The 57,353-nt window shown below is 74.0% G+C and carries 46 protein-coding genes (2 of these 46 cut by a window edge); 28 read left to right on the top strand and 18 right to left on the bottom strand.

Going from position 1 to position 57,353, the window contains the following annotated elements; genetic code table 11:
• Positions 1–156, top strand: partial view of an FAD-binding oxidoreductase gene (locus IEZ10_RS05135; protein ID WP_189245699.1) — the 3' portion only. 1,416 nt of this gene lie to the left of the window's left edge; the window shows 156 of its 1,572 coding nt (coding positions 1,417–1,572); its start codon lies beyond the left edge, outside the window; the stop codon is at positions 154–156.
• Positions 157–248: 92 nt separating this feature from the next.
• Entirely contained in the window at positions 249–1,901 is a 1,653-nt protein-coding gene (locus IEZ10_RS05130) for a serine/threonine-protein kinase (RefSeq protein WP_189245297.1), read from the top strand.
• Between the two features lie 86 nt (positions 1,902–1,987).
• On the opposite strand, the gene IEZ10_RS05125 is transcribed toward IEZ10_RS05130, so the two are convergent.
• Positions 1,988–2,479, bottom strand: a complete 492-nt coding sequence (locus IEZ10_RS05125; protein WP_189245296.1) for an MSMEG_6728 family protein — start codon at positions 2,477–2,479, stop codon at positions 1,988–1,990.
• Between the two features lie 59 nt (positions 2,480–2,538).
• On the opposite strand from IEZ10_RS05125, the gene IEZ10_RS05120 reads away from it, so the two are divergent.
• Both IEZ10_RS05120 and IEZ10_RS05115 read left to right on the top strand, forming a co-directional pair.
• Positions 2,539–4,047 (top strand): metallophosphoesterase family protein, encoded by a 1,509-nt coding sequence (locus IEZ10_RS05120; RefSeq protein ID WP_189245295.1) that lies wholly within the window; start codon positions 2,539–2,541, stop codon positions 4,045–4,047.
• A 35-nt stretch (positions 4,048–4,082) separates the two neighbouring features.
• Complete coding sequence (locus IEZ10_RS05115) at positions 4,083–5,822, top strand: bifunctional 3'-5' exonuclease/DNA polymerase (protein WP_189245294.1); 1,740 nt, start codon at positions 4,083–4,085, stop codon at positions 5,820–5,822.
• Between the two features lie 111 nt (positions 5,823–5,933).
• Here IEZ10_RS05115 and IEZ10_RS05110 read toward each other — a convergent pair whose 3' ends face one another.
• The 5 genes from IEZ10_RS05110 to IEZ10_RS05090 form a co-directional block, all read right to left on the bottom strand.
• Positions 5,934–7,229 (bottom strand): MFS transporter, encoded by a 1,296-nt coding sequence (locus tag IEZ10_RS05110; protein ID WP_189245293.1) that lies wholly within the window; start codon positions 7,227–7,229, stop codon positions 5,934–5,936.
• A gap of 214 nt (positions 7,230–7,443) precedes the next feature.
• Positions 7,444–9,723 carry a serine/threonine-protein kinase gene (locus tag IEZ10_RS05105; RefSeq protein WP_189245292.1) on the bottom strand — a complete coding sequence of 760 codons (2,280 nt, stop codon included), beginning with the start codon at positions 9,721–9,723 and terminating at the stop codon, positions 7,444–7,446.
• Between the two features lie 223 nt (positions 9,724–9,946).
• On the bottom strand, positions 9,947–11,356 hold the full coding sequence (locus IEZ10_RS05100) for a YlbE family protein (RefSeq protein ID WP_189245291.1): 1,410 nt from the start codon (positions 11,354–11,356) through the stop codon (positions 9,947–9,949).
• 85 nt (positions 11,357–11,441) lie between these two features.
• Positions 11,442–12,998: an AllF/FdrA family protein gene (locus IEZ10_RS05095; RefSeq protein WP_189245290.1), complete on the bottom strand. Its 1,557-nt coding sequence runs from the start codon at positions 12,996–12,998 to the stop codon at positions 11,442–11,444.
• Positions 12,995–13,975 (bottom strand): oxamate carbamoyltransferase subunit AllH family protein, encoded by a 981-nt coding sequence (locus IEZ10_RS05090; RefSeq protein ID WP_189245289.1) that lies wholly within the window; start codon positions 13,973–13,975, stop codon positions 12,995–12,997. Before IEZ10_RS05090 ends, IEZ10_RS05095 begins: the two co-directional genes overlap by 4 nt.
• A 137-nt stretch (positions 13,976–14,112) precedes the next feature.
• Between IEZ10_RS05090 and IEZ10_RS05085 the strand changes: the two genes are divergently transcribed.
• The 6 genes from IEZ10_RS05085 (at position 14,113) to cutA (ending at position 21,667) form a co-directional block, all read left to right on the top strand.
• A complete protein-coding gene (locus tag IEZ10_RS05085) occupies positions 14,113–15,675 on the top strand; it encodes a PucR family transcriptional regulator (protein WP_189245288.1) in 1,563 nt (520 codons plus the stop codon).
• Between the two features lie 10 nt (positions 15,676–15,685).
• Positions 15,686–15,904: an RNA-binding S4 domain-containing protein gene (locus IEZ10_RS05080; RefSeq protein WP_189245287.1), complete on the top strand. Its 219-nt coding sequence runs from the start codon at positions 15,686–15,688 to the stop codon at positions 15,902–15,904.
• A gap of 205 nt (positions 15,905–16,109) precedes the next feature.
• Positions 16,110–17,495 (top strand): uracil-xanthine permease family protein, encoded by a 1,386-nt coding sequence (locus IEZ10_RS05075; RefSeq protein ID WP_189245286.1) that lies wholly within the window; start codon positions 16,110–16,112, stop codon positions 17,493–17,495.
• 196 nt (positions 17,496–17,691) lie between these two features.
• Positions 17,692–18,639, top strand: a complete 948-nt coding sequence (locus IEZ10_RS05070) for an FAD binding domain-containing protein (protein WP_189245285.1) — start codon at positions 17,692–17,694, stop codon at positions 18,637–18,639.
• A gap of 92 nt (positions 18,640–18,731) precedes the next feature.
• Positions 18,732–19,283, top strand: a complete 552-nt coding sequence (locus IEZ10_RS05065; protein ID WP_189245284.1) for a (2Fe-2S)-binding protein — start codon at positions 18,732–18,734, stop codon at positions 19,281–19,283.
• Complete coding sequence (gene cutA, locus IEZ10_RS05060) at positions 19,280–21,667, top strand: aerobic carbon-monoxide dehydrogenase large subunit (protein ID WP_189245283.1); 2,388 nt, start codon at positions 19,280–19,282, stop codon at positions 21,665–21,667. Before IEZ10_RS05065 ends, cutA begins: the two co-directional genes overlap by 4 nt.
• A gap of 165 nt (positions 21,668–21,832) precedes the next feature.
• Here cutA and IEZ10_RS05055 read toward each other — a convergent pair whose 3' ends face one another.
• The 4 genes from IEZ10_RS05055 to IEZ10_RS05040 all read right to left on the bottom strand — a co-directional run bounded on the left by IEZ10_RS05055 (position 21,833) and on the right by IEZ10_RS05040 (position 27,192).
• Positions 21,833–23,299 carry an MFS transporter gene (locus tag IEZ10_RS05055; protein WP_189245282.1) on the bottom strand — a complete coding sequence of 489 codons (1,467 nt, stop codon included), beginning with the start codon at positions 23,297–23,299 and terminating at the stop codon, positions 21,833–21,835.
• A 253-nt stretch (positions 23,300–23,552) separates the two neighbouring features.
• The gene (gene cydB / locus IEZ10_RS05050) at positions 23,553–24,509 is read right to left on the bottom strand and encodes a cytochrome d ubiquinol oxidase subunit II (protein ID WP_189245281.1); all 957 of its coding nucleotides are present in this window, start codon (positions 24,507–24,509) and stop codon (positions 23,553–23,555) included.
• Positions 24,510–24,522: 13 nt separating this feature from the next.
• Positions 24,523–25,944: a cytochrome ubiquinol oxidase subunit I gene (locus IEZ10_RS05045; RefSeq protein WP_189245280.1), complete on the bottom strand. Its 1,422-nt coding sequence runs from the start codon at positions 25,942–25,944 to the stop codon at positions 24,523–24,525.
• A gap of 369 nt (positions 25,945–26,313) precedes the next feature.
• Entirely contained in the window at positions 26,314–27,192 is an 879-nt protein-coding gene (locus tag IEZ10_RS05040) for a polysaccharide deacetylase family protein (protein ID WP_229810969.1), read from the bottom strand.
• Positions 27,193–27,538: 346 nt separating this feature from the next.
• Between IEZ10_RS05040 and IEZ10_RS05035 the strand changes: the two genes are divergently transcribed.
• From IEZ10_RS05035 to IEZ10_RS04990, 10 genes are all read left to right on the top strand, one after another.
• Positions 27,539–28,858, top strand: a complete 1,320-nt coding sequence (locus IEZ10_RS05035; protein WP_229810968.1) for an SRPBCC family protein — start codon at positions 27,539–27,541, stop codon at positions 28,856–28,858.
• A 9-nt stretch (positions 28,859–28,867) separates the two neighbouring features.
• Entirely contained in the window at positions 28,868–30,037 is a 1,170-nt protein-coding gene (locus IEZ10_RS05030; protein WP_189245279.1) for a zinc-dependent alcohol dehydrogenase, read from the top strand.
• Positions 30,038–30,260: 223 nt separating this feature from the next.
• Positions 30,261–30,986 (top strand): SRPBCC family protein, encoded by a 726-nt coding sequence (locus IEZ10_RS05025; RefSeq protein ID WP_189245278.1) that lies wholly within the window; start codon positions 30,261–30,263, stop codon positions 30,984–30,986.
• Between the two features lie 134 nt (positions 30,987–31,120).
• Positions 31,121–33,913: a Na+/H+ antiporter subunit A gene (locus IEZ10_RS05020; protein ID WP_189245277.1), complete on the top strand. Its 2,793-nt coding sequence runs from the start codon at positions 31,121–31,123 to the stop codon at positions 33,911–33,913.
• Positions 33,910–34,725, top strand: a complete 816-nt coding sequence (locus IEZ10_RS05015) for a Na(+)/H(+) antiporter subunit C (RefSeq protein WP_189245276.1) — start codon at positions 33,910–33,912, stop codon at positions 34,723–34,725. The genes IEZ10_RS05020 and IEZ10_RS05015 overlap by 4 nt, the downstream gene beginning before the upstream one ends.
• On the top strand, positions 34,725–36,494 hold the full coding sequence (locus IEZ10_RS05010) for a Na+/H+ antiporter subunit D (RefSeq protein WP_189245275.1): 1,770 nt from the start codon (positions 34,725–34,727) through the stop codon (positions 36,492–36,494). The genes IEZ10_RS05015 and IEZ10_RS05010 overlap by 1 nt, the downstream gene beginning before the upstream one ends.
• Entirely contained in the window at positions 36,491–37,039 is a 549-nt protein-coding gene (locus IEZ10_RS05005) for a Na+/H+ antiporter subunit E (RefSeq protein ID WP_189245274.1), read from the top strand. The genes IEZ10_RS05010 and IEZ10_RS05005 overlap by 4 nt, the downstream gene beginning before the upstream one ends.
• On the top strand, positions 37,036–37,299 hold the full coding sequence (locus tag IEZ10_RS05000) for an MrpF/PhaF family protein (RefSeq protein WP_189245273.1): 264 nt from the start codon (positions 37,036–37,038) through the stop codon (positions 37,297–37,299). The genes IEZ10_RS05005 and IEZ10_RS05000 overlap by 4 nt, the downstream gene beginning before the upstream one ends.
• Before the next feature lie 103 nt (positions 37,300–37,402).
• Complete coding sequence (mnhG, locus tag IEZ10_RS04995; protein WP_189245272.1) at positions 37,403–37,729, top strand: monovalent cation/H(+) antiporter subunit G; 327 nt, start codon at positions 37,403–37,405, stop codon at positions 37,727–37,729.
• 26 nt (positions 37,730–37,755) lie between these two features.
• On the top strand, positions 37,756–38,658 hold the full coding sequence (locus IEZ10_RS04990) for a hypothetical protein (protein ID WP_189245271.1): 903 nt from the start codon (positions 37,756–37,758) through the stop codon (positions 38,656–38,658).
• Positions 38,659–38,838: 180 nt separating this feature from the next.
• Here IEZ10_RS04990 and IEZ10_RS04985 read toward each other — a convergent pair whose 3' ends face one another.
• Positions 38,839–39,468 carry a thymidine kinase gene (locus IEZ10_RS04985; protein ID WP_229810967.1) on the bottom strand — a complete coding sequence of 210 codons (630 nt, stop codon included), beginning with the start codon at positions 39,466–39,468 and terminating at the stop codon, positions 38,839–38,841.
• A 159-nt stretch (positions 39,469–39,627) separates the two neighbouring features.
• Between IEZ10_RS04985 and IEZ10_RS04980 the strand changes: the two genes are divergently transcribed.
• Positions 39,628–40,116, top strand: a complete 489-nt coding sequence (locus tag IEZ10_RS04980) for a hypothetical protein (RefSeq protein WP_189245270.1) — start codon at positions 39,628–39,630, stop codon at positions 40,114–40,116.
• 181 nt (positions 40,117–40,297) lie between these two features.
• On the opposite strand, the gene IEZ10_RS04975 is transcribed toward IEZ10_RS04980, so the two are convergent.
• Complete coding sequence (locus IEZ10_RS04975; protein WP_229810966.1) at positions 40,298–40,963, bottom strand: AIM24 family protein; 666 nt, start codon at positions 40,961–40,963, stop codon at positions 40,298–40,300.
• Positions 40,964–41,765: 802 nt separating this feature from the next.
• Here IEZ10_RS04975 and IEZ10_RS04970 point away from each other — a divergent pair.
• The gene (locus IEZ10_RS04970; RefSeq protein ID WP_189245269.1) at positions 41,766–42,764 is read left to right on the top strand and encodes a bacteriocin fulvocin C-related protein; all 999 of its coding nucleotides are present in this window, start codon (positions 41,766–41,768) and stop codon (positions 42,762–42,764) included.
• Positions 42,765–42,845: 81 nt separating this feature from the next.
• On the opposite strand, the gene IEZ10_RS39780 is transcribed toward IEZ10_RS04970, so the two are convergent.
• Positions 42,846–43,337: a Clp protease N-terminal domain-containing protein gene (locus IEZ10_RS39780; RefSeq protein ID WP_189245268.1), complete on the bottom strand. Its 492-nt coding sequence runs from the start codon at positions 43,335–43,337 to the stop codon at positions 42,846–42,848.
• 406 nt (positions 43,338–43,743) lie between these two features.
• On the opposite strand from IEZ10_RS39780, the gene IEZ10_RS04960 reads away from it, so the two are divergent.
• Complete coding sequence (locus tag IEZ10_RS04960; RefSeq protein WP_189245267.1) at positions 43,744–44,352, top strand: hypothetical protein; 609 nt, start codon at positions 43,744–43,746, stop codon at positions 44,350–44,352.
• A gap of 177 nt (positions 44,353–44,529) precedes the next feature.
• Here the strand turns inward: IEZ10_RS04960 and IEZ10_RS04955 are convergent, their stop codons facing one another.
• Positions 44,530–45,225 carry a class I SAM-dependent methyltransferase gene (locus IEZ10_RS04955; RefSeq protein WP_189245266.1) on the bottom strand — a complete coding sequence of 232 codons (696 nt, stop codon included), beginning with the start codon at positions 45,223–45,225 and terminating at the stop codon, positions 44,530–44,532.
• 311 nt (positions 45,226–45,536) lie between these two features.
• Here IEZ10_RS04955 and IEZ10_RS04950 point away from each other — a divergent pair, with 311 nt between their 5' ends.
• Positions 45,537–47,576, top strand: coding sequence for a hydantoinase/oxoprolinase family protein (locus IEZ10_RS04950; RefSeq protein ID WP_189245265.1), 2,040 nt, complete (start codon positions 45,537–45,539; stop codon positions 47,574–47,576).
• 36 nt (positions 47,577–47,612) lie between these two features.
• A complete protein-coding gene (locus IEZ10_RS04945) occupies positions 47,613–49,517 on the top strand; it encodes a hydantoinase B/oxoprolinase family protein (protein ID WP_189245264.1) in 1,905 nt (634 codons plus the stop codon).
• Between the two features lie 36 nt (positions 49,518–49,553).
• Here IEZ10_RS04945 and IEZ10_RS04940 read toward each other — a convergent pair whose 3' ends face one another.
• The 3 genes from IEZ10_RS04940 to IEZ10_RS04930 all read right to left on the bottom strand — a co-directional run bounded on the left by IEZ10_RS04940 (position 49,554) and on the right by IEZ10_RS04930 (position 51,996).
• Entirely contained in the window at positions 49,554–50,522 is a 969-nt protein-coding gene (locus IEZ10_RS04940; RefSeq protein WP_189245263.1) for an ABC-2 membrane transporter-related protein, read from the bottom strand.
• 161 nt (positions 50,523–50,683) lie between these two features.
• Positions 50,684–51,607 (bottom strand): ABC transporter ATP-binding protein, encoded by a 924-nt coding sequence (locus IEZ10_RS04935; RefSeq protein WP_229810964.1) that lies wholly within the window; start codon positions 51,605–51,607, stop codon positions 50,684–50,686.
• Positions 51,604–51,996 carry a GntR family transcriptional regulator gene (locus tag IEZ10_RS04930; protein ID WP_189245262.1) on the bottom strand — a complete coding sequence of 131 codons (393 nt, stop codon included), beginning with the start codon at positions 51,994–51,996 and terminating at the stop codon, positions 51,604–51,606. The genes IEZ10_RS04935 and IEZ10_RS04930 overlap by 4 nt, the downstream gene beginning before the upstream one ends.
• Positions 51,997–52,216: 220 nt before the next feature.
• Between IEZ10_RS04930 and IEZ10_RS04925 the strand changes: the two genes are divergently transcribed.
• Complete coding sequence (locus tag IEZ10_RS04925; RefSeq protein WP_229810963.1) at positions 52,217–54,379, top strand: hypothetical protein; 2,163 nt, start codon at positions 52,217–52,219, stop codon at positions 54,377–54,379.
• Positions 54,380–54,387: 8 nt separating this feature from the next.
• Here IEZ10_RS04925 and IEZ10_RS04920 read toward each other — a convergent pair whose 3' ends face one another.
• Positions 54,388–54,984 (bottom strand): uridine kinase family protein, encoded by a 597-nt coding sequence (locus IEZ10_RS04920; protein ID WP_189245261.1) that lies wholly within the window; start codon positions 54,982–54,984, stop codon positions 54,388–54,390.
• A gap of 204 nt (positions 54,985–55,188) precedes the next feature.
• On the opposite strand from IEZ10_RS04920, the gene IEZ10_RS04915 reads away from it, so the two are divergent.
• Both IEZ10_RS04915 and IEZ10_RS04910 read left to right on the top strand, forming a co-directional pair.
• The gene (locus tag IEZ10_RS04915; RefSeq protein ID WP_189245260.1) at positions 55,189–56,343 is read left to right on the top strand and encodes a CaiB/BaiF CoA transferase family protein; all 1,155 of its coding nucleotides are present in this window, start codon (positions 55,189–55,191) and stop codon (positions 56,341–56,343) included.
• A gap of 33 nt (positions 56,344–56,376) precedes the next feature.
• Positions 56,377–57,353, top strand: partial view of a carboxyl transferase domain-containing protein gene (locus IEZ10_RS04910; protein WP_189245259.1) — the 5' portion only. 520 nt of this gene lie beyond the right edge of the window; only the first 977 of its 1,497 coding nucleotides appear in the window; the start codon lies at positions 56,377–56,379; its stop codon lies off the right edge, out of view.

The following is a 57,353-nucleotide window of genomic DNA, read 5'->3' as shown; positions in this document are numbered from 1 at the left end:
GGGGGCACGATCTCCCACCACCACGGCGTCGGCCGCGACCACCGGGACGCCTACGCCGCCGAGATCGGCGAGCTGGGCGTGGAGATCCTCCGGGGGATCAAGGACCGGCTGGACCCGGACGGCATCCTGAACCCGGGTGTGTTGATCGCCGGGTGACCGTACGGCCGGCGCCGGCCGGTCCGGACTTCCCCGGATTTTCCGGGAAAATGTCCGTCCCCGCCGGAGTGGCCGATCTATGATCATTTGCCGTGACGGCTTACGGTCCGCCCCCTGTGCTCGGTCTTGAGCCCTCCGATCCGACAGTGCTCGGCCCCTACCGCGTCGCCGGGCGCCTGGGCCGAGGGGGCATGGGGACCGTCTACTTCGGTGAGAGTCCGTCGGGGCCGGTGGCGATCAAGGTGATCAACCCGGTCCTGGCCGCCGATCCGGAGTTCGTGGCGCGGTTCCGCAACGAGGTGGCCGCGGCCCGGAGGGTCAGCCGGTTCTGCACCGCGCCGGTCCTGGACGCGCGGCTGAACGGGGACCCGCTCTGGCTGGTGACCGAGTACGTCGCCGGGCCCGACCTCGAACGCGTGCTGCGTCAGCAGACCCTGCTGCGCGGATCCGACCTGGAGGCGCTGGCCGTCGGGGTGGCGACCGCCCTGACCGCGATCCACGGCGCGGGGGTCGTCCACCGCGACCTCAAGCCCGCCAACGTGCTGCTGTCCCCGCTGGGGCCCAGAGTGATCGACTTCGGCATCGCCCGTGCCCTGGACACGGGTGACGGGCACACCGCGACGAACCAGCTCATCGGCACCCCCGCCTACATGGCCCCGGAGCGGTTCTCCGGGCAGTCGGCGGGCCCGCCGGCGGACGTCTTCGCCTGGGGATGCGTGGTGGCCGCCGCCGCGACGGGCCGCTCGCCCTTCGCCGCCGGAAGCGTCCACGAGATCCCCTACCGCGTCCTGAATCACACCCCGGACCTCGGCGGGCTCGACGCCGGGCTGCGCGGCCTGGTCGGGGCGGCGCTCGACAGGGATCCGGCCTCCCGGCCGACCGCCAAGGAACTGCTGTCGGAACTGGTCGGGCAGAGCGACGCGGAGGACACCGCCAAGGTGGCCGGCACCCTGCGGTTCGACCTCTCCGCTCTGGCCCCGGCGGTCACCCGGGTGGCGGAGCGGGCGGACGCGACGGGCCCGCGGCGCGGATGGCGTGGGCGGCGGACGTACGCCGTGGCCGGAGCGGCGGGCGCCCTCGCCCTGGGAGCGGTGGCGGTGCTGGGGCTCCGCGCGCTCTCCACGGGGCCGCCGGAGGTCGAGGACGTGCTGTACCGGGAGGACTTCGCCTCCGACACCACGGGCTGGAGCAACGACTCCACCGCGGTCGACTCCTCCCAGGGCTACACCGGGGACGGCCGCTACACCATGCTGACCAGCACCTCGGAGCCCGACCGGTGGGGCATGGCCCCGGTCAACGCCGAGATCCCCGATCGGGTGCTGGTCGGCGCCACGATCGGCATCACCCAGGCGGCCGACTACGGCACCTGGACCGGGATCGTCTGCGAGTACACCAAGAGCGAGGAGAAGATCGACGACTTCTTCTACACCCTGGAGTTCAGCCCGTCGGGCCGGGCCAGGATCCACAAGACCGCGGAGGGGACCGGCTGGGATCTGACCGCCGACGTGCCGATCCCCGGCTTCCGGAAGGGCGCGGTGCCGCTGCGGGCCGAGTGCGCGCGCGGCGACGGCGAGATACGGCTCGGCCTGTGGGCCGGCGATCGGCTGGTGACGCAGGTCGTGGACACCGAGGTCAAAAGGGCCGTCGGCCCGCCGCGGTTCGGGGTGGCGGCGGGACAGTGGCCCACGGCGGGTACCGGGACGCGGGTGTACGTCGACGACTTCACCATCGGCCGGCTGCCCTGACGGCGCCGGTCGCGGCCAGCAGAAAATCTACATTGTAAAGGCATCGGGTGCGGACAAAGCAGGAACGACCCCCTGCCGAAGGCCGGTCAGCCCGCTCCCGCGGACGGTGGACGCCGCGGGCGGTCGGAGAGCGGCCAGATGTAGGGCAGCCCGTCCGGCTCGTCACCGAAGATCGGGCGGTAGAACTCGGGCGACTTGCGCAGCAGCGCCGAGCGGTGGCTGAGGTGCAGCTCCGGGTCGCCCAGCCAGGGCGGCAGCTCCCCGGCGGCGGCGAGCTCCGCCTGGGAGCGGGGCGCGGCGACGCCGAGGAGATCGGCCAGCTCCCGCGTCAGCGTGTCCGCGCAGGTGTCGGCCCGGCCCCCGGCGCACCACCGCTCGCAGACCTCCAGGCCGTACCTGACCAGAGCCTCCTCGTACCCGGCCCACATCCGCACCGCCGGGTGGTGGCGCCAGCCGTACCCCGGGACGGTCAGCGCGCGCAGCACCTGGATGGTCTCCACCCGCTGCTTGCCGAGCCGCCGGGGGTCGAGGACCCGTGCGGTGGTGGCGAAATCGGGATAGGGAAGGAAGGTCTGCATCGCGGCCCCTGTACCCGCTTAACGCTGCGCCTGTCCGAGATCAAGGTCAAAATACGGTCATGGTCGATATCGGTCGGGCCGCGAGACGCGGACGTGACGGCTCCTCCCGGGTGTCGGAGGAGGGCGCGGGCTGGTCGTGCGCCCGGGTGGGTACGTTCCGGGACATGCTCCCCGGGCGGGAGAGCTTCTCCTGGCTGAACCCGCGCGCCCTGTGGCGGTCGAGGAACGAGGTCCTGGCGGCCCTGTTCGGGGATCCGTCCGGCGAGGTGCGTGCCCGCTGGGTGGCCGCCCAGCGGGAGCGGGGCGCGGATCCGGCCATGCGGATCCCGGTGGACGTCGGCCCGGAGTTCTCCTTCCTGGTCCTGGGGGACACGGGGGAGGGGGACGCCTCGCAGTACGCGGTCGTCCCGGGGATGCTGAAGATCGGGCAGGGCACCTCCTTCGCCGTCATCGCCAGCGACGTGATCTACCCCGCCGGGTCGGGCAACGACTACGACGTCAAGTTCTTCCGCCCGTACCAGGACTACCCCGCGCCGATCTACGCCGTGCCCGGAAACCATGACTGGTACGACGGGCTCGGCGGCTTCATGCGCGTCTTCTGCGAGGCCCCGGCGCTGAAGGCCGAGCGGCAGGGCTTCCGGCTGTCGCCCTCCGGGCTGCGGGGCCTGCTGTGGCGCAAGCCGGACATGATCGACGAGGCGGCGCTGGAGCGGGCGCGCGAGCGCCGGTCCAAGCCCGGCCAGCGGGCCGTGCAGCCCGGGCCGTACTGGGCGCTGGAGACCCCCTCGCTGCTCGTCGTGGGGGTGGACACCGGGATCGGCGGCGCGCTGGACGCCGGGCAGGCGCGGTGGCTGCGCGAGGTGTCACGGGACCCGCGGCCCAAGATGCTGATCACCGGCAAGCCCGTCTACGTCCGTGACGAGTACAGGCCGTCGGCGCTGGAGGGGGGCGGCACGATCGACGACATCGTCGCCGACCCCGCGCACAACTACGTCGCCGCGATCGGCGGGGACGTGCACAACTACCAGCGTTTCCCGGTCAGCAGGGGCGGCCGGACGATCCAGTACATCGTGGCCGGCGGCTCCGGGGCGTTCATGCACGCCACCCACACGATCCCCAGGGTCACGGTGGGCGGCGTCAGCGAGGACGACTACCGCTGCTACCCGCTGCGCGGCGACTCGCTGTCGTTCTACAGCAGGCTCTACAGCGACCGGCTGCGGATGCGCTGGCTCTACCTCACGCCGGCCGAGAGCGCGGCGGTGATGTCGCGACGGATCGGCGTCACCCCCGTCCGGGACGTCCCGCCCGTGCCCGTCACGGCGCGGATGAGGTGGGCGGCGCGGATCCTCGGCGGCCTGCCGATGCCGTTCCGGCTGCCGGTGGGCCGGACGTTCCACCGCTACCTGTCGGAGCTGTCCGACTGGGACACCCCGCCGTTCTTCAAGAGCTTCCTGCACGTCTCGGTGACCCCGGAGGCTCTGACGATCCGGTGCTTCGCCGCGACCGGCTGCCTGGAGCAGGAACTCGAACCCCCGCTCGAGGACGAGGTGGTGATACCGCTCGCCTGAGCGAAAGTGTCGGGGCGGCGTGGCAGGCTGGCCTCATGCACGTGGCAGTGGCGGCCGGTCCGGGGAGCGGTGGCGTCCTGCTGCCCGCCGGGGGCGAGGCGCGGACCGTCGCCGACCTGGCGGCGGCCGTCCGGGAGCTTGAGACGGGGTCCGGGGCGCGGGCCGTCCCGGGCGCGCCGGAGTCCGGGGCGCGGGCCGTCCCGGGCGCGCCGGAGTCCGGGGCGCGGGCCGTTCCCGGGCCGGGCGCCGGGCGGGAGGCGGCTCCGGGCGCGGCGGGCGGGCGGCCGCGCTGGGTCTGGGCCGACACCCGCGCGGTCTATCCCGCCCTGCTCGACGCCGGGGTGCGGGTGGGCCGCTGCCACGACCTGGCGCTGACCGAGGGCCTGCTGCTGGGATACGAGGGGCGGTACGGCGAGCCCCGCTCGGCCGCGGCGGCGCACGCCCGGCTGCACGGCCTTCCGGTGCCCGACGACGACCACCAGGCGCCCGGCGGGGAGCGGGCGCGTCAGGCCGCGCTGTTCGAGGATGAGCCGCCCGCGCCGGACGCCGGGCCGGTGGCCGAGGTCCTCGCCGACCAGCTCCGGCGGATCGGGGCCACCGCCGACCCGCACCGGTTCCGGTTGCTGGTCGCGGCCGAGTCGGCCGGGGCGCTGATCGCCGAGGAGATGAGCCGCGACGGCATGCCCTGGCGGCGCGACGCGCACGACGCGCTGCTGGCCGAGCTGCTCGGCCCGCGCCCGGTGCACGGCATGCGCCCGGCGAAGCTGCAGGCGCTGGCCGATCAGGTGTCGGCGGCCTTCGGCACGCCGTTCAACCCCGACTCCCCGCAGCAGATCGTCCGGGCCTTCAAGGCGGCGGGGGTGCCGGTGGCCTCCACCCGGGCCCACGAGATCAAGAAGGTCGACCACCCCGGGGTCGCGCCCCTGCTGACCTACAAGGAGCTGGCGCGGATCCACAGCTTCCACGGCTGGGCCTGGGCCGACCAGTGGGTGCGCGACGACCGCTTCCGGCCCGAGTACGTCGTCGGCGGCGTCGTGTCGGGCAGGTGGGCCACCAGCGGCGGCGGGGCGCTGCAGATCCCCAAGGTGATGCGCCGGGTGGTGGTGGCCGACGAGGGCTGGACGCTCGTCGTGGCCGACGCGGCGCAGCTGGAGCCGCGGGTGCTGGCCGCGATGGCCGGGGACGGCGGGCTGGCCCGCGCGGCCGGGGAGGCCGACCTGTACCAGGCTCTGGCGGGGGCGTTCGGCGGTGACCGCGCCCACGCGAAGATCGCCATGCTGTCGGCCATGTACGGCGGGACCAGCGGCGACGCCCCCACGCTGCTGGCCGTGATGCGGCAGCGCTTCCCGCAGGCGTACCGGTTCGTCGAGGAGGCGGCGCGCAGCGGCGAGGAGGGGCGGCTGGTGAGGTCGTGGCTCGGCCGCACCTGCCCGCCGCCGTCGGCGCGCTGGAAGGAGCTGGTCTCGGGTCCGGAGGGCAGGCGCGCGGCGCGCGACCGGGGCCGGTTCACCCGCAACTTCGTGGTCCAGGCGACCGCGGCGGAGTGGGCGCTGTCGCTGCTGGCGGTGCTGCGCGGGCTGCTGCCGGACCCGGCGCGGCTGGTGTTCTTCCAGCACGACGAGGTGATGGTGCACTGCCCGGCCGAGCTGGCCGAGGAGGTCGTCGCGGCGGTGGGCCGGGCGGCCGGGGAGGCGACGCGACTGCTGTTCGGTGCGACGCCGGTGCGTTTCCCGATGCAGGCGGTCGCGGTGCGCTGCTACGCCGACGCCAAGTGACGACGGGCGCGGCACCTCGCGGGCCGTGCGGCCCGTGCGGCGGCTCGCCGGGTCAGGAGTCCGGGGCCGTACGGGCGCCGACGGCCGGTGCCCGTACGGGGAGCCGGGAGGTCAGGCGGTGCGCGCGGGCCGGGTGGTGAGGGCCAGCCAGGCGGCGGTGACGGTCACCATGACCGCCGTGGCCGTGCCGAGCGTGCCGTAGGACAGGCCGCTCACGATCAGCCCGGCGACGATCGTGCCGCCCGCGCCGCAGACGTTCATCAGCAGGTCCGACAGGCCCTGGACGGCGGGGCGGCGCTCCAGCGGCACGGCCTCGGTGAGCATCGCCGAGCCCGCGATCAGGCCGCAGGACCAGCCGACGCCGAGCAGGCCGAGCCCGGCGGTCACCCGGCCGATGTCGTGCGGCCCGGCCCCGCCCGCGAGGAGGGCGGCGGCCAGGAGGACGCCCATGCCGAGGACGAGCACGCGGGTCCGGCCGATCCGGTCGGCCAGCCAGCCGACCACCGGCGACAGGACGAACATGCCGGCGATGTGCACGCTGAGGACGACGCCGATGGTCCGGTAGCCGGCGCCGTCGTGGTCGAGGTGCACCGGGGTCATGGACATGACCGACACCATCGCGGTGTGGGCGACCGCGATCGCCACGAGCGCCCGGGAGGCGACCGGGCTCTCGCGCAGGGCCCGCCAGCCGGCGCGCAGCCCGCCCCGGCTCCGGCTCCGGGCCGTGGCCGGGGTCGGGGTCGGGGTCGGGGTCTGCGCGGAGGCGGCGGGAGAGCCGGGGGCGGGGGAGCCCGGGGAGGTCGCGCGGGCCAGCAGCAGCGGGTCGGGCCGCAGCGCCACCAGCACGACGGCCAGCGCGAGCGCGAACGCCAGCAGGGAGAGCGCGAAGGGGCCGGCGTCGGGGGCCAGGCCGAGCCGGCGGCCGAGGTGTTCGGCGGGTTCGGCCAGGTTGGGGCCGGTGACCGAGCCGATGGTGGCGGCCCACACGACCCACGCCAGGTGGCGGGCCGAGTGGCCGGGGGCCGACAGGTCGGTCGCGGAGTAGCGGGAGGCGAGGTTGCCCGCGCTGCCGCCGCCGAACAGCACCAGGCCGACGAGGAGCAGGGGCCACACGCGCGTGGCGATGGCGAGCAGTGCGACCAGGCAGCCGAGCACCGCGCAGGCGTAGGCCAGGGCCAGCCCGGCCCGGCGGCCGCCCCGGTTCGCGGCACCGGCGGTGGGCAGGGCCAGCAGCGCGGCACCGAGCACGCTGGAGGTCCCGGCCAGGCCGCTGATCGCCACCGAGCCGGACAGCTTGGCGACCACCAGCGAGCTGAGGGCCGTGCCGACGGCGACCCCGACCCCGCCGGTGATCTGCGCGACGGACAGCACCGCGAGGGTCCGCCGCTGCACCGCCGCGATGTTCATCCGGCTTTCAGGGGAAATATTGTCTTTTTCTGGGATGGAGGAGGGGGTGCGCGTCACGCGTGAAGTCTGCCATCACTCATGACGCCATCTGAAGCGATATTCCGGTCCCCCCGGGCGCGCGGTCGCGCCGTCCGCCCGGTCTGCCTGGTCCGCCCGGCGACCGGGGCGCGGGCGAGCCGGGCGGCCGGGCGGACGGAGGCGCAGGGGGCGGGGGTCAGGCGTTCGGGGTGAAGGTGTCGAGGAAGACCTGCCGGAACGCCGCGCTCTTCCCCCAGTCGAGGTCCTGCACGGCGAACGTGATGCGGTAGGCGGTCGCGTCGTCCACCGTGACGTACCGGGTGAGCCCGTGCATGGGCACGGCGCCGTCGGACACCGCGTAGGTGTACTCCAGATCGGCGGCCTTCCAGCCGCGGTAGGGCACCCGGGAGAGGCCGACCTCGGTGTACTCGTCCAGGCCGTTCCGGTCGGCGCGGCGCAGCGCGGTCATCGGGTCGGTCACCGGGACGGGGGTGACGGTGACGCTCCGCCCGCTGTTCCTGGGGCCGGTGAACACGGTGCCGCCGTCGTCGCCCGGCTTGGCGGCCCAGCCCTTGGGCAGCGCCGCCGCGACGCCGGCCTCGCTGAGCCGCCGGTATCCGTCGGGGACCTCGGTCCGCGGCCGGTCCGGGGTCGCCGGGTCGGCGGGCGCCGAGGCGGCGGCGCCGGGGCTCGTGGTGGCGGCCGGGAGCGCCGGGGTGTCCGAGGCGCGGGGCAGCAGCAGGACCAGCGCGACGATCACCAGCAGCAGCGCCGCGGCCCCACCCGCCGCCAGCATCCGCGGTGTCAGGCGGCCGCCGGACCGGCCGTCCCGCCGCCGCGCGCCGGGGGCGCCGGGGTCCTCCGGCGCCGCGTGCCGCCGGCCGCGCAAGGGCGCGCCGGCGGCCGGCCGGGCCGCTGGAGCGTTCCCCTCGGGCGGCCGCGGGGAGGCGCCGGCCGTACCGGCGGGGGAGTCGGGCGGGGGGTCTCCGAAAAAGGGGGAGGAGAAGTCCGCGGAGGAGCTGCGCAGCGCGTCGTAGCCGCGCATTCCGGACGGAGAGCCGCCGGACGGCGGGCCCGGGAAGGGGGCCGTCTCAGGGCCGGACGCGGCCTGCGGGTCGTAGGGCACCCGCACCGGGCCGGAGGGGGTCTCGATGATCCGCGACGGCATCGGCCCGGGTGAAGGGGCCCGCGGGGACGCGGGGCGGGCCGCCGGGACGTCGGCGGGGAAGGGCGCCTGAGCGCCGGAGGCGGGGAACCGCTCGGAGGAGGTGAGGAAGGGATCCTGCCCGGAAGGGCTCAGGAAGGGGTCCTGGGCGGCGGACGCCGGGAGGGGCGCCTGCCCGGAGGCGCCCGGGAAGGAATCCTGGGAGGGGAGGGGCGCGTGCCCGGGAGCGGCGCGGAAGGGGTCCTGCGCCGGAGGAGCCGGGAAGGACGTCTGCCCGGGAGAGCCGGGGAAGGACGCCTGTCCAGGAGAGCCCGGGAGGGGATCCCGTGTGGTGGGGGCGGGGAGGGGTTCCCGCGCGGCGGCGTGACCGGGCGGCTCGGCGTCGTGGCCGGACAGACCGGACGGGCCGGACTGGCCGGGCGGACCGGACGTGCCGGTCAGCGCCTGTTCCAGCAGGCGGGCCGCCTCGGCGACGGTCATCCGGCCGTCGGGGTCCCTGCGCAGCAGCCCCTCCAGGACCGGAGCCAGCGTCCCGGCCCGTACCGGCCGGACGGGCTCGCCGGAGAGGATCTCGTTGAGCACCGTCATCGCGTCGGGTCCCTCGTACGGAGGGCGGCCCTCGACCGCGGTGTACAGCGTGGCGCCGAACGCCCACAGGTCGGCGGCGGGGGTGGCCGCCCGGCCGGTCAGGCGCTCCGGCGGGACGTAGGCGGGCGAGCCCACCAGCAGCCCGGCCAGGGGGGCGGCGCCGTCGTCCTCCAGCGCGGCGATGCCGAAGTCGGTGAGCACCACCCGGTCGGCGGTCAGCAGCACGTTGCCGGGCTTGACGTCGCGGTGCAGGATCCCGGCGGCGTGGGCGTGGCGCAGCGCGTCGAGGACCCGGACGCCGATCTCGGCGGCCTGCGACACCGGCAGCGGCCCGCCCCGCCGTACGGCCTGCTCCAGGGACCAGCCGCGGACCAGCTCCATCACGATCCAGGGGCGGCCGTCCTCCTCGGCGACGTCGTGGACGGCGGCGATGCCCGGGTGGCTGAGCCGGGCCACCGAACGGGCCTCGTGGATCATGCGCCGGTGGGCGGCCCGCGTGCCCGCGGGGTCGAGCCCGGGGGGCAGGATCAGCTCCTTGATCGCGACGTCGCGGTCGAGCAGCACGTCGTAGGCGTGCCACACCCGTCCCAGACCGCCGCGGCCCACCGGCGACACCAGCCGGTAACGCCTGCCGATCAGCCTGTCCGGCCCCGGGACCGCGCCCGGCGGGACAGGTTCGCCGTCCGGTCCGACAGGGGCGTCACCGGTCAAGCGATCGGTCATCGTCTCCAGTCCCCCCGCAGGCAGCCTGATCTGTGAGGCTGGACACAATATAAGTCTTACATTCAGTAATGAAAGTTGATGTCCGGCAAACCATTCGCGGGTGGCATCGCCCATGCCCGCCCGCCACGGCCCGCCGCTTCCCGGACATCCGGGCTGACGTCGTACGACGCGCCGCGGCCCGCGGCGGACCGGAGGCCCGGCCGCCGGTCGCCCGGCCCCGGGGTCAGCGCTCCGGGCCGCCGCCGGGTCCGGCCGCCTCGGCGAGGGCTGTCAGGGCCGTTGTGAAGGCCGACGCGGGCGGGCTCACCAGACCGGCGCCCACCTGCCCGGTGCCCGCGACCCGGCCCGCGATGCCGGTGTTGACCGCGGGCAGCAGTCCCGTCCGGGCGACCAGGGCGACGTCGACGCCCACCGGCGTGCCGCGGAAGCCGAGGACGGGGATCCGGTAGGCGGGGTGCTCGGCGAGGGTGATCTCGTACATGGACCGGGTGGCCCGCATCGCGTCCGGCACGTCGCCGCCGACGAACCTGACGATCGCCGGGGCCGCCGCCATCGCGAAGCCGCCCAGGCCGGCCGTCTCGGTGATGGTGGAGTCGCCGATGTCGGGGTTGGCGTCGGCCGGGCCGTACGCGCCGAGGTACAGCCCGTCCGGCACGCCCGCCGGGCCGGTGAACCAGCGGTCGCCCAGCCCGGAGACCTGGATCCCGAAGTCGGTGCCGTTGCGGGCCATCGCCACGACCACGGTGGAGCCGGGCACGTCCCGGGCGGCGTCGGCGCTCACCTTGCAGGCCGCCATGCCCGCGTTGAGGAAGAAGTGGTCGTTGCCGTGCACGAAGCGCAGCACCTCGGCCGCCCGGCCCGGCGCGGCGTCCACGATCGCCGCGGCCAGCTCGCGCACCAGCAGTGACGTGGCGGCGCGGTTGCGGTTGTGCAGCTCGTCGCCCATCTGCAGGGCCTGGGCGATCAGCGCCCCGAGGTCCAGCGGCCCGGTCAGCTCCAGCGCGGCCCGCAGCACCGGTCCCAGGACCTCGCCCATCCAGGTGAGCCGCCGCAGCACCTCCGGGCCGTAGGCGCCGTAGCGCAGCACCTTGCCCAGCCCCTCGTTGAGCGAGCAGAAGGCGGTGCCGCCGTGCTCGGCGTCGCGTACCTCCAGCATCCACATCGACGGGCTGACCACCCCCGCCATCGGCCCCACGGTCCGGTGGCGGTGGCAGGGCTCCAGCCGGACGCGCCCGGCGGCCAGCAGCCTCCCGGCCTCCTCGGGGTCGCCGGCCAGCCCTTCCAGCAGCGCCGCCCCGACGAGCGCGCCGCGCATCGGCCCCGAGGCCCGCTCCCAGGTGATCGGCGGCCCGGCGTGCAGGAAGGTGCCCGGCGGCAGGTCCAGCGCCTCGCGCGCCGGCCGTACGGTGACCAGGCGGGGCCGGGCGGACACCAGGCGGCCGACGGCGACCTCGTTGGCCTCGACCCTGCGCGGGTCGGCCAGCACCCGGGCGAGGTCGGCGCCGGTGCCCGGCATCGGCGGGCGCCAGTCCACCCGGACCCTCGGTACGGCCTGCGCGTCCAGTGCCTCGCCGAGCGGCTCGGCGCCGGCCGTGATCACCCGGGGCTCTCCGGAGAGCAGGGGCATCGTCATGGGCGTCCTCCACGTGCGGAACGGCCCGCGGGGCGGTCGCCGGGCCGGTGGGTCGCCGGGTGTCCCCGGGAGGGCTCGCGGGCCGTCATCGGACACCCGCGGTCAGGGCCGCGGCGTGCCGGGCCGCCCGGGCGTTGGAGGCGAACACCGCCGCCCCGGCCGCGCGCAGCGCCCCGGCCTGGCCGCCGAGTCCCTGCGGGTCGCCCTCGGTGCCGACCAGCGCCACCACCACCGCCGTCCCCCGGGCGACGGCCGCGGCGACGGCGGGGGCGAGCCGCCGCGCGGGGTCGGGATCGGCGCCGTGCCCGAGGACCACGTCCAGGAGCGCGACGTCACCGGCCGGCACGCCGGCCAGGGCCTCCAGCCGCAGCGTGGGGTCGATCATCGGGTGGGCCCGGCCGCGGGTGTAGGCGTCGTCGCCGAAGTCGGTGAACCGCCCGGCCCCGGCCACCAGCCGGGCCTCGGCGCACAGGGTGCCCCCGGCGTACAGGCCGTGCAGCGTCGCGCCGTCCCGGCCGGCCGGCTCCCCGGGACCGTTCGCGTCATTCGGGCCGTCCGGGCCGTCCGGGCCGTCCGGGCCCCGTGCCCCGCCGTCCCCGGTCTTCCGGCGGGCCGGTCCCGGGGCGGGCCAGGAGGGCCAGGCGGGGACCGGCGCCCCCAGCGCGCGCAGGACGCTCTCGGCCGCCGCGGTCAGGTCGCCGCCCCCGGGGCCGAGCAGGGCGCCCACCACCGGCGTGGCGAGCCCGGCGGCGGCGTCCCGCACCGTCCGGGCCACCTCCGGGGCGGGGGGCTTGGAGACCAGGACGATCAGCTCGGTCGCCGGGTCGGCGTCGAGCGCGGCGAGGGCCCGGAGCGTGGACAGCCCGCCCACCTCCGCCGACAGGTCCCGGCCGCCCACGCCGAGCACGTGCCGCACGCCCACGCCCGCCAGGTCCAGCAGGCAGGAGATCTGCTGCGCGCCGGTGCCGGAGGCGGCGACGATCCCGACCGGGCCGGGCCGCAGCACGTTGGCGAAGCCCAGGCCGGTCCCGCCGATCACCGCGGTGCCGCAGTCGGGCCCCATGACCAGCACGTCCCGCTCGGCGGCCCGCCGCTTGAGCAGCACCTCCTGCTCGACGGGCACGTTGTCACTGAAGATCATCACCGGCAGGCCGGCCTCGATCGCGTCCATCGCCTCGGCGAAGGCGTACGGTCCCGGCACCGAGACCAGGGCCAGCGCCGGGCCGGGGTCCGCGGCGAGTGCGCGGGCGGCGGCGCCGACCGTGCGCGGGGCGAACCCGGCCGCACCGCCGAAGCAGCCCCCGAAGCCGCCGAATCCGCCGGGGCCGTCCAGGCCGGCCGGGCCGCCGTCACCGCCGCCCGCCGTACGGCTCGCGAGGCCGGCCAGCAGCCGGTCCAGCTCGGCGGCGGCGGCCTCCAGGGCGGCCGGGTCCTCACCCCGCAGCGCGACCAGCAGGTCGCCCGGACCGGCCTCGGGCAGGCCGAAACCCAGGTCGGCGGCGACGCCGCGGTTGAGGCCGGTGGCCATCGCCACCAGGGCGACCTCGACGCCGGGCAGGTCGGCGGCCGTCCGGCTGACCCGCATCAGGGTGACCGAGTCGTGGTAGGCGCCCGCGCGCACCCGGACCAGATCGGCGCTCATCCGCCCCACCCTCCGGCCCGTGTGGCTCCGTTCGCTCCGTCCCGGGCCCGCGTGGCTCCGTTCGCCCTGTCACCGGCCCGTGCGGCTCCGTTCGCTCCGTCCCCGGCGAGCGCGACGACGGCGGCCAGGCCGATGCGCAGGCCCCAGGCGAGGTCGGCCCCGGAGGTGTGGCCGAGCCGGAGCAGCCGCTCCAGCGCGGGCTCAAGGGGCCGCCCGCCGGTCAGACCCCGGAGGACGGCCAGCACCTCCGCGCACGCCTGGCCCCGCGTGGCGCAGTGCAGCAGCGTGGCCGAGACCGCGGTGGTCCGGCCGCGCGCGTCGAAGGCGACCGCCGCGCCCAGCCGGTCGGCCAGCCGGACGGCGCGGCGCGCCCCGGCCGCCGTCCCCAGGTGGCGCAGCGCCACGAGCGTCCCGGCGAGCACGTCGTCGCCGCTCGGGGTCAGCCCGGGACCCAGCCCGACGAGGCGTTCGGCGGCCGCGACGCAGTCGGGCAGCGAGGCCCGCGCGCACCCGGCGGCCAGCAGCCCGGCGGCGTCGGAGCCCTCCAGCCCCGGCCGCCGCGGCGACCGGTCGCACACCCCGGCCAGCACCGGCAGCGCGGCGGCCAGCCGCGCCGGGCCGGCCGGGTCCGGCGGCGGCGCCGGATCCCACCAGCGCCGCACCCGCAGGCGCAGCCGTTCCAGCTCCACCGCGCCGTCGCCGACCCACGCCTCGCCGCCCGCGGAGGCCGGCGGCAGCGTCCCGGTGGTCATCAGCGCGTTGGGCAGCCGGACGGCCCCGCCGGTCGTCACCGCCACCACGCGCGGCTCAGGTCCCGCACGGACCTCCAGATAGATCGCCGAGGGGAACGCCGCCAGCACCCGCGCGGGCCGCCGGGGCACCTCCAGCACCGGCCGCAGGGCCGCGCTCGCCGCGCCGGTCGCGTCCGCCCGCACCGGGGACGACCGCGGTCCCCTCGGGCGTGCCGTGACGCTCATCCCGCCTCCCCGCCGGCCGTCCCCCGTCGAGCCGACCGTAGAACGGCAGGTGAGGCGGGTCGTACGGGTAAAGATGCCAACGCTCGGCCGGAGAGTTGGCTCTTCCTGACAGGGGTCCCATCGGTCAGAATCAGCGCATGGAACCTCCCGTGCGGCCGGCGAGCACCGGAACGATCATCCACGGTGTCGCGGTCGGGGAGGTGCTGGGCGTCTCCGCGCTGGCCGGGGCGCGGCTGATCGCCGGGGAGCGCGGGCTGGGCCGGATCGTGCAGCGGCTCAACGTGATGGAGGTCCCCGACATCCTGGCCTGGGTCAAGCCGCACGAGCTGCTGCTCACCACCGGCTACCCGCTGCGCAACACCCCGCAGTCGCTCGACCGGCTGGTGGCCGACCTCGACGAGCGGGGCCTGGCGGCGCTCGCCGTCAAGCCGGGCCGCTACCTCGACCGGCTGCCCGCGGAGATGGCGGAGCAGGCCGACCGCCTGGGGTTCCCGCTGATCCGGCTCCCCGACGGCGTCGGGTTCGACGACATCCTCAACCAGGTCCTCACCGACATCCTCAACCGGCAGGCCGCGGTGCTGGCCCGCGCCGAGGAGGCCCACCGGGCGCTGGTGCAGGTCGTGCTGGCCGGCGGCGGCCTGCGGGAGGTGACGGCGGAGGTCGCCGGGCTGCTCGGGGTGGCGGTGGCCGTGCTCGACCGGGGCGACCGCACGCTCGCCGCCGCCGGGCCCGCCGAACACCTGGCCGCGCTGCGCAGCGCCCCGGAGGGCAGCCGCACCTCCGTTCCCGTCGTCGCGGGCGGCCACCACCACGGCCGTATCGTCGCCTGCGGGCCGGTCGGCTCGATCGCCGACAGCGACGTCGGCATTCTGGAACGTGCCGCCACGGTCGCCGCGCTGGTCGTGACCCGGCAGGAGGCGGTCAACGCGGTGGAGAGCAAGTACCGCGCCGATTTCCTGCGCGACGTGCTGACCGGCCGGGACGGCGATCCCGCCCGCGTCGCGGCGCGCGCCCGGACCTTCGGCTGGGAGCTGGAGCGCCCGGTCACCGTGCTGGTGGCCGAGCTCGACCCCGGCGGCGACGAGCGCGCCGCCCAGGACCGCCTGCCGGCCTGCTGGGCCGCGGCGGTGCGCCGCCACGACCCGCGCGGCGCGGTGGCGGGTTTCTCCCACGAGGTCGTCGCCGTCGTGGACGCCGCCGCCGACGTCGCGCGCCTGGCCAAGGACGCCGCCGCGGCCTTCGCCGAGTGCGCGCCCGCGACCTTCTCCACGGGCGCCAGCCGTACCGCCCCGGCCGTCGAGGGGCTGCCCGACGCGTACGGCCAGGCGCTGAAGGCGGCCCGGGTGGGCCGGCAACTCCACGGCCCCGGCGCGGTCGCCCACTTCGACCAGCTCGGCGTCTACCGCCTGCTGTCGCTGGTCGGCGACACCGGCGAGCTGCACGCCTTCGTCCGCGAGACCCTCGGCCCGCTCGCCTCCGACGACGACCCCGAGAACGCCGACCTGCGGCGGACCCTCCAGGTGCTGCTGGAGACCAACCTCAACGTCGCCGAGACGGCCCGCAGGCTGCACTTCCACTACAACACGCTGCGTTACCGGATCGGCAAGCTGGAACGCATGCTGGGGGGCTTCACCGAGGACGCCCACCTGCGGCTGAACCTCACGCTGGCCCTGCACGTCCTGCGGATGCGCGGCATCTAGACTCTGGAGGGTGAACGAGACCTTCGAGCTGGAAACCGACTACATCCCGCTCTGCGACCTGCTGAAGTACTGCGCCGTCACCGACACCGGGGGCCAGGCCAAGCACTTCATCGCGGAGGGGAACGTCATGGTCGACGGTGAGGTCGAGACCCGGAAGACCCGCAAGATCCGCGGAGGTCAGGTCGTGACCGGCGAGGGTTTCGAGATCCGGGTGGTCGCCGCCCGGTAAGGCCGTCACGGCCCGTTGGGCCCGCCGGGGGAGTGGGACGGCGGCCGGGATCCGGCTGCCGGCCGGGATGATCGGTTTCGGCAGTTCGTGCCAGTGCGAGAAGTGACAGGGCGGGCCTAAGGTGCCCGCAGCGAACAGCTTGGGATTCGGGAGGGATGCCTACGGGGCGGCCACCGACCGACGGCCCGGTGAAAGGTAGGGCTTGATGGTTGCAGGTTGGACCAAGCACGGTGACGGCAGGCACCTGGCACCCGGCGAGGTGGTGCGGCCGGACGAGCGGCTGTCGTGGCCGCGGATGATCGGGTTCGGGGCCCAGCACGTCGTCGCGATGTTCGGCGCCACGTTCGTCTTCCCTCTCGTCATGGGGCTCGACCCCAACGTCGCCATCATGTTCTCGGGCGTGGCGACGATCATGTTCCTGCTCATCGTGCGCGGGAAGATCCCCAGCTACCTCGGCAGCAGCGCCTCGTTCGTGGGCGGCGTGCTGGCCATCCGGGCGCTGTACGGCGGCGACACCCCGGCCGGCGACGCGGTCGTCACCGGGGCGATCCTGCTGGTCGGCCTGGTGCTGGCCCTGGTGGGCCTGGCCATCCACTTCGTCGGCGTGCAGATCATCCACCGGGTGTTCCCGCCGGTCGTCACCGGCGGCGTCGTCATGCTGATCGGGTTCGGCCTGGCCTACGTCGTCGCCGACGTCTACTGGCCCAGCGACCAGTGGATCGCGCTGATCACCATGATCGTCACGTTCCTGATCGTCGTGGCGTTCCGCGGGTTCATCGGGCGGATCGGCATCCTCCTCGGGCTGGTCATCGGCTTCGTGCTGTCCTGGGCGGCCGACCGCGTCCTCGGCGACATCACCGCCTACAACGCCGGGACCGGGAAGATCGACACCCACCCCCGGGTGAACCTCGACGCGGTGGCGAGCGCCGACTGGATCGGCCTGCCGAACATGCACCTGCCCGACATCAAGGTCTCGGCCGCGCTGCTGGTGCTGCCCGCGGTGATCGCGCTGATCGCCGAGAACGTCGGCCACGTCAAGGCGGTCGGCGAGATGACCGGCGCCGACGTCGACCCCTACCTGGGCCGGGCGATCGCCGCCGACGGCGTCACCACCGTGGTCGCCACCGCCTTCGGCGGCTCCCCGACCACCACCTACGCCGAGAACATCGGCGTCATGGCCGCCACCCGGGTCTACTCCACGGCCGCCTACTACATCGCGGCCGTCATCGCGATCCTCTTCGGCCTGTGCCCGAAGTTCGGCGCGCTGGTGGCGGCCACCCCGAACGGCGTGCTCGGCGGCATCACGGTGATCCTCTACGGCATGATCGGCCTGCTCGGCGCGAAGATCTGGATCGAGAACCGCGTCGACTTCTCCAACCCGGTCAACATGGTCCCGATCGGGGCGGGCATCATCCTCGCCATCGGCCCGGTCAAGCAGATGTTCGGCTCCGACTTCGTGCTGGAGGGCATCGCCCTGGGCACCGTCGTCGTCGTGGGCGGCTACCACCTGCTGCGGGTCGTCTCCCGGCAGAGCGGGGCCGCGGAGGTCCCGGCGGAGGGGGCCGGGCAGACCCGGGAGGCATCGGGATGACGGACGGGCGCCGCGGGTCCCGGGCCGGACGGCCGGGTAGGAGAGATCCCGGGATGACGGACGGGCGCCGCGGGTCCCGGGCCGGACGGCCGGGCGGGAGAGACGCCGGGGCGGCGGCCGGACACGGCCCGTCCCGGGCCGGACGGCCGGGTGCGGGAAGCCCCGGGACGAACGTGCCGACGTGGGAGATCCCTGGATGAAGCCGCCTCCGTTCGAGTACCACGCCCCCCGCTCCGTCGCCGAGGCGATGGAGGTCCTGGCCGCGGCCGGGCCGGAGGGCAAGGTGCTCGCGGGAGGCCAGAGCCTGATCCCCCTGCTGAACATGCGGCTGGTCGCCCCCGGTCACCTCGTCGACGTCAACCGGCTCACCGAGCTGGACACGGTCGAGGCCGAACCGGGGGGCGTGCGGGTCGGCGCGCTGGCCAGGCACGCCCGCGTGGAGCGGTCGGCCGGGGCGGCCGCCGCCCAGCCGCTGCTGCGCCAGGCGCTGCGGCTGGTCGCCCACCCGGTGATCCGCAACCGGGGCACGGTCGTCGGCAGCCTGGTGCACGCCGACCCCGCCGCCGAGCTGCCCGCGGTGCTGGCCCTCCTCGGCGGTTCGGTACGGCTGGCCCGGCCCGGCGCGGTCCGCGACGTCCCGGCCGCCGGTTTCTTCACCGGCCCCCTGGAGTCGGCCGCCGAGCCGGGCGAGCTGGCCGTCTCGGCGTTCTTCCCCGCCCTCGGCCCGCGCTGCGGCACCGCCTTCCACGAGGTGGCGCGGCGGCACGGCGACTACGCCCTGGCCGGGGTCGCGGCGCTGGTCAGCCTGGACGACGGCCTGCGCGTCACCGCCGCCCGGGCGGTGTGCGTGAGCGCGGGCCCGGTTCCGGTCGTGGTGGACGTCACCGGCCACGTCGCCGGAACCTCCCCGGCCGTGGTCTCCGGAGCAGCGGTCTCCGGAGCAGCCGGGACGGGGACCTCCGGAGCCGGGGCCTTCGCGGACGGCTGGGCCGCGGCGGCGCGGGCCGTGGCGGGGCGGGTCGAGCCGGAGGACGACATCCACGCGAGCGCCGCCTACCGGCGGCACCTGACCTGCGTCCTGGCCGAGCGGGCGCTGCGGGAGGCGGCGGCGTCCGCGGCGGATGACGTGGGTACGAGGCGGTGAGCGGGCCGTACGGCCCGGCGGGCGGCGCGGCGGCCGGGAGACGGTGAGCCGGGGCCCGGACGCGGCGACGAGCGGTGAGGAGCGGTGAGCCGATGACGAACATCGCGGTCACACTGACCGTGAACGGGGTGGTCCGGCGGGCCGAGGTGCCCGGAAGGCGCCTGCTGTCCGACTGCCTGCGTCACGACCTCGGGCTGACCGGCACCCACGTCGGGTGCGAGCACGGGGTCTGCGGCTGCTGCACCGTGCTGCTGGACGGCGAGCCGGTGCGTTCCTGCCTGACGCTGGCCGCCACCGCCGACGGCCACGAGATCACCACGGTGGAGGGGCTGGCCGGGCCGGACGGGGAGCCGTCGCCGGTGCAGCGGGCCTTCGCCGAGTGCCACGGCCTGCAGTGCGGCTTCTGCACCCCGGGCTTCCTGTGCACGGTCACCGCCCTGCTGCGCGACAACCCGGCGCCGAGCGAGGAGGAGGTGCTGGAGGGGCTCTCCGGCAACCTCTGCCGCTGCACGGGCTACCAGAACATCGTCAGGTCCGTCCGCCGCGCCGCCGAGCTCATCGCCGGGAAGGGTGACGGCGGCCCGGCCGGGTGGCCGTCCGGGCCCGTCCGGACGTCCGGGGACACCGGGGCGGAGGGGGCATGACGACCAGGCTGTTCGGCGAGCCGGTGCCGCGCCGCGAGGACCCGCGCCTGCTCACCGGGCGGGGCCGCTACCTGGACGACCTCGGCGCGGGCGCGCTGGAGGCGGCCTTCGTCCGCTCCCCGCACGCCCGCGCCCGCATCCTCGACATCGACGTCTCCGCGGCGATCGAGGTCGAGGGACTGGTGGCGATCTACACCTGGGAGGACCTGCCGGAGGAGGTCGGCGCGCCGCTGCCGCTGCTCATCCCGCATCCGGCGCTGACCCGCGGCCGCACCGCCCGCCCGCTGGCCCGCGACGTCGTACGGCACGTCGGCGAGCCGGTCGTGATGGTCGTCGCCCGCGACCGCTACCTCGCCGAGGACGCCTGCGCGCTCATCCGGGTCGACTACGAGCCCGCCGAGGCCGTCGTCGGCGTGGAGGAGGCGACGCGCTCGGCCCGGCTCGTCCACGACGACGTGCCGGGCAACGTCGGCGCGCACCTGGTGCAGGAGGTGCCCTCGGCGGCCGGGCTCGGCGCCCGGGAGGCGATCGACGCCGCCCCGCACACCCTGTCCTTCCGCCTCGACATCGAGCGCAGCGCCTCCATGCCGCTGGAGGGCCGCGGGGTCTACGCCCGGTGGGACGCCGACGACCGCTCCCTGCGGATCTACTCCAGCACCCAGACCTCCACCAGCGTCCGGATGGCGGTCGCGGCCCGGCTGGGCCTGCCGCTGACCAAGGTCGAGGTCATCGCCCCCGACGTGGGCGGCGGGTTCGGCGTCAAGATCGTCCATCCGTGGCCGGAGGAGGTCCTCGTCCCCTGGGCCGCCATGCTGCTCGGCCGCGAGGTCAAGTGGACCGAGGACCGGCGCGAGCACTTCGTCTCCTCCGCCCACGAGCGGGCCCAGGTGCAGCACGTGCGGGTCGGCTTCGACGACGCGGGCCGGGTGCTGGGCCTGGACGTGACGATCCTGCACGACCACGGGGCCTACACGCCGTACGGGATCATCGTGCCGATCATCACCGCCACCCAGCTTCCGGGCCCGTACCGGCTCGGCGCCTACCGGGTCGAGTTCTCCTCCGTCTACACCAACACCGTCCAGGTCACACCGTACCGGGGGGCGGGCCGCCCGCAGGCGGCCTTCTGCATGGAGCGGACCATGGACCGCATCGCCGCCCATCTCGGCCTGGACCGTACGGCGGTGCGCGAGGCCAACTTCATCCAGCCGGACGAGTTCCCCTACGACCAGGGCCTGACCTTCCAGGACGGCCGCCCGCTGATCTACGACAGCGGCGACTACCCCGAGTCGCTGCGGATGCTCAAGGAGCTCATCGGCTGGGACTCCTTCGGCGAGCTCAGGGCCCGCGCCGCGGCCGAGGGGCGGCGCCTGGGCATCGGGCTCGGCTGCTACGTGGAGGGCACCGGCGTCGGCCCCTACGAGGGCGGCCACGTCCAGATCACCTCCGACGGCCGGGTGCACGTCTCCACCGGCCTGACCTCCCAGGGTCAGGGCCACGAGACCGCGTTCGCCCAGATCGCCGCGGCCGAGCTGGGCGTGCCGCTGGAGCGGGTCTCGGTGGTCACCGGCGACACCCGCAGGTTCGGCTACGCGGTCGGCACGTTCGCCTCGCGGGCCGCGGTGATGAGCGGCAACGCGATCGCGCTGGCCTGCCGCAGGGTGCGGGAGAAGGCGCTGCGGATCGCCGCCGACGCGCTGGAGGCCGACCCGGGCGACCTGGAGATCGTCGACGGCGAGGTCCGGGTGGCCGGCACGCCCGGCGTGGCCGTGCCGCTGGCCACGGTGGCGGTACTGGCCAACCCGCTGCGCTACGCCTTCGACGCCGAGACGGCCCGCGCCACCCAGTTCGCCGGGACGCCCTCCCCCGACCGGCCGCCGGTGGCCGAGGGGGAGGAGCCGGGGCTGGAGGGACGCGACTACTACTCGCCGATCCGCTCGACCTTCGCCTCCGGCATGCACGCGGCGATCGTCGAGACCGACCCGCTGACCGCCGAGATCCGCGTCCTGCGCTACGCCGTCGTCCACGACTGCGGCAACCTGGTCAACCCGATGATCGTCGAGGGGCAGATCCACGGCGGCGTCGCCCAGGGGGTGGGCGGCGCGCTGTACGAGCGCATGGTCTACGACGAGCACGGGCAGCTGCTGAACGCCTCGTTCATGGACTTCCTGATGCCCTACGTCACCGAGGTGCCGCGGATCGAGACCGCGCACCTGCGGACTCCGTCCCCGCTGAACCCCCTGGGCATCAAGGGGGCAGGGGAGGCCGGGGTCATCCCGGTGTCGGCGGTGATCGCCTCGGCGGTGGAGGACGCCGAGGGCATCCGGATCGACCGGATGCCGATCTCCCCGTCGGAGCTGTTCGACCTGCGCCGCGCGGCCGGCTGAGCCGCGCCGTACCGTTCCGCCTCGCGCCGTACGGCCGGCGCCGTTCCCACCGCCGCGGACGCGGCCGCCCGCCTCCACAGGCGCCGTCGCGGTACCGATCCGCCCGCCTCGCGCCGCCCGGGCCGTACGGTCCGTGGACAGGGGTGCGGGAGCGGGGGAGCGGTGTCAGGAGTCGCCCGCGGGGCCCGGCCGGGGCCCGGCGTCGTCCCGTGCGGAGGTCCCGTCCCCGTCGGGACCCGGGCCGCTGTCCGGTGCGGGGGCCGATGCGGGGCCGGAGGCGGGGTCGTCCGCCGGGACGGGCCGCTCGGTCACCGGGATCCCGGCCGCCGCCTCTCCGATCAGCGGAACCTCCTCCGCCGCCTCCCCGGCCGCCCGGTCCTCCGTCCCGGGCCCGTCCGGGTCCGGGACCGGCGGCAGGTCGCGCATGGTGCGCAGCGGGGAGAGCACCGGCGGCACCACCGCCAGCACGGTGATCGCCACGACCACCCACAGCGTGGCGCGGGCGCCGAACTGCTCGCCCAGCAGGCCGCCGGCCAGGCCGCCGAGGGGCAGCGTGCCCCACACCAGGAAGCGCATGGTGGCGTTCATCCGGCCGAGCATGCGCTCGGGGGTGACGCTCTGGCGGAAGGTGACCTGGCCGACGTTGTAGAGCACCACGCCGATCGACTGGACGAACGCGCCGATCGCGAACAGCGAGATCCGCCAGCCGGGCTCGGTCAGCGGCACCAGGGCGGTGAACGGCGTCGTCACCATGATGGACAGCCAGATGATCCGGGCCGAGCCGACCCGGCGGCTCATCGGCCCCACGAGCGCCGCGCCGGTCAGGCCGCCGACGGACACCACCGAGAACAGCACGCCGATCGCGCCGGGGGACAGGCCGACCACCCGGGTCAGGAAGATCATCTCGACGGCGGCCATCATGCCGTTGGCGAAGTTCGCCATGGCGGTGGAGGCGGCGATCAGCCGCAGGATGCGGTGGGAGGCCACGTACCGCAGGCCCTCGCCGATCTCCTTCAGCAGCCCCCGCCGCTCGCTGCGGGCCGGCACCTGCTCGGTGGCGTCGATCCGCCCCAGCATCAGCGCCGAGCCCAGGAAGCTGACGGCGTCCAGCACCACCGCGATCGGCGCGGTGAGCAGCTGGATCAGCCCGCCGCCGACGGCCGGGCCGGCGATCTGCGCCGAGTTGCGGACGATCTCCAGCTTGGCGTTGCCGTCCATCAGGCGGTCCCTGCCGACCAGGCTCGGCAGGTAGCTCTGGTAGGCGACGTCGAAGAAGACCGTGGCCAGGCCCGAACCGAGCGCCACGGCGTACAGCTGGGGCAGGCTCAGCGCGCCGAACCACCAGGCGAGCGGCACCGAGGCCAGCAGCACGGCCCGGACCAGGTCGGCGGAGACCAGGATCCGCCGGCGCGGCATCCGGTCCACCCACACCCCGGCCGGCAGCCCGACCAGCAGGAAGGCCGCCGTCTGCGCGGCGGCCAGCAAGCCGGTCTCGAACTCGCTCGCGTGCAGCGCGAGCACCGCGACCAGTGGCAGTGCGAGGTTGCTGACTTGCGTGCCGATCTGACTGATCGTGTCCGCTCCGAACAGGAGCGAGAAGTTCCGGTGCCGGAACAGGCTGGGGGTGGTCACCGAGGCATGTTTGCGATCTTTTCACTGGAAGTCAATGCCTCTGTTTCCCAACTCCACCGGCCGGAGAATGTCAGATCTCGCAGTGATAACGGCGGCCGTCGCGGGCACGGAAACGACCACGGCCGCGGTGGCGGCCGTGGTCACGGTGTTCCGGTGCGGAGCCGGTGGGACGGCGGGCGGGGAGGACGGCGCGCCGTCCGTTGTCAGGACACCCGGTCCCGCGCGGTCCCGCCGGGAGGCTTGAGCCCGGGTCTCAGACCCGGACCGGGGCCTCGGGCCGGGAGACCTCGGCGACCAGGCGCTTGCGGAACACCCAGTAGGTCCACCCCTGGTAGCCGAGCACGAACGGCAGCGCGATCAGGCCGATCCAGGTCAGCATGCCCAGCGTGTAGGGGCCCGAGGCGGCCTCGGCGATGGTCATGCCCGGCATGGGGGCCGCGGACAGGGTGGTGAACAGCGCGGCGCCGGTCAGGACGATGGCGGAGGCGGTGGCGGTGAACGCCCAGCCGTCCCTGCCCCGCCAGGTCAGCGCGACCCCCGCGGCCAGGACGGCGACCGCGGCCAGCGCGCACGCCCACGGCCACGGCGCCGAGGCCCAGGCGGTGCCCGCCGGGGGGATGCCCGGCAGCGCCACCACGGCGGCGGGCAGCGCCACCACCGAGGCGGCCATCGCGGCGCGGCGGGCGCGGGCCCGCACCGGGCCGGTGGTCTTCAGGGCGACGAAGACCGCGCCGTGCAGGGCGAACAGCGAGAGCGAGAGGACGCCGCCGACCAGCGCGGCGACCGCGCTGCCCCGCAGCAGGTCGGCGAAGACGGCGCCCCACAGGAAGGCGGGGAGCGCGCTGCCCACCACGATGCCCAGGTCGCACCAGCGGCGGTCCGCGGCGTGGTGCACCTTGCCCCGCCACTCCAGGCCGACGCCGCGCACGATCAGCCCGACCAGGACCAGCACGAGCGGCAGGTAGAACTCGCTGAGCAGGCCGGCGTACCAGGCGGGGAACGCGGCGAACATCGCGCCGACCGCGGTGATCAGCCACACCTCGTTGCCGTCCCAGACCGGGCCGATGGTGCCGAGCACCTGCTTGCGCTCGGCCTCGTTCCGCGACAGCGCCGGGGCCAGCATGCCGACGCCGAAGTCGAAGCCCTCCAGGACGAAGAAGCCGGTCCACAGGAAGGCGATGACGATGAACCAGAAGGTCGTCAGTTCCATGTGCGTTGTCCGCTCAGTACATCAGGGTCGGCTGGAGCAGGGCGGTGCGGTCCTCGTCGCCGTCGCGCGAGGGCGGCGTGAGGGGGCCGGGGGCGGCGGGCTCGGGTCCCGCCTTGACGTGACGGACCAGCAGTACGGCCTCGGCCAGGGCGAGCGCGCCGTACAGGATCGTGAAGACCGCCAGGGAGATGGCGACCTCGGCGAGGCTGACGCCGGGGGAGACGCTCGCGGCGGTGAGCAGTTCGCCCTGGACGGTCCAGGGCTGGCGGCCGATCTCGCCGAGCAGCCAGCCGGCGGTCATCGCGAGGGTCGGCAGCGGCAGGGCCAGCAGGCAGGCGCGGGCGAACCAGGCGGGCAGCGGGCGCGGGCGCGGGTCGCGGCGGCGCCGGCGGGTCAGCCACAGGCCGAGGACCGACAGGGCCACGGTCGCCATGCCGAAGACGATCATCACGCGGAAGGACCAGTAGACGACGGGCAGGTTGGGGATGTAGTCGGCCGGGCCGAACTGCTGGGCGTAGGCGGCCTGCAGGTCGTCGGTGCCCCGGATGACGGCGTCGATGTCGCCGGTGGCCAGGAAGCTGAGGACGTTGGGCAGCTCGACCCCGGGAACGGGGGAGAACGGCGCGCCCGCGGTGCTGTGCCGGAGCCCTTCGGCGGCGGCCAGCTTCATCGGCTGCTGCTCGTTCAGGAGCTTGGCGGACGTGTCGCCGGTGAAGGCGACGACGGCGCCGGCGATCGCCGTCATGACCAGCGCGGCGCGCATCGGCGTGCGCCACATGCCCTCCTGGCCGCGCCGCACGGGGTCGAGGCGCCGCTCGCGCAGGATGCGGTAGCCGCAAACGGCCAGCACGAACCCGCCGGCGACGATGAACGCCGCGCCGACCACGTGGGGAACCTGGGCGAGGGCGGTGGGGTTGGTGAGCACGGCCCACAGGTCCGTCATGCGGGCCCGGCCGCCGACCACCTCGTAGCCGACCGGGTGCTTCATCCAGGCGTTGGCGGCGAGGATGAAGTAGGCCGAGAGGTTGGAGCCGATCACCGCCGCCCAGATGGTGGCGAGGTGGACGCGCTTGGGAAGCCGGTCCCACCCGAAGATCCACAGACCCAGGAACGTCGACTCCAGGAAGAACGCCAGCAGCGCCTCCAGCGCCAGCGGGGCGCCGAAGACGTCGCCGACGAAGACGGAGTACTCACTCCAGTTCATCCCGAACTGGAACTCCTGCACGATGCCGGTCACCACGCCCATCGCGAAGTTGATCAGGAAGAGCTTCCCGAAGAACTTGGTGAGCGTCAGGTAGCGCTCCTGACCGGTGCGGTGCCAGGCGGTCTGCAGACCGGCCACGAAAACACCCAGGCCGATGGTCAGGGGTACGAAAAGAAAGTGGTAGACGGTGGTGATTCCGAACTGCCACCGCGCCAGGTCCAGTGCGTCCATCTTCCCCTCACGGGTCAAAGCTCTACGAGCCGTAGTGCTACCCCTAGTAGTACTACAAGCTGTAGAGCAAGGAGGGGCGCCGGCGCCGCGAGCTGATGCGATCTTCGTCACATGGCCCGATCCGGACCGCACTCCGGATCGGGCCGAGATCGCCCCCTCCGGCCCGCGGCGCCGGTCCTCCCCTGCGCGACGCCGGGGAACCGTTCCCCGGCGGCCCGGCGGGACGGGACCACTGCCCCGTTCCGCCGGGCGCGCTCCGGGCCGCAGGGCCCCGGGGCGCGCTGGGTCCATGCTGGCGCCGCGGGGGCGGGCGGCGCGTCAGCCGCCCGGGGGATTTCCGGGTACGCCGGTCGGTGGACCCCGAGGGGATCAGGGCCGGCGGCCCGCGGCCTCCAGGTACGCGTGGAGGTTGCCGAGCTCGAAGCCCCGGCGCTGGATCTTCCTGACCAGGACGCGGAAGTCGCGGGACAGGTTCGGCCGGAAGTGCAGCAGCAGCACGTCGCCGGGGCGGAGCTTCTTGTCCGGCACCTGGTAGGCGATCTTCCCGCCCGGCTGCACGGTCGCCGTCCAGAGCAGCAGCGCGTCCATGCCGCACGCCTTGGCCGCCCTGCGCGTCAGGGTGTTGAAGCTGCCGAACGGCGGGCGGAACAGCCTGGGCGCCTCGCCGACGTGTTTCCGGACCAGCTTGGCGGTGCCGCAGATCTCCGCCTTCTGCCGCTCGTAGCCGAGCGTGGGCATGTTGGGATGGGTCAGCGTGTGGTCCTCGATCGTCGCCCCCGCCTCGCGCAGGTCGCGCACGTAGTCCCACTTCCCGGCGCCGAGGTACCTGCCTCCCTGGGCGGTCGGGTCGGTCGCGCCCCTGGCCTCGACGGCGTCGCGGGTGACGAAGGCCGCGATCGGGATCCGCTGCTCGCGGACCTGCGCCAGGAACCCGGGGTCCTGCTCCCAGCCGTCGTCGATGGTGAGGAAGACGACCTTCCGCTTGGTGGGGATGGAGCTGATCACGGGCGGCAGCCCGTCGGCGGGCGTGGGGATCCGGTCCACCTCACCCGGCGCGGGCAGTGCCCCGGGCGGCCCCGAGGGGGACGGCGAGGCGGATTCGGCGGGGGAGGAGGCGCGGGCGGCGCTCTCCCGGCCGCCCGCCGCGTCGTCGTCCGCGCCCGTGTTCCTCTGGCCGCAGCCCGTGCCCGCCGTCACGACCGCGAGCACGACCGCCGCCCCGGCCATCCATGATCTCCCCGATGCCATGGCGCACCATCCTGCCAGGGGCCGGGGACCGGTCGTCACAGAAATCGCCATATGAGGCATTTATCGGAAATGAGGGATTACGTCTCCCGGAGGGGCCGGCCGGGGTCGGCGGAGAGTCCGGCGATGTTGGGATCTCCTGACCCATTCCGGGCCGGGGAATCAGTGTCTTCCCATGTCAGGAGGGGTAATACCTGCGGTTACCGGGAGGTTCGCCACCGGCCGTTCCCGCCTGCCGGGCCGCGCCGGACGGTGGCCGCGCCGGAGCGGTCCGGCCGCCGGAAGCGGCCGCGGGACCGAGCCGCCGGGGGACCGGGAACGGAGAAGCGACCAGCCATGCGAGGACCACATGACCCATGAAGAAAAGCACACCGCCGACCCTCTCGCCCGCGTGCTGGGCTGGGCCGGCATCGGCCTGGGCCTGGCGCACATCGTCGCGCCGAAGACCGCCGGCCGGGTCTACCGGAGGCTGGCGCCGACGGGTGGGCGGGAGTTCATCCAGGCCATGCCGATGATGGGCGGCACGTCCGGCCGCGGCCTGCGGCGGAGGCTCATGCCCACCGGCGGCCGGGAGTTCCTGCACGCCATCCCGTCGCCGGGAGCGGGAGGCATGCTCCGCGGGCTGCCGATGGCGGGCGGCCGGGGGCTTCCCCGCGGGCTGCGGCGGGCGCTGGCGCCGACCGGCGGGCGGGAGTTCCGGCACGTGATCCCGCCGCCCGGGGCGCGGGACCTGCTCCACATGACGCCGCCCGGCACCGGCCGGGGCATCGCCGGCCGGATCCGTACGATGCTGGCGCCGACCGGCCGGCGGGAGTTCCTGCACGTGATCCCGTACCCGGGAGGCCGCGGGCACGCCCACGGGATGGGGGACCACCACCGCATGGGCGGCATGAGGCGCATGATGGCGCCGGGCCACGGCATGGGCGGCATGAGGCGGATGATGGCGCCGGGCCACGGCATGGGCGGCATGAGGCACATGATGGCGCCGGGCCGCATGAAGGCCGGCCGGGGCCGGCGTGGCGGCGGCGCGGGCGGCCGCATCGGGGCCCTCACGGCGGCCACCGGGCTCGCCGTCGCCGTGTACGCCGCGGCGCGGGCCGGCCGGCGCGGCACGGCCGCCCGGGAGCGGCAGGGCCGTGAGCTGGGCGAACGGGTCCGGGACCTGCGGGCGGCGGTGACGATCAACCATCGCCGCGAGGAGGTGTACCGGTACTGGCGCGACTTCGGGCACCTTCCGCGGTTCATGACGCACCTGGAGTCGGTGGAGGTGATCGGGGACGGGCGGTCGCACTGGACGGCGCGGGGACCGGCGGGCAAGAGCGTGCAGTGGGACGCGGAGATCACCGAGGACCGCCCGGGCGAGCTGATCTCGTGGCGGTCCACGGGACGGGCGACGGTGCCCAACAGCGGGACGGTGCGGTTCACCGACGCCCCGGGCGGCCGGGGCACCGAGGTGCGGGTGAGCCTGCGGTACGACCCGCCGGGCGGCAAGGCGGGACTCGCGCTGGCCCGGCTGCTGGGCGAGCACCCCGAGCAGCAGGTCCGTGACGACCTGCGCCGGTTCAAGCAGGTCCTGGAGACCGGGGAGGTGGTGCGGTCCGAGGGCAGCCCGGAGGGCACCCGCGCGCTCCGGCAGGCCGTACAGCGTCCCGCCCAGCCGGTGGGGTGAGGGGGAGACATGAAAGCCACATGCTGGATGGGCCGCAACACCGTCGAGGTCCGGAACGTCCCGGACCCGGGGATCGTCAACGCCCGCGACGCCGTCGTCCGCGTCACCTCGACCGCGATCTGCGGCTCGGACCTGCACCTGTACGACGGGTACGTGCCGACGATGAAGAAGGGCGACATCCTCGGCCACGAGTTCATGGGCGAGGTGGTGGAGGTGGGCCCGCAGGTGCGCAACCTGAGGGTCGGCGACCGGGTGGTCGTCCCCTTCCCGATCGCCTGCGGCAACTGCCTGTCCTGCCAGAACGGCATGTACTCGGTGTGCGAGAACTCCAACCCCAACGCGGGCGTGGCGGAGAAGCTCATGGGCCACTCCCCGGCGGGGATCTTCGGCTACTCGCACATGCTCGGCGGCTACGCCGGGGGCCAGGCGGAGTACGCCAGGGTTCCCTTCGCCGATGTGGGGCCGATCAAGGTCGAGGACGGCCTGCCGGACGAGAAGGTGCTGTTCCTGTCCGACATCCTGCCCACCGGCTGGATGGGCGCGGAGATGTGCGAGATCAAACCCGGAGACGTCGTCGCCATCTGGGGGGCCGGCCCGGTCGGCCAGCTCGCGGCCGTCAGCGCCCGCTTGATGGGCGCCGAGCGGGTCATCTGCATCGACCGCCTCCCCTACCGGCTGCACCACGCCGAGCGCGCGGGCGCCGAGACGCTCAACTACGAGGAGGTCGACGTCCTGGAGGCGCTGCGGGACATGACCGCCGGCCGTGGCCCGGACGCCTGCATCGACGCCGTCGGCATGGAGGCCCACCACGGCAACCCGGCCATGTACGCCTACGACCGCACCAAGCAGGCGACCCACCTGGAGACCGACCGGCCGTACGCCCTGCGCCAGGCGATCCTGGCCTGCCGCAACGGCGGGACCGTCTCGGTGATCGGCGTCTACGGCGGCTTCGTCGACAAGTTCCCGATGGGCGCGATCATGAACCGGTCGCTGACCCTGAAGGCCGGCCAGTGCCACGTGCAGCGGTACATGAGGCCGCTGATGGACCGGATCCGCAACGGCGACCTCGATCCCAGCTTCGTGATCAGCCACCGCATGCGGCTGGAGGACGCCCCGCAGGCCTACGAGATGTTCAAGAACAAGGAGAACGAGTGCAACAAGGTCGTCCTGACCGCCTAGCGCTCTGACCTGGGCCCACCGGCCCGGCGAGAAGGTCCCGGCCACGACGCCGGACGCTCCCGGCCGGTGGGCCCCCGCACGCCGGGCGGGCGGCTCGCCGCCGATCGCCCGCCACGCCGACGGCACGTGTCGCCCTACCGGCGCGGCGGGCGGATGCCTACAGTGCTGGGTTGACGTCCTCCCCACGGCTGAGGCCCGGGGTCTCCGCGCCGGAAGGAACCTGATGAAGGTCGCAGGCAGTGCCGTGCTCGGCATCGACAGGGACCGCGTGTGGTCCGCGCTCCAGGACCCGGCCGTGCTCGTGCGCACGATCCCGGGCTGCGAGCGCCTGGAGGAGACGGGGCCCGGCGCCTACCGGATGACGGTCACCGCCGGGGTCGCCTCGATCAAGGGCGTCTACCAGGGGGAGGTGACGCTGACCGACCCCGACGCGCCGAAGCGGTTCGTGCTCCGGGCCCGGGGGCAGGGTGCCCCCGGCACGGTCGACGCCACCGTCGAGATCCGCCTCAGCGACGCCGGGGACGGCACCAGGGTCGACTACGACGCCGAGGCGGTGGTCGGCGGCATGATCGGGGGTGTCGGCCAGCGCGTGCTCGGCTCGGTGGCGAAGAAGACCGCGGGCGAGTTCTTCTCCGCCGTCGAAAGCCACCTCTCCGCTCCCGCGATCGGAGCCGCCGGGGCCGCCGGAGCCGCCGGGGCCGCCGGGGCCGTGGCGGCCGTCCCGGGGACCGTCGCGGTCCCCGCCCAGGCCGGCCCGGCGGCCCTCACCGAAGAGGCGGCCCAGGCCGGGCCGCGGGTCTACGAGCGTCCCGCCGTCCGGCCCGCCCCGCGATCCGCCGCGGCCGGCCCCGCCTGGCCGGTCCTCGCCGCGTTCGGGATGGGCGCCGGGGTCGCGCTCGGCAGCGCGGTGATCGGCTGGCTGCTGGGCCGCGCCGGCCACCGCCGCTGAGCCGTACCCGGCGGGGCCTCATGCCCCGGTGAAGGGCCGGGGCTTTTCCCGTCAAGGGGCCGCGCGCCCGTACGGCGGCGCGGCGGATCCGGTGGCACCGTCGGACTGTCGGCCGACGACGGGCCCGGGAGACCATGGAGCCGCTGCTGATCCTGCACGCCGTCGCGGCGGTGTGCGCCCCGGCCCTGGTTCGCCGGTTCGGCCGCGACGCCTTCCTCGTGCTCGCCCTGCCGCCCGCGTGCGGGTTCGCCTACACGCTGTGGGCCGTCGTCACGGGCACGCCCGTCGCCTCGCACCACGACTGGGCGCCCGCGCTGGGGCTGGGCCTGTCCTTCCGCGCCGACGCGCTGAGCCTGCTGATGATGACGCTGGTCACCGGGATCGGCGCGCTGGTGCTGCTGTACTGCTCCCGCTACTTCTCCGCCGGAGAGGAAGGGCTCGGCAGGTTCGGCGGGGCGCTGGTGGCCTTCGCCGGGGCCATGCTCGGCCTGGTGGCCGCCGACGACCTGCTCCTGCTGTACGTGTTCTGGGAGCTGACCACCCTCTTCTCCTACCTGCTGATCGGCCAGGACCCGGCGAGCCGGGCCGGGCGCCGGGCCGCGCTGCAGGCGCTCACCGTCACCACCTTCGGCGGGCTGGCCATGCTCGCCGGGTTCGTCATGCTGGGCGAGGCGGCCGGCACCTACCGGATCTCGCAGCTCGTCGCGCACCCCCCGGCCGGCGGGACGGTGCCCGCCGCGCTGGCGCTCGTCATGACCGGGGCGCTGTCGAAGTCGGCGATCTTCCCGTTCAGCATGTGGCTGCCCGCCGCGATGGCCGCGCCGACCCCGGTCTCGGCCTACCTGCACGCCGCGGCGATGGTCAAGGCCGGCGTCTACCTGCTGGCCAGGCTCAGCCCGGCCTTCGGCGAGGCGGTTCCGTGGCGGGTGGCGGCCGTGTCGCTCGGCCTGCTCACGATGGTGCTGGGCGGCTGGCGGGCCCTGCGCGAGAACGACCTCAAACGGCTGCTCGCCTACGGCACGGTGAGCCAGCTCGGCTTCCTGACCGTGCTGTTCGACACCGCCACCCGCGGCGCCGCGCTCGCGGGCGCCGCCATGCTGGGCGCGCACGCCCTGTTCAAGGCGTCGCTGTTCCTGGTCGTCGGGATCGTCGACCACGCGGCCGGCACCCGGGACCTGCGCGAGCTGAGCGGCCTGCGGCGCTCGGCGCCCTGGCTGTGCGCGGTCGCGACGGCCGCCGCGGCCTCCATGGCGGGCCTGCCGCCCTTCTTCGGGTTCTCCGCCAAGGAGGCGGCCTTCGAGTCGCTGCTCGGCGGCGGGCTCGGCCGGTCGGCGACGCTGGCCGGGGTGGTGCTCGGCTCGGCGCTGACCGCCGCCTACAGCCTGCGCTTCCTCACCGGGGCCTTCGGGAGCCCGCCGGGCAGGGAGCCGACCCCGCTCGCCCCCTACGGCGCCGCGACGTTCCTGCCGCCCGCCCTGCTCGCCGTGCTCGGACTGGCCGCCGCCCCCTTCGCCTCCTGGTACGGCCGGGCCATGGACCCCTACACCGCCACCTTCGCCGTCCCCGGCCACGACGCCCACCTCGCGCTGTGGAGCGGCGCGCCCGTCCCGCTGCTGCTGTCCGCCGCCGCCCTGGCCGCGGGCGCGCTGCTCTTCGCCGCCGGGGACAGGGGGGCGCGGGCCGGACGGCTGCTGCGCACGATCGACTCCGGCCGGGTCTACTGGGCGCTCGTGCGGGGCACGAACCGCTTCGCCGGGCAGCTCACCGGCGTCGTCCAGCGCGGCTCCCTCCCCGACTACCTCATGATCGCGTTCGCCACCCTGGCGGGCATCGCGGCCTTCGCGCTGCTGCACGGACCGGTCACCACCGCGGGACCGGTCGTCGTCCTGTGGAAGCGCGCCGAGCAGCCCGTCGTCGGGGTCCTCCTCGCCGCCACGGCCGTCCTGGCCCCGTTCGCCCGCTCCCACATCGTGCTCGCGCTGCTGGTCGGGCTGACCGGGTACGGCACCGCGCTGCTGTTCCTCGCCCACGGCTCACCCGACCTGGCGATGACCCAGCTCCTCGTCGAGACGCTGAGCCTGGTGGCGTTCGTGCTGGTGCTGCGCAGGCTCCCGATCGTCCCGGAGGAGGAGCAGCGGCCCAGGGTGCCGCCGGCCGTACGCGCCGCGCTCGGGCTGGTCACCGGCCTCGTGGCGGCCGGTGCGGGGGTGCTGGCGGTCAACGCGCGGTCGGAGACGCCGATCGGGACGCTGCTGGCCGGTCCGGCGGAACGGTCGGGGGCCACCAACATCGTCAGCGCGCTGCTGGTGGACATCAGGGCCTGGGACACCCTCGGGGAGACCACCGTCCTCGTCGTCCTCACCCTGGGGGTGACCAGCCTGGTCTTCCTGCGCCGCCGCACGTACGCGCTGGAGCGGCCACCGGCCGGGCACCGCAGGCCACCGGGCCGGACCTACTGGCTGACGGCGACCCTGCCGCCCGGCGAACGGGCCGCCGTCCTGGAGGTCGTGGCGAGGATGATCTTCCACACCCTGCTGCTCGTCTCGGTCTTCCTGCTGTTCACCGGGCACGGCTCGGTGGGCGGCGGATTCGCCGGCGGCATCGTGGCCGGGCTCTCCCTGGTCGTCCGCTACCTCGCCGGAGGCCGTTACGAGCTGGCCGTCGCCGCGCCGACCGGCGCCGGGGTGCTGATGGGACTGGGCCTGCTGCTGTCGGTGGCGACCGCGGCCCTGGGCATGGCGTTCGGCGGCGCGCCGCTGCGCGCGTTCTCCGCCGACCTGGCCGTCCCGCTGGTCGGGAAGGTCCACCTGTCCACCGTGCTGCTGTTCGACCTCGGGATCTACCTGACGGTGCTCGGCATGGTGCAGGACATCCTGCGCAGCCTGGGCGCCGAACTGGACCGGCAGATCGAGGAGGAGGCCCGGTGAGCGTCCCGCTGCTGCCGATCGCCGCCTCCGCGACGCTGGTCGCGGCCGGCGCGTCGCTCCTCCTGGAACGCAGCCTGGTGCGGCTGCTGGCCGGCGTCATCCTCCTCGGCAACGGGGTGAACCTGCTGATCGTCACGGTCTCCGGCCCGCCGGGGGACCCGCCGATCCTCGGCAGGTCCGCCCCCGGCCGGATGGCCGACCCGCTGCCGCAGGCCATGGTGCTCACCTCCATCGTGATCACCATGGGCGTCACCGCGTTCCTGCTGTCCATGGTCCACCGGTCCTGGCAGCTCACCGGCGGCGACGAGGTGCAGGACGACACCGAGGACCGCCGGGTGCGGCTGCGCTCCCAGCGCGGCGAGATCGCCGAGGCGGTGCGCGAACGGCGGAGGGCCTACCGCGGGCTGGTCGCCGGGCAGCGCGCCGAGCTGGTTCGCCTGAACGCCGCCCGGCACGAACGTGAACGCCGGGCGGCCCGGGAGATGCGGCGGCGGATCGACGAGACCGGCGCCGAGCTCGACCGCTGGGTCCGCGAGCACGGGGAGGCGCTGCCCCCCGAGCGGGTCGCCGAACGACGTGCCGAGGCCCGGCGCGCCGAGGAGGAGTCCCGGCGCGAACGCCACGAGCGGGTCCGCCGGATCCGCGAGGACTTCGCCCGCAGGGAGCGGGAGCTCGCCGAACACGAACGGGAGGTCCGCGAGCGGCTGAAGGTCCGCCGCCGCGAGGCCCGGAAGCAGATGCGGGCCGCCATCCGGGCCGACCGGGCCCGGCAGGCCAGGGCCGAGGACCCGGACCTGGAGGGCGACGACTGATGGAGTCGCTGGTCCCCGTGCCCGTGGTGCTGCCGCTGCTGGCCGCCGCCCTGAAGCTGGCCATCGGCGGCCGGCTGCGCCGGACCCAGGCGTTCATCAGCGTGGGCACCCTCGCGGTCGTGCTGGCGGTGTCGCTGGTCCTGCTGGTGGCGGCCGACCGGCAGGGGCCGCTGGTGACGAACGCCGGGGGCTGGCCGGCGCCGTTCGGCATCTCGCTGGTCGCCGACCGGCTCGCCACCGTCATGCTGACGGTCTCCTCGGCGGTGACGCTGTGCGTGATGGTCTTCTCGCAGGCGCAGGCGTACGCCGACCAGGAGCAGGCCGCCCCGCTGGCGATCTTCCACCCGGCCTACCTGATCATGTCCGCCGGCGTGTCCGACGCGTTCCTGACCGGGGACCTGTTCAACCTCTTCGTCGCCTTCGAGATGCTGCTCAGCGGGTCGTACGTGCTGCTCACCTTCGGCGGGACGGAGTCGCGGGTCCGGGCGGGCGCCACCTACGCGGTGGTGGCCCTGGTGTCGTCGATGCTGTTCCTGGTCGCCATCGCGGTGACCTACGGCGCGACCGGCACCGTCTCCATGGCCCAGCTCGCCGAGCGGTTCACGCCGCTGCCGGGCTCGGTGAGGCTGCTGGTGGAGCTGACGCTGCTGCTGGTCTTCGTGGTCAAGGCCGCGGTCTTCCCGATGTCGGGGTGGCTGCCCGACTCCTACCCGACCGCGCCCGCACCGGCGACGGCGCTGTTCGCCGGGCTGCTGACCAAGGTCGGCGTCTACTCGATCATCCGGCTGGAGGCGCTGCTGTTCCCCGGCGGCCCGGTGGGCGGCCTGCTGATGTGGGCGGCGCTGGCCACCATGCTGCTGGGGGTGCTCGGGGCGGCCGCCCAGACCGACATCAAGCGGATGCTCTCCTTCACCCTGGTCAGCCACATCGGCTACATGGTCTTCGGCGTCGCGCTCTTCTCCGTCGGCGGGATGGCCGGCGCGGTCCTCTACGCCGTCCACCACATCACCGTGCAGACCAGCCTGTTCCTGGTGGCCGGGATGATCGAGCGCCGCACCGGCACCACCTCGGTGGACCGCCTGGGCGGGCTGCTGGGCCTCGCACCGCTGATCTCGGTGCTCTTCTTCGTCCCCGCGATGAACCTCGCCGGAATCCCCCCGATGTCGGGTTTCCTGGGCAAGCTGGCGCTGGTCCGGGCGGGGGTGGCCGACGGGAGCCCGGTGGCGCTGACCCTGGTCGCAGGGGGGCTGGTGACCAGCCTGCTGACCCTGTACGCGGTGGCCATGACGTGGAACAGGGCGTTCTGGCGGACGCCGCCGCCGGACGTGGCCGGGGCGGGCACCGTACTGGAGGGGGAGGAGACCCCCGAAGACGCGGAGGGCTCCGGGGGCGCGGAGGGTTCCGAGGACGCGGAGTCCCCGGAAGGCGCGGGGGGATCCGAGGGGGCGGGTGACCCCGGGGAGCGCGGCGGACCCGGCGGACCCGGCGGACCCGGCGGTCCCGGTGGCCCGGACGGTCCCGGTGAGGCCCGCGGCCCCGGTGCGGCAGGCGCGGGCCGGGCGCGGGGCACCGAGGGGATCACCGGCCGGGAGATCGTCACCAGCGTGCGGATGCCGCCCCCGATGATCGGCGCCACGGCCGCGCTGGTGGCGCTGGGCCTCTCCTACACCGTGCTGGCCGGGCCGCTGAGCGCGTTCACCGTACGGACCGCCGCGGAGCTGCTGGCCCGCCGGCCGTACATCTCGGCCGTCCTGGGGAGCGGCCGGTGAGCCGGCCGGACGGCGACCGCGCGCCCCGGCTGTTCGGCAGGCCCGTCCCGCCCCGCACGGTGGCCTGGCTGACGGTGGTCTGGCTGCTGCTGTGGGGCGAGCTGAGCGTCGCCAACGTCCTGGGCGGGCTGCTCGCCGCGCTGGCCGTCGTCTGGCTGCTGCCGCTTCCGGCCCGTAAGCCCGCGCTGCGGATCCACCCGGCCCGGCTGCTGGTCTTCCTGGCCGTCTTCGCCGCCGACCTGGTGATCTCCAGCGCCCGGGTCGCGTTCTGGGCGCTGCGCTTCGGCACGGTGCCGCCGATGGAGATCGTCGAGGTACGGCTGCGCACCTCCTCGGAGGTGATGGCGGTGCTGACCGTGGTGGCGCTGTCGGCGCTGCCCGGCAGCCTCGTGCTGGAGGCCCGCCTGGCGGACGGGGAACTGATCCTGCACGTCCTCGGGCTCACCGGGGACGTGCAGGGGAGGACGCGGGAGGACGTGGCGAAGCTGGAGGCGCGCATCGTGGCGGCCTTCGGCACCACCGCCGACAGGGAGGAGCTGCGATGACGGCGATGGTGTACCCGGTGGTGCTGGCGCTGCTCGGCGGCGCGGCGGCGATGACGCTGTACCGGCTGGTGCGCGGCCCGTCCATGCTGGACCGCGCGATCGCCCTGGACGTGCTGACCGCCGTGGTGATGTGCGCGATCGGCGCGGCGGCGGTCGCGCGCGGCCAGTACTCGGCGCTGCCGCTGCTGCCGGTGCTGACCCTGCTGGGGTTCGTCGGATCGGTCTCGCTGGCCAGGTTCTTCGCCGGGCGGGCCCGGTGACGGCGGCCGGACGCCCGGCGGTCCTCGCCGCGGCGACCACCGCGGGGGTCGCGACAGAGACCGCGGCCGGGGCCGCAGCCGGTTTCTCCGCCGGGCGGACGCGGTGAACGCCCTGGACGTCGCCGCCACGGTGTGCCTGCTGCTGGGTGCCGCGCTGGCGTTCGTCGCCGGGGTGGGGATGGTCCGCTTCCCGGCCACCCTCGCCCGCATGCACGCCGCGACCAAACCCCAGGTGCTCAGCCTGCACCTGGTGCTGCTGGCCATGTGGCTGCACCGCCCCACCTGGGCGACCGCCGGGCCGCTGCTGCTGGCCGCGGTCTTCCAGGTCATCACCGCCGCGGTGGCCGCCTACATGGTCGGCCGCGCCGCCTACCGCGGCGGCGGACCCGAGGACGGCACGGCCATCCCGGCCGGGGAGCCTCGCGCCTGAGGGTCCCCCGGCGTAACGTGGCGGGTATGCGGGAGGCACGTGCGGAGGATGCCCGGACCGAGGCCAGAAGGCTCGTCACGAGCCTGCTGGGCACGGAGCGGCCCCAGGCCGGCGCCCTGCTCCGCGAGGCGGAGACGGCGCTGGGGGCCGGTCGTGTCGAACACTGCGTGGAGCTGGCACGTGGAGCGCCGCTCACCCGCCGCTCCACCGAGCTCTCGGCGGTGGCCGCCCTGCTGGTCGGCACCCGCGATCTGGGGGAGGAGTGGTGGCGGCGGCCCCGCGGCGACAAGCTGCCCGCGCCCGACGAGGCGCTGGCGGCCGCGACCGCCATCGACCCGTGGACCGACCTGACCGTGCTGGAGATGCTCGCCGCCTGGATCGCCGACGATGCCGCCGACGAGGTGTGGGGCCCGCCCGCGGCGTCGGCCGACCTGAACTCCTGGCAGGCCGAGGACCGCGTCGGCCTGCCGCCGGACGCCGAGCCCGGCCGGCGCTTCGTCGTCTCCTTCGACGCGGGCGGCCGGCTCGACGCGCTGGTGGTCAGACGCCCCGACGGCGAGCTGGGCTCCAACCTCGACTTCGCCTCCCTGCGCTACTCCCGCCCCGCCGAGGCCCAGTGGAGCTGGGGCGTGGCGGCCGGCCTCGGCCCGCACCGGCTGGAGGAGGACCCCGACCCCTACGCCGATCCCGTCGACGATGACGCCGCCCGGACCCTGCGCGCCTGGGCCCTGGACAACGGCGCCTCCGCGCGGCAGGCCGGCGAGCCGTGGCGGACCAGGGGCGACGTGGTGGCCGCGGTCGACCGGGTCGACTGGATGTGGCGCAGCGGCGAGTGGTTCGCCTGGTGGCGGGCGGTGTCCGCGCTGGTCGACGGCGACGCCGACCGGCTCGCCGCCCGTCTGGAGGACATCGCCGACGACTCCCGTTAGCGTTCGCCGCTCCCGTCCGTCCGGCGGTCCGGGGTCACGCGGGGTACGGCCGGCCCGGGGCCGCGTCCGATCCGGCGGCTTCAGCGGCTTCAGCGGCTTCAGCGGTTTCGGCGGTCCGGGGCCGGGCCGGCCTGGGACCGCGTCCGATCCGGCGGCTCCGGCGGGTTCGGCCCGGCGCGCTCAGCCCTCGCCGAGGTCGCCCGCGCGGTGGTGCCGCCGGCACAGCACCCGGTAGCGGATCAGGGCGGCGTCGGTGTCGCCGATGACGACCTGCTCGCCGGTGCGGACCATCCTGTCGCCGACCACGCGGGCGTTCAGCAGGCCGGGACGCCCGCACCAGCACAGGACCTCGACCTGCAGGCGGCTGATCTCGTCGGCCAGCTCGAACAGGCGCTGGGCGGCGGGGAACATCTGCGAACGGAAGTCGGAGGCCAGCCCGAAGGCATAGACGTCGACGCCGTGGTGGTCGGCGAGGTCGGCGAGCTGCTCGATCTGCTCCACGGTGTAGAAGCACGCCTCGTCGCAGATGACGTAGTCGACGGGCCCGTGCCGCCGGACCAGGTCCACCAGGTCGAGGTCGTCCACCACCTCGATGGCCTCGCTGTCCAGCCCGATCCGGCTGGTGACCTTCGGCCCGCCCGAGCGGTCGTGCTTGGTCAGCACGAGGCCGCGCCTGCCCTGGCGGCCGTGGTTGTAGTTCATCTGCAGGGCCAGCGTGGACTTGCCGCAGTCCATCGGGCCGAAGTAGAAGCGCAGCACCCCGTCCCGGGTCCTGGGGGGAACAGTCGAAAGCGCGGACGATTCGGTCACGGCCCGCCAGCCTAGTGGGTCAGGGCGGGGTGTTTGGGCGGACGGTGCGCTGGTAGGAATTAACAGGTCCTTTGCCGGCACCGCCGAGTTCGGCCGGATCCGGCACCATGTGAACAGAGAGGGAGATCCCCTTTTGACCTTGAGAGAGTGGGAGCGCCCGTGACGACCACCAAACCCTCCATGCCCCCCGTCGACGGCGTCGACCGGAACTCCGTGGGCCGGAAACCCGCCGCAACCGTCCCGGCGACGCCCTCGGGCGCCGGTCCGGCCGGCTCAGCCGAGACCGCGGAGATCCCCGCGCTCACCGCGATGATGACCGAGGACGAGGTCGTCGCGGCCAAGGCCGAGGCGGCCCGCTGGCGCTACGGGTTCTACGTCGTCCTCACCGGACTGCTGGTCATCCTCGTCGCGTTCGTCGTGATCAGCATGCGCGCCGGCGAGAGCGCCGCGCCGTTCGCCGGCCTGGTCGGGGTGTCGGGCGCGATCATCGGCGCCTACTTCGGCGTCCAGGTCGGCCAGTCCGGCAAGGACCGGGCCGAGGCCGAGCTGCGCCGTACCAACGAGATGGCCATCCGGCTGGCCGCGAAGGTCCACGCGCACGACGCGGACGCGGTGATCAGCTCCATCATGGGGCCGCGCCGCCGCTGACCGTCCCCGTACGGGACGGATCGCGACCCGCCCCGTACGGACCCTCGCACGCCGGGCCGCCCGGCGGGAGAGCTCTCCCGCCGGGCGGCCCGTTCGCCACCGCTCTCCGGCGCTTCCCGGCGCCTTCTGTCGCCTCCCGGCGCTTCCCGCGCTCTTCCGGCGCCTTTCGCCTTCCGGCGGTTCAGCCGCGCGGCTGCGGCACGATCGGCCCCTCACTGGCCTGGACCAGGACGAACCCCTGCCCCTGAAAGGCGAGCTGTACGGCCTCGCCGCTTCCGCGCCCGATGAGGGCCCCCGCCTTGAAGGTGCGGTTGATCCCCACGCCCAGCCCGGCGCTCCAGCACACCGCCGACTGGCTGTCGGCGAACGTCGGACCCCAGGAGGTGTCGAGCAGCGCCGGCGTGCCGTGCGCGGTGACCGCGACCCAGCCGGTGCCGGTGAGCGTCGTGTTGAACAGCCCCCCGGCCGCGACGCCCGCGCCCTGCACCCGGCGGATGTCCCAGGTGAGCTGCGGGTCGAAGGCCAGCAGGTTCGTCCCGTTGACGGTGATCGCCTCGTTCTCCAGGTAGAACAGGTGCACGTCCTGGGCGTTGTCGGCGAGGAAGAGCATGCCCTGCCCGCGGACCCGCATCAGCGGCGCGCCCTCGCCGGTGACCATCTTCTTCAGCAGCTTGCCGACCCCGCCGCCCTCGTAGTCGAAGTCCATCTTCCCCTGGAAGGCGACCATCGACCCCTGCCGCGCCAGCACCTCGCCGTTGAGCTGCACCCGCAGCATCTTGGCGTTCTGCAGGACGAAGTGACCGGGGACCTGGCCCTGGTCCATGTTGCCGAAGAATGAGCTGCGCACGGGCGGTGCCTTCCGCGTCGGGGATGACGGTCATCTGTTCAGCGATCGCGGCGGTCCGGGAGTTCCCGCCGACCCCCGGAGAGCGGTGCCCAGGAGTCCCCGCCGGCTTTCAAGAGGACCGCGCTCCGAGCGGCGACAGGACCTCTCGCCATGGAAAATCGCTTCCTCTGTTCTTGGTCGCCAACGATCATTCCGTATATGCCCTGCGCGATCCCCCCTTGAGGAGCAGATCGTTATTCCGGGTTGTTCGCGGAGACTCTCCTGGCACGAAGGATCCTCATGCCCAGGCTCCTTCGGCGGTTTCCGCCGGGCGTCGTGGAGACGAACGCGCGGAGGTGGGTCTTCGTTCGGGTCGCGTCCGTGGATGTGACCGTGCCACCGCCGTACCGCCCACCCGGTGACCGCGGATTCCGGGTGATGGCCACGGTGGGCTCCTTTCGCGTGAACCGCTCGGCCGTCTCCGGGGCAGCCGTTAACGCCATTCTTGCTCGGCGGAAGCGTGACCACCGCGCTGCGCTCACCTCATGAGCCTCGCTCCACTACCGGGGTCATACGGGCACCACGGCTCAAAGGGGCTCCACGAGCCCAACCGGAGTGGTACAGAGGTTTGATTCTTCGGAAATTTTCCTTAGAGCTGCCCTTGACTCCTATCTGCCCCTTGGGGATGATCCGTTTCGAGAGAAGCAAAACGGCGCCGAGATGTCCGCCCGTTGCACATTCTTTTGCGGGTGATGGAAGCTGCCGCCCATCCTGCGCGCCAAATTCCGTCAGGGAAGAGAAACGCACCGGGAAGAAGGGATCCATGAGCTCATCTGCACGATGGATATTAGGTTTCGATGCTTCGTGCGGTCGCTGTGCCGAGATCGCGAAGGCGGCGAAATCTGCTGCGGGAGAGAAGCTGGAGGTCTTGCCTCTGGCGCACCTTCAGGTGAAGGAATTCCGTACGCGCGCGCTTGGAGCGGATGCTCCTTACGTTCCTACGCTCATTCGAGTTGAGGGAGACGAGGTCCAGGCGTGGACCGGCCTCGCGATGGGTGTTCGGCTTCTCTCGCGACTCGGTGTCCGGGCGGCCGTCAAGCTCTTCTCCGCCCTGGGTGATCTCGCTCGGGCGAGCCGCGCGGCCGAGCATGGAGAAACGATGCTGGCAAGGCGTCGGTTTTTCCGGGTCGGCGCGGGCGCGGGCATTGCGATAGGTATCGTCCTTACGGGTAGGGCGCCGGCTCTTGCAGACGAGATCGGCCGTGCGGAGAAGTGGGTTGCGGCTAACAGGGACCGGCTGCCCAAGACCTATGAAAAATTCTCGACGCACAGCATCACCTATCGCCGGGCGATCTATCACGAACTTGACCCGGCGGTCAGGCAACGACTGTGGGCCGACCACATCGCGAATTTCCGCTCGGCCCATCCGAACCTGACGGATCAGCAGCAGGCGGTCCTGGCCAAGGTGGATGCCCACGTGGCCGAGCTGCGCACGTTCACGACCCGCGTCCGGGAGAAGGTCGACCCCGGGGACGAGCGGCTCCTCCAAGAGATGATCGAAGCGTTCGGCCAAGACGAGGCGATCGCAGCGGTCGCCATCCTGGGCCCAGCGGACAAGTCGGCCGCCGAAACGGCGAACTCGGGCGATGCCGGCGTGCTGGTAACGTGCGAATGCTCCACCATGTACGATCTCTGCTACTGGCCCACGGGCGCCAATAAGGTCTGTTCCCAGCTGCCGAGCTGCTCGGTGACGTATGACGGGTGCGGCCTCCTCTACAAGTACGCCTGTAATGGGATGTGTGTAACCGGCTGCGGCTGTTAGCCACGTCAAGCTGCGAAGTGTGGCCTGGAGCGGCGATCTGTTCCCGGCCACACTCCCGCATTTCAGGTGGGCACCGGAAACCTAGGGTCTTGCCCAGCCGGGAGGGGGAGGGTTTCTCAGCGTGTTCACTACCTGGTCGCGTAGAGATGAATATGTGACCCCGAGGCGCGTCAGCACGTCTGAAGCCCTGCCTTGATCCCCTTCGACCAGGCCCAGCATCAAATGCTCGGTGCCGATATATCGATGTCTCAGGGCATGCGCCTGGAGTCGCGCCTGTTGTAAGACGGCTTCGGTGCGGTCGTCGAAGGCCGGCCGTGCGTTCATGGCCGGCCGGTCGACATGTCGTACATCGGCGAGTTCACTGCCCAGCGCATCAAGGTCGATGCCGAGCTCCACCAGGCAGTGAACTCCTACTCCGGATCTGTTCTTGACAAGACCGAGCAGTATGTGTTGCGGTGCCACTCGTTCGGCATGCTCCCTGGAGGCTTCTTCGGCGGCCAGGTCGAGGACTCTCTGGGCGTGCTTCGTGAGAAGTCGTTCGATCGGCCAGCGAAGGACTCTGCTTCTAAGCATCCGGCATTCTCCAGATCGATCTCGGCTTATCGGTCAGTCTATATGTTGTCTCGTAACACGGCAGCCCTATGTTGACATACTGAACGATCACCGGTTTCGGTCCTTATCGGACGTCGGCAGGAGATCGGATTCCGATGCGGGAATGCTGCGAGTATGGCGAGAAAAGGTCGCAGAGCGACGTTTCGGAGAAGGTCTTCGCCATCCGGTTACCGGGGCAGGGCATGGGCCGCGATGCCCGTGTTACCCCCGGTGGCAGAGCGGGGGTACGAGGTACGCGCGGCGCGGCGGGCACACCTCCCGCCGAGCGGAGCGGCGTGAGTGGCTGTCATCGGAGACGGCCGAGCGGTTCGGGGCCGGGATGGCGGCGGCCGGCGCACCTCCGAACTGCTTGCGTAGGCTCGTGGTCATGGGCGACGGCGAACCATCTCTGCGACTGACGGACGTCATGACCACGTTGGACACGGCGCTCACGGCCCTGAGGGCCGTAGGCGCCGACCTCGACTACCGGGTGGGCGGCACCGGCGCCGCTCTCCTGCAGGGCGTCCGTCTCCCGGCCGGGGACATCGATCTCCTGGTGGCCCGGCGGGAGGACGTGGACACGTTCGCCGCTGCCCTCTCATCGTTTCCGTGCCTCTATCCGGCCGCCTGGCTCCCGGAGTCTTCGCAGTACTTCACCAGGTACGAGATCAACGGGGTGACGACAGAGATCAGCACCGTCGAGCGGCGGGCCGACTCGGACGGGCTGGAATGCGTCGGCCCCGGCCCATGGCGGCACTACGTCGTGATCCCGTGCGACTCTCACCGCGTCCCCGTGGTCCGCCTGGAACTCCGGCTGGCCACGGAACTCCTACGGGATCGGCCTGATCGCTACGAACCTCTCCTCGATCACATGGGCGCCCACGGATTCGACCCTGATCTCCTACGGACGGCGATGAATGCTCACCGCCTTCCCGTGGAACGCCGACGATTGGTTCGGGACCGCCTTACCCGCTTCTCTGTCGAACTCGAGCTCTGAACCTGCGAATCAGAAGAAGGCGGCCGCCTCTCGCTCCTGGGACCTGCCGACCCGCACCTGACATCTCCGCATCGGTTGCGGTCCGACCACCTGACATGGCGACCACTCCGGAGCCGGAGCGCCCCAGCCGGAGGCGGTTGTTCCTGTACGGCAGGGGTGGAGCTCCACTGACTGCGATCAGGGACGCCGCAGTTTCACGGTGAGGAAGGACGGCGCTTGGTGAAGCTTGTCGTAGGCGGCTTCATCGACCTCCCGCAGGCCGGCCGCCGGGCGGGGTTCGACCAGTTGCTCCAGCACGAACCCTGCGGCCAACAGCTCGCCCAAGAAGGTCTCCAACGGCATGCGCTGGTAGTGGATGGAGAGCTCGCCATCTCCAAGAGGCAGGTCCCTCCAGTCGTGGCTGAAGTACGAGCCTCCGAAGTGGCGCCAGTCGGCTGTGGGATGAGTGGTCGATACCAGGAGCCACCCACCTGGCCGCAGGACGCGGCGCAGTTCGCCCAGTAGTTGCACCCGGTTTCTGATGTGCTCGTATACGAGGGCACAGACCGCACCGTCGAACGATGCGTCAGCGGCGAAGTCGAGCGGCTCTTCCAGATCGTGGAGGAGTAGTTCCGCGTGACCGTTCACGCGTGCCTGTGCGTGGCGCAGCAGCGTGGCGCTGCCCTCGATTCCGACCACTTGGGCGCCGCGGGCCGAAAGTTCGGCCGCGTAGTGGCCCGCCCCACAGCCGGCATCCAGGATTCTTGCCCCGGAAACATCGCCTGCGAGTCGCAGCATCGCGGGTCTATCGGTGTAGGCGTTGTACGGGCTCGTGTCGGCATGCTTGGCGAAGAAGTCGCCGAGTGCGTCATGGTAAGCGGTCGCCTTGCGCATCAGGACATCATGGCGGTGGGCACAGGTGGGTCACCATTGAGTTTCACCTGGGACGGTGAGCGGTGTCCCGGTCCTGGTGCAGCCCTCTGAGCGGTCGGCGGTGGAGCGGCCCTGTGCGGCGGCGCGGCCGTCTCAAGACAGGGGAAACCCCGGCGGCCGACGGTCGGCTGGTGCCGAAGGCCGTACCTGCCGTCATCGAAGGCCGCCCGGGAGTTCCCCGCCGGTTCGCCGAAGACTGCCCAACGGCTCCGCGCGGCTTCGGCATTCTCCGCCGATTCGCCGGTCCCGCCGTACTGGGTAGACACGGGAGCATGCGCAGCGTCCGTATCGGGGTCGACACCGGCGGCACGTTCACCGACGTGGTCGCGGTGGACGAGCGGACCGGGGAGATCACCACCGTCAAGACCCCCTCCACGCCCGCCGACCCGGCGGACGGGTTCATGGAGGGGGTGCGCAAGGTCCTCGCCGCGGCCGGCGCCGGGGGCATGGAGGACGTGACCGCGGTCGTCCACGGTACGACCGTGGCAACCAACCAGCTCCTGGAGGACCGCGTCTCCGGTCTGGGGTTCGTCACCACCGAGGGGTTCGAGTTCATCCTGGAGATCGCCCGGCAGAGCGTCCCGGACGGCTACGGCAACTCCTACTTCTGGGTCAAGCCGCCGCGGATCGTCCCGGTGCACCGGGTCAGGACCGTCGGCGGGCGCCTGGACCACACCGGTGCCGAGGTCCGGCCGTTCGACGTCGAACAGGCCGTGGCGGCGGCCAGGTGGTTCCGGGAGCGGGGGATCACCGCGATCGGCGTGTGCTTCCTGCACTCCTACGCCGACCCCGCGCACGAGCTGCGCATGCGCGAGGTCCTGGCGCGGGAGCACCCCGAGGCGGTCGTCTCGATCTCCAGTGACGTGCTGCGCGAGTACCGCGAGTACGAGCGGTCCGTCACGACCCTGGTGGACGCCGCCGTCAAGCCGACCGTGCGCCGCTACATCGCCGGGCTCGCCGACCGGCTCGGCATGCCCTTCTCGGTCATGAAGAGCAACGGCGGCGTGCTGTCGGCGGCTGAGGTCGTGCACCGGCCCGTCACCACGGTGCTCTCCGGTCCGGCGGCGGGCGCGCTCGGCGCCGCGCTGATCGCCTCCACCGCCGGTCATCCGTCGGTGATCACCCTGGACGGCGGCGGCACCTCCACCGACGTCGCGGTGGTGGTCGACGGCGAGCCGTCGCTGACCACGGAGGGTTCCGTCGGCCGCTACCCGTGCAAGATCCCGATGATCGACATCGTGACCGTCGGCGCGGGCGGGGGCTCCGTCGCGTGGATCTCGCCCGAGGGCACGCTCAAGGCCGGCCCCCGGTCGGCCGGGGCCGACCCCGGGCCGCTCTGCTACGGCCGCGGCGGCACCGACGTCACCGTCACCGACGCGCACGTGTTCCTCGGCCGGGTCCCGCCGTACCTGCTGGGCGGGGAGATCCCGCTCGACGCCGGCGCCGCGCGGCGGGGCGTCGAGGAGCTGGCGGGCAAGCTCGGGCTGAGCGCCGAGCGGACCGCCGTCGGCATCCTGGAGATCAGCGCCTTCAACCAGTCCAACGCGATCCGCCGGATCACCGTCGGGCGGGGCCTGGACGTGCGCGACTTCCCCATGGTGGCGTTCGGCGGCTCGGGACCGCTGCTGGCGTGCCGCCTGATCGACATCCTCGGCCTGCCGTCAGTGCTGCTGCCGCCCGACCCGGGCAACGTGTCGGCGTTCGGCCTGCTCACCGTGGACGTCAAGGACGACTACGTGCGCACCTTCGTCACCCGGGACCTCTCCCTCGCCGACGCCGCCGACGTCTTCGGTGAGCTGGAGGGGCGGGCCGCCGAGGCCCTGACCCGCGAGGGCTTCCCCGCCGACCGGCACGTCTACGCCCGCAGCGCCGACCTGCGCTACTACGGCCAGGCCTACGAGGTGCGGGTGCCCGTCCCGGCCGGGCCGCCGGACGAGGCGTGGCGGGCCGAGGTGCTCGACCGTTTCCACGAGGCCCACCGGCGGCTGTACGGGTACGGCTACCGCGACGACCCCCGCCACGGCGTCGAATGGGTCAACCTCCGTGTCTCCGGCATCGGCCCGATCACCCGTCCGGCCGTCCGGCGCAGGCCGTACGGCGCGGCGGAACCCCCGCCGCCGGCGGCGGTCCGGGAGGTCTTCCACGACGGGTGGGCGCGGGTGCCGGTCCACCGCCGCACCGCGCTGGCCCCCGGGATGACCGTCCGCGGCCCGGCGGTCATCGAGGAGTACGGCTCCACGCTGCCGCTGCACCCGGGCTTCACGGCGCGGATGGACGAGTACGGGAACCTGGAGGTGCGCCGTGAACCCTGAGCGGGGGAGAAGCGGGCGAGGAGTGGTGAGCGACCGATGAGCACGGCCGATCCGGTGCTGGTGGAGATCGTCGAGGGCACGCTCGCCTCGGTGGAACGGGAGGTCGAGACCGCCATCGCGCGCACCGCCCGCTCGCCGATGATCCGCGACGCCCACGACTTCCGCGCCGGCATCCACGACGCGCGGCTGCGCAAGCTCACCGGCAGGTCGTACTCGGCGCTGGTCCAGCCCGTGGTCCGCGACTTCCCGATCGCGGAGATGAACCCCGGCGACGTGTTCTTCCACAACGACGTCTACCTGTCCGAGGGCGGCATCGGCCACCTGCCCGACCTGTGCGTGACGGTTCCGGTCTTCCACGAAGGCGCCGTGGTGGCCTTCGTGCAGGCGTTCGGGCACCACGACGACATCGGCGGGGCGGTCCCGGGGTCGATGCCCTCGCACGCGCGCAGCGTGTTCGAGGAGGGCCTCATGGTCCCGCCGATCAGGCTGTGGGACCGGGGCGTGCCCAACCGGGCGGCGCTCACCATCATGACCCGCAACTCCCGGATGCCGGACTCGCTGGCCGGTGACCTGGACGCCGAGTGCTCGGCCTGCCTGATGGGCGCCCGGCGGCTGGCGGAGCTGTTCGCCCGTTACGGGCGCGAGGCGGTCGAGGCGTGCTTCGACGCGATCATCGCGAACACCGCCGAGACGTTCCGCAGGGAGCTGCTGGCGAAGATCCCCGAAGGGGTCCACGTCTGGGAGGACTACGCCGAGCACGACGGCGTCGACCCGCCCCGGCTGCACGCCCAGCGGATCACCCTCACCGTCGACCATTCCGCCGCCGCGCCGCTGGTCATCGACTTCACCGGCACCTCGCCGCAGGCCAGGGGGCCGATCAACCACGCGGGCGACTACGCCGACGGGGTGTTCCTGAAGAAGTGGCTCGCGCCGATCCTGCGCAACCTCGCCGACACCCCCGAGCGGATGGCCGAGCTGGACGTCAACGAGGGCGTCGTCCCGCTGATCGGGATGCGCTTCCCGGAGAAGGGCACACTGCTCACCCCGATCTTCCCGGCCCCCACCAACGCCCGCACGTTCGTGATCCTGCGGCTGCTCGGCGTGCTGGCCGGGGTGCTGGCCAAGGCCACCGGCGGGCGGATGCCGGCCGACCAGGAGACCATCCGCTACACGGGCGTCCACGGGACCGGCGCGGACGGCGCGCCGTACCTGATGCGGGAGGTCCTCGGCGGCGGCTCGGGCGGCCGGTGGTACGCGGACGGCGAGGACACCGTCCACGTCGTGCCCGACTCGCGCAACATCCCGGTGGAGTTCGCGGAGTCCCGCTGGCCGCTGCGGGTCGAGCGGCTGGGCCTGGCGCGCGACTCCGGCGGCCCCGGCCTGCACCGGGGCGGCCTCGGCTATGACAAGCACGTGCGGATGCTGCGCGACGCCTCGTTCATGTCCATCGCGGACCGGTCGATCCTGTCGTGCTGGGGGGTGAACGGCGGGCGGGCCGGGCGGCCGTTCTCCGTGGAGATCGAGGGCCGGGTGATGGAGGGCCTGGTGGACGACGCCCCGGTCCGCGCCGGGGAGGTCATCCGGGTGCGCACCACCGGGGGCGGCGGCTGGGGCTGCCCACTGGATCGCGACCCGGAGGCGGTGGCCGCCGACGTCCGCGACGGCAAGGTCTCGCCGGAGAGCGCCCGCGACGACTACGGGGTGGTCCTGCGCCTTTCCGGCGGGTCCGGAGGGCCGGACGCCCCAGGCGGCTACGGCCGCGCGGGGCTCGTGGACCTCGCGGAGTTCGCGGACGGGCCGCCGGTCGACGCCGAGGCCACCGCCCTGCGCCGCGCGCGGCTTCGCGCCGCCCTCCCCGGGACCGCGTCCTTCTTCGACCGCGGCCCCGGCTTCCCATCGCTGTCCGGCGGCCTGCCGTACGCCGAGGTGGACCTCGGGTGACGGCCCCGGACGACCCGGGTGCCGGGGCGGTGCGGTTCAGCCGCGGCGGCGGAGGGTGCGGAGTACGGCGAGGGCGCCGAAGGCGAGGGCACCGGCGAGCAGGATGGCCGTCTCGGTCCACTGGAAGCGCCAGAACCGGTCAACGGGATGGTAGTAGACGGCGTGCCGGTAGCCGGAGCCGACCAGGCACTCCTCCCCGAGCAACTGGGCCCGGTCGGACCGGGCGTCCACGCCGGCCGGCAGCGGGCAGGGAGGCGGGGGCGGGGCCGTCAGCTCCCGGCCCGAGGGGTCCACCCAGGACTCCCGGACGAGGGTGCCCCCGCCGTGGGCGACCGACGACCGGTCGGCGGTGACGACCCGCGCCGGTTCGGCGTAGGAGGAGCGGCTGAAGAAGACGGCGGGCAGAGCCAGGCAGATCACCGCGACGGTCACCGCCATCGCGGCGAGGGTGCGGCGCGTCACCGTTCCGGCGGCGGCGCCGACCGCGAACGCGAACAGCCACCACGCGGCCGGGACGATTCCGGTGATGGTGAAGTTCCCGGGTTCCATCGTGACGTCGCCCGTCACACCGGAGAAGACATTCCGCCACGTACTGACCATCGCCGACAGCGCCAGGGCGGCACCGGCCACCAGCGCGCCGAGCATGCCGAACTTGACCGTCAGCCAGCGCCGGATCGGCACCGCCTGCGTCCAGGCCAGGGCGTTGGTGCCGCGTTCGAACTCCGCGGCCAGCAGCGGCGCCCCCCAGAACACGCCGATCAGCGCGGCGCCGAATATGGGCAGCAGGCCGAAGACGAAGAAGACGGGCCGGTAGTGGTCGGTGTAGACCACATGGTTCACGGCCGAGCAGGAGACCGCGGGGCCGGGGCAGCCGGGCGGAGCGTACTCGGCGAGGTAGGCGGTGGCGCGCAGGGCCGAGACGAGCATCAGCAGGCCCAGGGCGAGCAGCAGCCCGCCGGTCACCAGGATCTGCGCGCGGTGCTGCCGCCAGGTCAGCCAGAACAAGGGGGGTTCCTCTCGAAGGGACTCGACGTCGGTGCGCGGGGGACAGGGCGGGGAGACGCGAGCGGCCCGGCAGGAGTGGCGGGCCCGGGTACGGGGCAGTGTGCGGGGACAGGGCGGGAAGCCGCGAGTGGCCCGGCAGGAGTGGGGCCCGGGTACGGGGGTCAGTGCACGGGGGACAGGGCGGGGCGGGGGAGCGCCGCGGCGTCGGGGGCGCGGAGGTAGGCCAGCACCATCTCCTCCAGCGTCACGGGGCGGGCGCTCCAGCGCGGGTCGGGCGGCGGCGCGTCGTCGCGGACGAGCAGGGTGGCCTGCCGTCCGGCGCCGCTCCGGGAGACCACCGGCAGCCGGGCGGCGAGCGCGTCGGCGGTCTCGGCCGGTCCGGTCAGCAGGCTGTGCCGGGCCGTCAGGTCGTCGATGTCGCCGCTGACCTGGACCCGGCCGCCGTTGACCACGACCAGCCAGTCGCAGACGCCCTCCAGTTCGGAGACGACGTGTGAGGACAGCAGCACCGTCAGCCCGGTCTCGGCCACCGCGCCCATCAGGCCGCGTGTCACGTCGTCGCGGGCCAGCGGGTCCAGGTCGGCCAGCGGCTCGTCCAGCACCAGCAGGTCGGGGCGCTTGGCCAGCGCGACGGTCAGCGCCACCTGCGTCCGCTGGCCGCCGGAGAGCCGGCCGACCCTGCGGTCGAGCGGGATGCCCAGCTCGGTCAGCCGCCGCCGGGCCGCCGCGTCGTCCCAGCGGGGGTTGAGCCCGCGTCCGAACCGGAGCATCTCCGACACCCGGAACCCGGTGTAGAGCGGTTTGTTCTGGGCCACGAACGCCATCCGCTCCCCGCTCTCGCGGGCCGGGCGGCCGAAGACCCGGACCTGTCCCGCGGTGGGGGTGAGCAGGCCGACGGCGAGCCGGAGCAGGGTGGTCTTGCCCGCGCCGTTCGGTCCGACCAGGGCGGCGACCCGGCCGGCCGGGACCGCCACCGAGCAGTCGCGCAGCGCCCAGGTGCGCCGGTGGCGCATGCCCAGGCCGGTGGTCTCCAGCGCGTTCATGCGACCCCCCCGCCGGAAGGAGGGGGCTTCCAGCGTGTTCATGCGATCTCCTGCCGGAAGGAGTCGGTCAGGACCGAGGCGATGAGCGCCTCCAGGTCCTCCAGCGTCAGGCCGGCCTGGCGGCCGTCGCGCACCCAGTGGACCAGTTCGGCGCGCAGCCGGGCGCGGTCGCCCATGGAGGTCTGGCCCAGCGACCGCTGCACGAACGTGCCGAGGCCCGGCCGCCCGGTGACCAGGCCCTCCCGTTCCAGCTCGCGGTAGGCCTTGAGCACGGTGTTGGGGTTGATGGCGAGCTGGGCCACGACCTCCTTGGCGGTGGGCAGCCGGTCGCCGGGTTGCAGCACGCCGAGGCGGAGGGCGTGGCGTACCTGCTGGACGAGCTGGAGGTAGGTCGCCACCCCCGACCCTCGGTCGAGGCGGAATTCGATCACGCCGCCACCTTTCACTAATTGATTAGGGGAATGGTGAAGGCTTCCTCGGCGCGTGTCAAGCCGCGCCTCCGTCGCGCGGGCTCTTACAACGGGTTCGACACACTTTGACGTCATCCTGTGATCTCCCATTGACGAGTGGATCGTCCTGGGATCTGCTTCGGTTGGGCATTCGTGATCGTCGCCGCACCCGGGGCGATCCGGGAGACGGGATGGGACGCGCATGCGCCTGCGATCGGTGGTGGCGAGCCTCGCGCTGGCCACGGCTTGCTTATCGATCACGGCCACGCCCGCCCCCGCGGAGACCGGTCCCGTTCCCGCGAGGACCGCGGCGAAAGCCGCCGCGGAGACCCTTTCCGGGGCCACCGCGCAGACCCTCTCCAGGGCCGCCGCGAAGTCCCTCTCCGAGGCCGTCGCGACGACCCTCTCGAAGACCGCCGCGCACGCCGAGCCCGTCCAGCCCGTGCCGCCCGCCCCGGGCACCGCCGGATGCGATCCCGTCGCCGGCGCCGAGTGCCTGCTGCCGTTCCCCAACGACTGGTTCACCACCCGGGCGCGCACCCGCACCGGGCTGCGGGTGAACCTCGCGGCCGAGGCGATGCCGCGCAACGCGGCGGGCGTTCCCGTCGACCCGGCGCAGTGGAACGCCGCCGACGGCTTCTCACCCGGGTCCATGCTGCTGGCCCACGTCCCCGGGATCGACCTGGGCAAGACGGGCGCCGCGCCGGTCACCGACATCGGGTGGTCGCTGCGCCGCGACGCCCCCGTCGTGATCGTGGACACCCGTACCGGGGAGCGCTGGCCGTACTGGGCGGAGCTGGACGCGAACGCCGCCGACCCGGTCCGCCGGGCGCTGATCGTCCGGCCGGCGCGCAACTTCCGGGAGGGCCACCGCTACGCCGTCGCCCTGCGCGGGCTCAAGGACGCCGCCGGGCGCGACATCCCGGCGCCGGAGACCTTCGCCCGGCTCCTCGGCGACGACCTGCCCGCGCGGGACCCGCTCGCCACCCGGCAGCGGGCGCTGCGCCGTACGGTCGAGGACCTCGGCCGGGCCGGGGTTGACGCCGGGAGCCTCTACCTGGCCTGGGACTTCACCGTCGCCAGCGATGAGGGCATCGCCGGGCCGGTGCTCGCCATGCGCGACCGGACGCTGCGCTCGCTGCACGGCCGCTCGCCGGAGTTCACGGTCGGCTCCGTCACCGACTTCACGCCCGAGCAGGACCCGGGCATCGCCCGTGAGGTCACCGGCGAGATCTCCGTCCCCAACTACCTCGACAAGCCCGGCGGCCCGCCCGGGTCGAGCCTCAACCGGGGTCCCGACGGGCTGCCCCGCCCGCTCGGCGACACGCTGAAGGCGCAGTACCAGTGCGAGATCCCGCGCTCGGCGTTCCGGCGGCCCGCCCGCGCCGCCCTGTACGGCCACGGCCTGCTGGGCCGGGCCACCGAGGTGCGCGCGGCCAATGTGCGGGCGATGGCCGCCGAGCACGGCTTCGTCTTCTGCGCGACCAAGTGGATCGGCATGGCGGAGGAGGACGTCCAGCACGTGGCGGGCGTGTTCGCGGACCTCTCCCGGTTCGGCACGGTCACCGACCGCCTCCAGCAGAGCCTGCTGAACTTCGTCCTCCTCGGCCGGGCGATGACCGCCAAGGACGGCTTCGCGGGCCACGACGCCTTCCAGGACGGGCACGGCAGGGCGCTGATCGACCGGCGGGCCGGTCTCGCCTACGACGGCAACAGCCAGGGGGGCATCGCGGGCGGCGCGCTGGTCGCCGTCTCTCCCGACGTGCGCAACGCCGTGCTGGGCGTGCCGGGGATGAACTACAGCACGCTGCTCAACCGCAGCGTCGACTTCCAGCCGTTCCAGCGGCTCATGGACGCCGCCTACCCGGACAAGCTCACCCAGCAGGTCTGCTTCGCGCTGATGCAGATGCTGTGGGACCGGGCCGAGACGAACGGCTACGCCCAGCACCTGACCGACGACCCGCTGCCCGGCTCGCCCCGCCACCGCGTGCTGCTGCACGCCGCCTTCGGCGACCACCAGGTCGCCACGGTGACCGCCGAGGTGGAGGCCCGCACGATCGGGGCCCGGGTCCACCGGCCCGCGCTCGCCGAGGGCCGCAGCCCGGACGTGACGCCGTTCTGGGGACTGCGGGCGCTGCCCCGCGAGCCGTACGAGGGGTCGGCGCTGGTCGTCTGGGACAGCGGCACGCCCGCCCCGCCGACGGCGAACGTCCCCCCGCTGGACCCGCGGTACGGCCACGACCCGCACGAGGATCCGCGCCACGACGTCCGGGCACGGGTGCAGAAGGCCCACTTCCTGCGGGACGGCCTGGTGGTCGACGTCTGCGGCGACGCCCCCTGCGCGACCGTGCCGGCGCAGGACTGAGCCGGGGGTCAGCCGGGGGTGTCCTCGCCGGCCGGGGTGATCAGGACGAACTCGCCCGGTACGGCGGCGCCGTCGACGAGGAGGTCGGCCCGTTCGCGGGTGCCGTCGGCGGCGAACCACTCCTGCTCGGACCGCGTCCACCGGCTCCACTGCGGCGCGAACTCGGCGCCGTCCCTGGCCAGGGCGCGCGCCAGCCGGAGGTCGCCGGGCGCCTCCACCCAGACGGTGAGGGCGGCCGGGGTGTCGCGCCGGGCCGTGCTCACCCCCTCCAGCAGCAGCACCGGCGCGACCGGCACCTCCACCCAGTCGGTGTGGGTCTCCCGGACCCAGTCGTAGCGGCGGTAGCCGCCGGGCTCGCCGGCCGCCAGGGGGGTGAGCACGCCTTCCTCCACGTGCCGGAACCAGGCCACCGGCGGCTCGTTCCACGGCACCGGGAAGTCGTCGCTGTGGACCACCTGGGCGTTCAGGGTCCGCGCCAGCCGCCCGGCGAAGGTCGTCTTGCCGGACCCGCCGGGCCCGTCCACCGCGACGACGCGGACCGGGCCGCATGACGGCGGCAGTTCCAGAATCGTCCGGGCGAGATTCTCGAAGGAGATGACATCCACCTTTCCATTAGAAACCACTGGAAAGCCGGGGAAAAACCTGCGGATACCCAGGGAGACCGCGGTTTCTGACAACATTTTTCACTTCTGTCATGGTTTAGTGGGAAGCCGCGGCGGTCCGGGGTACGGAGCGGCCCCGCCGATGACGGAGAATGATTTCCCCGCCCAGGTTCGACTAGGCTCGACCACCACCGACGGAGGTTGATCTTGCATGGAGCCCTCGGAGACATCGTCGTCCTCGACCTGTCGCGCGCGCTCGCGGGGCCGCACGCCGCGCAGATGCTCGGCGACCTGGGCGCCCTGGTGATCAAGGTCGAGCACCCCGACGGCGGCGACGAGTCGAGAGGCTGGGGCCCGCCGTTCGTCGGTCCCGACGCCGACGTCTCCACCTATTTCCTCGCCGCCAACCGCAACAAACGCTCCGTCACCGCCGACCTCAAGACACCCGGGGGCAGAGCCCTCGTCGAGCGCCTGGTACGGCGGAGCGACGTGCTGGTCGAGAACTTCCGCACCGGCGTCCTGGACCGCCTGGGCTTCTCCGTCGAGCGGCTGCACGAGCTCAACCCCCGCCTGGTCATCCTGTCGATCACCGGGTTCGGCCACGACGGCCCCGAGGGCGGCCGTCCCGGGTACGACCAGATCGCCCAGGGCGAGGCCGGGCTGATGAGCGTCACCGGCCCGCCCGGCGAGCCGTACCGGGTCGGCTCTCCCATCGCCGACCTGCTGGCCGGCATCCACGGCGCCTACGGCGTGGCCGCCGCCCTCTACGAGCGGGAACGGACCGGGCGCGGCAAGGTCGTGCGCACCTCCCTGCTGGCCTCGGTCGCCGCCGTGCACGCCTACCACGGCACGGCCTGGACCGTCGCGGGCGAGGTCCCCGTGGGCGTCGGCAACCACCACCCCTCCATCGCCCCCTACGGCGCGTTCCGCTGCGCCGACGGCATGATCCAGATCGCCGCGGGCAACGACGCGCAGTGGCGGAAGGTGGCCGCGCTGCTGGGCCTCGACTCCGCCGCCCCCGGATACGCGACGAACCGCGACAGGTGCGAGCACCGCGACGAGCTCGTCGCCGACATCGAGCGGACGCTGGCCGGGCACGGTCGCGCCCACTGGCTGGCCGCGCTGGACGCGGCCGGCGTGTCCGCCGGGACGGTCAGGTCCATCGACGAGGTCTACGCCTGGGAGCAGACCCGCTCGCAGGGCCTCCTCATCGAGGTGGACCACCCCGTGCTCGGCGCCATCGAACTGCCCGGCCCGCCGCTGCGCTTCGACGGCGAGCCGCCCGCCCGGCACACCGCCCCACCGGTCCTGGGCCAGCACAACGACGAGGTCCTCGCGTGGCTGGAGGAGCGTGAAGGCTGACGCCCTCCTCCCGGCCGGAACCGGAGGATCTCGATGAGCCCGACCCGTCCCGACGCCCGCACCATGATCGACATCGTCCTCGACCCGGGGACGTGGCGGTCGTGGGACGCCCCGCCCGCCGAACCGGCCCCGAACGGGTCCGACTACGCCGAGGAGCTGGCCGCGGCCCGCGCCCGGAGCGGATACGACGAGTCGGTCGTCACCGGCGAGGGGCTGCTGGACGGCCGCCGGGTCGCGGTCGTCGCCTGCGAGTTCTCCTTCCTCGCCGGGTCGATCGGGGTGGCCGCGGCCGAACGGCTCACCGCGGCCGTCGAGCGGGCCACCGCCGAGCGGCTCCCGCTGCTGGCCGCGCCCGCCTCCGGCGGCACCCGCATGCAGGAGGGCGCGCTGGCCTTCACCCAGATGGTGAAGATCACCGCCGCGGTCGCCGCGCACCGCGCCGCGGGCCTGCCGTACATCGTCTACCTGCGCCACCCCACCACCGGCGGGGTCTTCGCCTCCTGGGGCTCGCTCGGGCACGTCACCGCGGCCGAGCCGGGCGCGCTCATCGGGTTCCTCGGGCCCCGGGTGTTCGAGTCGCTGCACGGCTACCCGTTCCCCGAGGGCGTCCAGGTCGCCGAGAACCTCTTCGCCCACGGCCTGATCGACGCGGTCGTCTCCGCCGAGGACGTCCGGCGGATCGCCGCCGGCGTGCTGGCCGTGCTGTGCGCGCCGCGCGAGATACGGGTCAAGGAGCCCGAGGCGGACGAGCCGGCCCAGCCGGTCGAGGCGTGGGAGGCGGTCATCCGCTCCCGCCGCGACGACCGTCCCGGGGTGCGGGCCCTGCTGCGCCACGGCGCCTCCGACGTCACCCCGCTCAACGGCACCGGCGAGGGGGAGAACGACCCCGGCCTGCTCATCGCCCTGGCCCGCTTCGGCGAGGCCCCCGCCGTCGTGCTCGGCCAGGACCGCGGGCGGCGGCGGTCCGGGGCCCCGCTCGGCCCGGCCGGGCTTCGGGTCGCCCGGCGCGG

It is taken from the genome of Streptosporangium pseudovulgare (assembly GCF_014648055.1).
Lineage (GTDB): Bacteria > Actinomycetota > Actinomycetes > Streptosporangiales > Streptosporangiaceae > Streptosporangium > Streptosporangium pseudovulgare.
Note: the sequence above shows the minus strand (reverse complement) of the source record. Positions and strands in the feature narration are given on the sequence as shown.

What these genes read in the sequence shown, in the direction of transcription:
- IEZ10_RS05025 (WP_189245278.1), top strand. Translation starts at nt 30,261, where the DNA reads ATGAAGGTCGCAGGCAGTGCCGTGCTCGGCATCGACAGGGACCGCGTG.
- IEZ10_RS05040 (WP_229810969.1), bottom strand. Translation starts at nt 27,192, where the DNA reads ATGGCATCGGGGAGATCATGGATGGCCGGGGCGGCGGTCGTGCTCGCG.
- IEZ10_RS04960 (WP_189245267.1), top strand. Translation starts at nt 43,744, where the DNA reads ATGGGCGACGGCGAACCATCTCTGCGACTGACGGACGTCATGACCACG.
- IEZ10_RS05070 (WP_189245285.1), top strand. Translation starts at nt 17,692, where the DNA reads ATGAAGCCGCCTCCGTTCGAGTACCACGCCCCCCGCTCCGTCGCCGAG.
- IEZ10_RS05020 (WP_189245277.1), top strand. Translation starts at nt 31,121, where the DNA reads ATGGAGCCGCTGCTGATCCTGCACGCCGTCGCGGCGGTGTGCGCCCCG.
- IEZ10_RS05125 (WP_189245296.1), bottom strand. Translation starts at nt 2,479, where the DNA reads ATGCAGACCTTCCTTCCCTATCCCGATTTCGCCACCACCGCACGGGTC.
- IEZ10_RS04925 (WP_229810963.1), top strand. Translation starts at nt 52,217, where the DNA reads ATGCGCCTGCGATCGGTGGTGGCGAGCCTCGCGCTGGCCACGGCTTGC.
- IEZ10_RS05105 (WP_189245292.1), bottom strand. Translation starts at nt 9,723, where the DNA reads ATGACCGATCGCTTGACCGGTGACGCCCCTGTCGGACCGGACGGCGAA.
- IEZ10_RS05115 (WP_189245294.1), top strand. Translation starts at nt 4,083, where the DNA reads ATGCACGTGGCAGTGGCGGCCGGTCCGGGGAGCGGTGGCGTCCTGCTG.
- IEZ10_RS05035 (WP_229810968.1), top strand. Translation starts at nt 27,539, where the DNA reads ATGACCCATGAAGAAAAGCACACCGCCGACCCTCTCGCCCGCGTGCTG.
- IEZ10_RS04935 (WP_229810964.1), bottom strand. Translation starts at nt 51,607, where the DNA reads ATGAACACGCTGGAAGCCCCCTCCTTCCGGCGGGGGGGTCGCATGAAC.
- cydB (WP_189245281.1), bottom strand. Translation starts at nt 24,509, where the DNA reads ATGGAACTGACGACCTTCTGGTTCATCGTCATCGCCTTCCTGTGGACC.
- IEZ10_RS05090 (WP_189245289.1), bottom strand. Translation starts at nt 13,975, where the DNA reads ATGAGCGTCACGGCACGCCCGAGGGGACCGCGGTCGTCCCCGGTGCGG.
- IEZ10_RS04945 (WP_189245264.1), top strand. Translation starts at nt 47,613, where the DNA reads ATGAGCACGGCCGATCCGGTGCTGGTGGAGATCGTCGAGGGCACGCTC.
- IEZ10_RS05065 (WP_189245284.1), top strand. Translation starts at nt 18,732, where the DNA reads ATGACGAACATCGCGGTCACACTGACCGTGAACGGGGTGGTCCGGCGG.
- IEZ10_RS05120 (WP_189245295.1), top strand. Translation starts at nt 2,539, where the DNA reads ATGGTCGATATCGGTCGGGCCGCGAGACGCGGACGTGACGGCTCCTCC.
- IEZ10_RS05045 (WP_189245280.1), bottom strand. Translation starts at nt 25,944, where the DNA reads ATGGACGCACTGGACCTGGCGCGGTGGCAGTTCGGAATCACCACCGTC.
- IEZ10_RS04950 (WP_189245265.1), top strand. Translation starts at nt 45,537, where the DNA reads ATGCGCAGCGTCCGTATCGGGGTCGACACCGGCGGCACGTTCACCGAC.
- IEZ10_RS39780 (WP_189245268.1), bottom strand. Translation starts at nt 43,337, where the DNA reads ATGCTTAGAAGCAGAGTCCTTCGCTGGCCGATCGAACGACTTCTCACG.
- IEZ10_RS04955 (WP_189245266.1), bottom strand. Translation starts at nt 45,225, where the DNA reads ATGCGCAAGGCGACCGCTTACCATGACGCACTCGGCGACTTCTTCGCC.
- IEZ10_RS05100 (WP_189245291.1), bottom strand. Translation starts at nt 11,356, where the DNA reads ATGACGATGCCCCTGCTCTCCGGAGAGCCCCGGGTGATCACGGCCGGC.
- IEZ10_RS04990 (WP_189245271.1), top strand. Translation starts at nt 37,756, where the DNA reads ATGCGGGAGGCACGTGCGGAGGATGCCCGGACCGAGGCCAGAAGGCTC.
- IEZ10_RS04970 (WP_189245269.1), top strand. Translation starts at nt 41,766, where the DNA reads ATGAGCTCATCTGCACGATGGATATTAGGTTTCGATGCTTCGTGCGGT.
- IEZ10_RS05095 (WP_189245290.1), bottom strand. Translation starts at nt 12,998, where the DNA reads ATGAGCGCCGATCTGGTCCGGGTGCGCGCGGGCGCCTACCACGACTCG.
- IEZ10_RS05110 (WP_189245293.1), bottom strand. Translation starts at nt 7,229, where the DNA reads ATGAACATCGCGGCGGTGCAGCGGCGGACCCTCGCGGTGCTGTCCGTC.
- IEZ10_RS05010 (WP_189245275.1), top strand. Translation starts at nt 34,725, where the DNA reads ATGGAGTCGCTGGTCCCCGTGCCCGTGGTGCTGCCGCTGCTGGCCGCC.
- IEZ10_RS05075 (WP_189245286.1), top strand. Translation starts at nt 16,110, where the DNA reads ATGGTTGCAGGTTGGACCAAGCACGGTGACGGCAGGCACCTGGCACCC.
- IEZ10_RS05000 (WP_189245273.1), top strand. Translation starts at nt 37,036, where the DNA reads ATGACGGCGATGGTGTACCCGGTGGTGCTGGCGCTGCTCGGCGGCGCG.
- IEZ10_RS05085 (WP_189245288.1), top strand. Translation starts at nt 14,113, where the DNA reads ATGGAACCTCCCGTGCGGCCGGCGAGCACCGGAACGATCATCCACGGT.
- cutA (WP_189245283.1), top strand. Translation starts at nt 19,280, where the DNA reads ATGACGACCAGGCTGTTCGGCGAGCCGGTGCCGCGCCGCGAGGACCCG.
- IEZ10_RS05030 (WP_189245279.1), top strand. Translation starts at nt 28,868, where the DNA reads ATGAAAGCCACATGCTGGATGGGCCGCAACACCGTCGAGGTCCGGAAC.